The organism is Fundidesulfovibrio sp. YSD1, from assembly GCF_055397115.1.
This window is the reverse complement of the sequence record NZ_AP043666.1, coordinates 892268-947640: the sequence shown is the minus strand read 5'-3', so window position 1 is coordinate 947640 and position 55373 is coordinate 892268. Positions and strand designations below refer to the sequence as shown.

49 protein-coding genes (2 of these 49 running past the window's edge) are annotated in these 55373 nt (G+C 67.2%); 14 read left to right on the top strand and 35 right to left on the bottom strand.

Going from position 1 to position 55373, the window contains the following annotated elements; all coding sequences use genetic code 11:
* Together ACZ5V4_RS04520 and ACZ5V4_RS04515 are read right to left on the bottom strand one after the other, a co-directional pair.
* Window positions 1–319 carry the 5' portion of a DEAD/DEAH box helicase gene (locus tag ACZ5V4_RS04520; RefSeq protein ID WP_464316979.1) on the bottom strand. The gene continues 1760 nt to the left of window position 1, outside the view, so only the first 319 of its 2079 coding nucleotides appear in the window; the start codon lies at window positions 317–319; the stop codon falls past the left edge of the window.
* 142 nt (window positions 320–461) lie between these two features.
* Entirely contained in the window at window positions 462–1031 is a 570-nt protein-coding gene (locus ACZ5V4_RS04515; RefSeq protein ID WP_464316978.1) for an outer membrane beta-barrel protein, read from the bottom strand.
* Window positions 1032–1370: 339 nt separating this feature from the next.
* Between ACZ5V4_RS04515 and ACZ5V4_RS04510 the strand changes: the two genes are divergently transcribed.
* Entirely contained in the window at window positions 1371–2159 is a 789-nt protein-coding gene (locus ACZ5V4_RS04510) for a glutaminyl-peptide cyclotransferase (protein WP_464316977.1), read from the top strand.
* A complete protein-coding gene (locus tag ACZ5V4_RS04505) occupies window positions 2156–2401 on the top strand; it encodes a hypothetical protein (RefSeq protein ID WP_464316976.1) in 246 nt (81 codons plus the stop codon). Before ACZ5V4_RS04510 ends, ACZ5V4_RS04505 begins: the two co-directional genes overlap by 4 nt.
* Window positions 2402–2413: 12 nt before the next feature.
* Here ACZ5V4_RS04505 and lgt read toward each other — a convergent pair whose 3' ends face one another.
* Window positions 2414–3208, bottom strand: a complete 795-nt coding sequence (gene lgt / locus ACZ5V4_RS04500) for a prolipoprotein diacylglyceryl transferase (RefSeq protein ID WP_464316975.1) — start codon at window positions 3206–3208, stop codon at window positions 2414–2416.
* A 171-nt stretch (window positions 3209–3379) separates the two neighbouring features.
* Window positions 3380–4708 (bottom strand): tetratricopeptide repeat protein, encoded by a 1329-nt coding sequence (locus ACZ5V4_RS04495; RefSeq protein WP_464316974.1) that lies wholly within the window; start codon window positions 4706–4708, stop codon window positions 3380–3382.
* Window positions 4709–4985: 277 nt separating this feature from the next.
* Between ACZ5V4_RS04495 and ACZ5V4_RS04490 the strand changes: the two genes are divergently transcribed.
* Window positions 4986–5372, top strand: a complete 387-nt coding sequence (locus ACZ5V4_RS04490) for a TraR/DksA family transcriptional regulator (RefSeq protein WP_464316973.1) — start codon at window positions 4986–4988, stop codon at window positions 5370–5372.
* Window positions 5373–5392: 20 nt separating this feature from the next.
* On the opposite strand, the gene panB is transcribed toward ACZ5V4_RS04490, so the two are convergent.
* The 9 genes from panB to ACZ5V4_RS04445 all read right to left on the bottom strand — a co-directional run bounded on the left by panB (window position 5393) and on the right by ACZ5V4_RS04445 (window position 17549).
* Complete coding sequence (gene panB, locus ACZ5V4_RS04485; protein ID WP_464316972.1) at window positions 5393–6241, bottom strand: 3-methyl-2-oxobutanoate hydroxymethyltransferase; 849 nt, start codon at window positions 6239–6241, stop codon at window positions 5393–5395.
* 70 nt (window positions 6242–6311) lie between these two features.
* Window positions 6312–6935 (bottom strand): LexA family transcriptional regulator, encoded by a 624-nt coding sequence (locus ACZ5V4_RS04480; RefSeq protein ID WP_464316971.1) that lies wholly within the window; start codon window positions 6933–6935, stop codon window positions 6312–6314.
* Window positions 6936–7171: 236 nt separating this feature from the next.
* Window positions 7172–7849, bottom strand: a complete 678-nt coding sequence (locus tag ACZ5V4_RS04475) for a LexA family transcriptional regulator (protein ID WP_464316970.1) — start codon at window positions 7847–7849, stop codon at window positions 7172–7174.
* 482 nt (window positions 7850–8331) lie between these two features.
* Window positions 8332–10632, bottom strand: a complete 2301-nt coding sequence (gene hypF, locus ACZ5V4_RS04470) for a carbamoyltransferase HypF (RefSeq protein WP_464316969.1) — start codon at window positions 10630–10632, stop codon at window positions 8332–8334.
* Window positions 10633–10735: 103 nt separating this feature from the next.
* Window positions 10736–11659 carry a DUF362 domain-containing protein gene (locus ACZ5V4_RS04465; RefSeq protein WP_464316968.1) on the bottom strand — a complete coding sequence of 308 codons (924 nt, stop codon included), beginning with the start codon at window positions 11657–11659 and terminating at the stop codon, window positions 10736–10738.
* A 115-nt stretch (window positions 11660–11774) separates the two neighbouring features.
* A complete protein-coding gene (ilvB, locus tag ACZ5V4_RS04460) occupies window positions 11775–13481 on the bottom strand; it encodes a biosynthetic-type acetolactate synthase large subunit (protein ID WP_464316967.1) in 1707 nt (568 codons plus the stop codon).
* A gap of 290 nt (window positions 13482–13771) precedes the next feature.
* Window positions 13772–15034, bottom strand: coding sequence for a Y-family DNA polymerase (locus ACZ5V4_RS04455; RefSeq protein WP_464316966.1), 1263 nt, complete (start codon window positions 15032–15034; stop codon window positions 13772–13774).
* Entirely contained in the window at window positions 15019–15432 is a 414-nt protein-coding gene (locus tag ACZ5V4_RS04450) for a LexA family protein (RefSeq protein ID WP_464316965.1), read from the bottom strand. The genes ACZ5V4_RS04455 and ACZ5V4_RS04450 overlap by 16 nt, the downstream gene beginning before the upstream one ends.
* Window positions 15433–15503: 71 nt before the next feature.
* Window positions 15504–17549 (bottom strand): thioredoxin domain-containing protein, encoded by a 2046-nt coding sequence (locus ACZ5V4_RS04445; RefSeq protein WP_464316964.1) that lies wholly within the window; start codon window positions 17547–17549, stop codon window positions 15504–15506.
* A gap of 127 nt (window positions 17550–17676) precedes the next feature.
* Here ACZ5V4_RS04445 and ACZ5V4_RS04440 point away from each other — a divergent pair, with 127 nt between their 5' ends.
* Window positions 17677–19701 carry a diguanylate cyclase domain-containing protein gene (locus ACZ5V4_RS04440; RefSeq protein WP_464316963.1) on the top strand — a complete coding sequence of 675 codons (2025 nt, stop codon included), beginning with the start codon at window positions 17677–17679 and terminating at the stop codon, window positions 19699–19701.
* 65 nt (window positions 19702–19766) lie between these two features.
* Here the strand turns inward: ACZ5V4_RS04440 and ACZ5V4_RS04435 are convergent, their stop codons facing one another.
* The 9 genes from ACZ5V4_RS04435 to ACZ5V4_RS04395 form a co-directional block, all read right to left on the bottom strand.
* Window positions 19767–20468 (bottom strand): SDR family NAD(P)-dependent oxidoreductase, encoded by a 702-nt coding sequence (locus ACZ5V4_RS04435; protein ID WP_464316962.1) that lies wholly within the window; start codon window positions 20466–20468, stop codon window positions 19767–19769.
* A gap of 16 nt (window positions 20469–20484) precedes the next feature.
* Entirely contained in the window at window positions 20485–21132 is a 648-nt protein-coding gene (locus ACZ5V4_RS04430; protein ID WP_464316961.1) for a YdcF family protein, read from the bottom strand.
* Window positions 21129–22265 carry a tRNA guanosine(34) transglycosylase Tgt gene (tgt, locus tag ACZ5V4_RS04425; protein WP_464316960.1) on the bottom strand — a complete coding sequence of 379 codons (1137 nt, stop codon included), beginning with the start codon at window positions 22263–22265 and terminating at the stop codon, window positions 21129–21131. Before tgt ends, ACZ5V4_RS04430 begins: the two co-directional genes overlap by 4 nt.
* The gene (gene nth, locus ACZ5V4_RS04420; RefSeq protein ID WP_464316959.1) at window positions 22262–22900 is read right to left on the bottom strand and encodes an endonuclease III; all 639 of its coding nucleotides are present in this window, start codon (window positions 22898–22900) and stop codon (window positions 22262–22264) included. The genes tgt and nth overlap by 4 nt, the downstream gene beginning before the upstream one ends.
* A gap of 52 nt (window positions 22901–22952) precedes the next feature.
* Window positions 22953–24056, bottom strand: coding sequence for an MBL fold metallo-hydrolase (locus ACZ5V4_RS04415; protein WP_464316958.1), 1104 nt, complete (start codon window positions 24054–24056; stop codon window positions 22953–22955).
* A 127-nt stretch (window positions 24057–24183) separates the two neighbouring features.
* On the bottom strand, window positions 24184–24738 hold the full coding sequence (locus ACZ5V4_RS04410) for a pyruvoyl-dependent arginine decarboxylase (protein ID WP_464316957.1): 555 nt from the start codon (window positions 24736–24738) through the stop codon (window positions 24184–24186).
* Window positions 24739–24785: 47 nt separating this feature from the next.
* Window positions 24786–25622, bottom strand: coding sequence for an SPOR domain-containing protein (locus ACZ5V4_RS04405; protein ID WP_464316956.1), 837 nt, complete (start codon window positions 25620–25622; stop codon window positions 24786–24788).
* Window positions 25623–25698: 76 nt separating this feature from the next.
* Complete coding sequence (argS, locus tag ACZ5V4_RS04400) at window positions 25699–27354, bottom strand: arginine--tRNA ligase (RefSeq protein ID WP_464316955.1); 1656 nt, start codon at window positions 27352–27354, stop codon at window positions 25699–25701.
* An 83-nt stretch (window positions 27355–27437) separates the two neighbouring features.
* Entirely contained in the window at window positions 27438–28382 is a 945-nt protein-coding gene (locus tag ACZ5V4_RS04395; protein WP_464316954.1) for an ACP S-malonyltransferase, read from the bottom strand.
* A 99-nt stretch (window positions 28383–28481) separates the two neighbouring features.
* Between ACZ5V4_RS04395 and ACZ5V4_RS04390 the strand changes: the two genes are divergently transcribed.
* Window positions 28482–29135: a 16S rRNA (guanine(527)-N(7))-methyltransferase RsmG gene (locus ACZ5V4_RS04390; RefSeq protein ID WP_464316953.1), complete on the top strand. Its 654-nt coding sequence runs from the start codon at window positions 28482–28484 to the stop codon at window positions 29133–29135.
* On the opposite strand, the gene ACZ5V4_RS04385 is transcribed toward ACZ5V4_RS04390, so the two are convergent.
* From ACZ5V4_RS04385 to ACZ5V4_RS04375, 3 genes are all read right to left on the bottom strand, one after another.
* Window positions 29096–29317 carry a hypothetical protein gene (locus tag ACZ5V4_RS04385; protein WP_464316952.1) on the bottom strand — a complete coding sequence of 74 codons (222 nt, stop codon included), beginning with the start codon at window positions 29315–29317 and terminating at the stop codon, window positions 29096–29098. The genes ACZ5V4_RS04390 and ACZ5V4_RS04385 overlap by 40 nt on opposite strands.
* A 15-nt stretch (window positions 29318–29332) precedes the next feature.
* Window positions 29333–30415 (bottom strand): NAD(P)H-dependent flavin oxidoreductase, encoded by a 1083-nt coding sequence (locus ACZ5V4_RS04380; RefSeq protein WP_464316951.1) that lies wholly within the window; start codon window positions 30413–30415, stop codon window positions 29333–29335.
* Between the two features lie 121 nt (window positions 30416–30536).
* Entirely contained in the window at window positions 30537–31007 is a 471-nt protein-coding gene (locus ACZ5V4_RS04375) for a 23S rRNA (pseudouridine(1915)-N(3))-methyltransferase RlmH (protein ID WP_464316950.1), read from the bottom strand.
* A 91-nt stretch (window positions 31008–31098) separates the two neighbouring features.
* Between ACZ5V4_RS04375 and ACZ5V4_RS04370 the strand changes: the two genes are divergently transcribed.
* The 5 genes from ACZ5V4_RS04370 to ACZ5V4_RS04350 are packed head-to-tail and all read left to right on the top strand — an operon-like array spanning window position 31099 to window position 37938.
* Window positions 31099–31659, top strand: coding sequence for a DUF4390 domain-containing protein (locus ACZ5V4_RS04370; RefSeq protein ID WP_464316949.1), 561 nt, complete (start codon window positions 31099–31101; stop codon window positions 31657–31659).
* Between the two features lie 49 nt (window positions 31660–31708).
* Window positions 31709–32650 (top strand): TIGR01777 family oxidoreductase, encoded by a 942-nt coding sequence (locus ACZ5V4_RS04365; RefSeq protein ID WP_464316948.1) that lies wholly within the window; start codon window positions 31709–31711, stop codon window positions 32648–32650.
* A 24-nt stretch (window positions 32651–32674) separates the two neighbouring features.
* The gene (locus tag ACZ5V4_RS04360; protein ID WP_464316947.1) at window positions 32675–34018 is read left to right on the top strand and encodes an HD domain-containing phosphohydrolase; all 1344 of its coding nucleotides are present in this window, start codon (window positions 32675–32677) and stop codon (window positions 34016–34018) included.
* A complete protein-coding gene (locus ACZ5V4_RS04355) occupies window positions 34015–35286 on the top strand; it encodes a type III PLP-dependent enzyme domain-containing protein (protein ID WP_464316946.1) in 1272 nt (423 codons plus the stop codon). Before ACZ5V4_RS04360 ends, ACZ5V4_RS04355 begins: the two co-directional genes overlap by 4 nt.
* 30 nt (window positions 35287–35316) lie before the next feature.
* Window positions 35317–37938: an AMP-binding protein gene (locus tag ACZ5V4_RS04350; protein ID WP_464316945.1), complete on the top strand. Its 2622-nt coding sequence runs from the start codon at window positions 35317–35319 to the stop codon at window positions 37936–37938.
* A gap of 412 nt (window positions 37939–38350) precedes the next feature.
* Here the strand turns inward: ACZ5V4_RS04350 and ACZ5V4_RS04345 are convergent, their stop codons facing one another.
* Genes ACZ5V4_RS04345 through ACZ5V4_RS04330 form a run of 4 tightly spaced genes read right to left on the bottom strand, consistent with a single transcriptional unit; the run spans window position 38351 to window position 41866 of the window.
* Window positions 38351–38998, bottom strand: a complete 648-nt coding sequence (locus ACZ5V4_RS04345; RefSeq protein WP_464316944.1) for an ABC-type transport auxiliary lipoprotein family protein — start codon at window positions 38996–38998, stop codon at window positions 38351–38353.
* Complete coding sequence (locus ACZ5V4_RS04340) at window positions 38995–39984, bottom strand: MlaD family protein (RefSeq protein ID WP_464316943.1); 990 nt, start codon at window positions 39982–39984, stop codon at window positions 38995–38997. Before ACZ5V4_RS04340 ends, ACZ5V4_RS04345 begins: the two co-directional genes overlap by 4 nt.
* Window positions 39981–40739 (bottom strand): ABC transporter ATP-binding protein, encoded by a 759-nt coding sequence (locus ACZ5V4_RS04335; protein WP_464316942.1) that lies wholly within the window; start codon window positions 40737–40739, stop codon window positions 39981–39983. Before ACZ5V4_RS04335 ends, ACZ5V4_RS04340 begins: the two co-directional genes overlap by 4 nt.
* A complete protein-coding gene (locus ACZ5V4_RS04330) occupies window positions 40739–41866 on the bottom strand; it encodes an MlaE family lipid ABC transporter permease subunit (protein WP_464316941.1) in 1128 nt (375 codons plus the stop codon). The genes ACZ5V4_RS04335 and ACZ5V4_RS04330 overlap by 1 nt, the downstream gene beginning before the upstream one ends.
* A 232-nt stretch (window positions 41867–42098) precedes the next feature.
* Between ACZ5V4_RS04330 and ACZ5V4_RS04325 the strand changes: the two genes are divergently transcribed.
* The 3 genes from ACZ5V4_RS04325 to ACZ5V4_RS04315 all read left to right on the top strand — a co-directional run bounded on the left by ACZ5V4_RS04325 (window position 42099) and on the right by ACZ5V4_RS04315 (window position 45154).
* On the top strand, window positions 42099–42665 hold the full coding sequence (locus tag ACZ5V4_RS04325) for a tetratricopeptide repeat protein (protein WP_464316940.1): 567 nt from the start codon (window positions 42099–42101) through the stop codon (window positions 42663–42665).
* 408 nt (window positions 42666–43073) lie between these two features.
* Window positions 43074–43490, top strand: a complete 417-nt coding sequence (locus ACZ5V4_RS04320; RefSeq protein ID WP_464316939.1) for a secondary thiamine-phosphate synthase enzyme YjbQ — start codon at window positions 43074–43076, stop codon at window positions 43488–43490.
* Window positions 43491–43915: 425 nt separating this feature from the next.
* Window positions 43916–45154, top strand: coding sequence for a hypothetical protein (locus ACZ5V4_RS04315; protein ID WP_464316938.1), 1239 nt, complete (start codon window positions 43916–43918; stop codon window positions 45152–45154).
* Window positions 45155–45245: 91 nt separating this feature from the next.
* On the opposite strand, the gene ACZ5V4_RS04310 is transcribed toward ACZ5V4_RS04315, so the two are convergent.
* The 6 genes from ACZ5V4_RS04310 to ACZ5V4_RS04285 all read right to left on the bottom strand — a co-directional run bounded on the left by ACZ5V4_RS04310 (window position 45246) and on the right by ACZ5V4_RS04285 (window position 53779).
* Window positions 45246–47426, bottom strand: coding sequence for a glutamine synthetase III family protein (locus tag ACZ5V4_RS04310; protein ID WP_464316937.1), 2181 nt, complete (start codon window positions 47424–47426; stop codon window positions 45246–45248).
* A 685-nt stretch (window positions 47427–48111) separates the two neighbouring features.
* Window positions 48112–49239 (bottom strand): acyltransferase family protein, encoded by a 1128-nt coding sequence (locus ACZ5V4_RS04305; RefSeq protein ID WP_464316936.1) that lies wholly within the window; start codon window positions 49237–49239, stop codon window positions 48112–48114.
* Between the two features lie 13 nt (window positions 49240–49252).
* On the bottom strand, window positions 49253–50794 hold the full coding sequence (locus tag ACZ5V4_RS04300) for a sialidase family protein (protein WP_464316935.1): 1542 nt from the start codon (window positions 50792–50794) through the stop codon (window positions 49253–49255).
* A 71-nt stretch (window positions 50795–50865) separates the two neighbouring features.
* On the bottom strand, window positions 50866–52014 hold the full coding sequence (locus ACZ5V4_RS04295; RefSeq protein WP_464316934.1) for a sensor histidine kinase: 1149 nt from the start codon (window positions 52012–52014) through the stop codon (window positions 50866–50868).
* Between the two features lie 20 nt (window positions 52015–52034).
* Window positions 52035–53030, bottom strand: a complete 996-nt coding sequence (locus tag ACZ5V4_RS04290; RefSeq protein WP_464316933.1) for a hypothetical protein — start codon at window positions 53028–53030, stop codon at window positions 52035–52037.
* Window positions 53031–53137: 107 nt separating this feature from the next.
* On the bottom strand, window positions 53138–53779 hold the full coding sequence (locus ACZ5V4_RS04285) for a C40 family peptidase (RefSeq protein WP_464316932.1): 642 nt from the start codon (window positions 53777–53779) through the stop codon (window positions 53138–53140).
* Window positions 53780–54212: 433 nt separating this feature from the next.
* Here ACZ5V4_RS04285 and ACZ5V4_RS04280 point away from each other — a divergent pair, with 433 nt between their 5' ends.
* A protein-coding gene (locus ACZ5V4_RS04280; protein WP_464316931.1) for an ASKHA domain-containing protein crosses the window boundary here: on the top strand, window positions 54213–55373 show its 5' portion. The gene runs 378 nt beyond the window's last position; only the first 1161 of its 1539 coding nucleotides appear in the window; it begins with the start codon at window positions 54213–54215; the stop codon falls past the right edge of the window.

Genomic DNA, 55373 nt, shown 5'->3' with positions numbered 1-55373 from the left:
TGGCGAGCTCGCGCGTGGGGCAGAGGATGAGCGCCTGGGTCTGGGCCGAGGAGGCGTCCATCAGGTGCATGATGGGCATGACGAAGGCCCCGGTCTTGCCGCTGCCCGTGCGGGACTGGACCATGAGGTCCTGGCCCGTGAGCAGGTACGGCAGCGACTTGGCCTGCACCGGCATCAGCGCGCTCCATCCGGCGCGAGCCATGGCCTGGCGCAGCGCTTCGGGGAGGTCCTCGGCGGTGATTTCCGGCAGAGACGCCTCCGGCTCGATGAGGGTCTGGAACTCTTCGGGGGATTGTGGAGTGCCTGTTGTGTTGTCCATGGTTGCCTTGGTTGGGTATGATCTTTGAGGCCGTGCGCCGTGGCGCCGGGCAGAGGTGTACAGGCTTTCCCGCAAAAGAAAAAGGCCCTCCTGAAGGAGGGCCTGTGGTTTTCGCGGGCGAAAGCAGGCCTCGCGGATGACGTTAGAAGGCGTACTTGAAAGCCAGGTTGCCGCCCCAGTTGTCCGAGCCCTTGTTGGAGAACTCGCCGATGTGCTGCCAGCGCCCGGCCAGCTGGATGCTCGCGTGGTCGGTGAGGAAGACGTTCATGCCCGCCTCCACGACCTCGGTCAGGTTGTTGTAGTAGCCGTTGCGGGGCACCTTCACCTGGGAGAAGAAGCCGCCCAGGCCGACGCCAGCGAACACGGAGAACTTGTCCTCGTTGATGAAGTGGTAGCGCACGATGCCGATGGGGCTGAACGCGCTGACGGTTTCGTAGTTGCCGTTGCCGGACCACTGGGGGTTGCGCTTCTGGGTGATGACGTAGCCGAGGCCCTCGAAGCCCACGGAAAGGCCGTCGATGAAGAAGTACCCGGCCTCCGCTCCATAGCTGAACATGGACGAGATGCGGCTGTTGGAGTTGCCGTAGATGCCGACCTTCGGCTCCAGGTAGAAGGTTCCGGCTTCCAGGGTTTTGGCTTGGGCCAGGCCCGCGGAAAGCCCGCAAGCCAGAACGAGGCCCAGAACGAGGGTCCTTTTCAAAAACGTGGTCATGGTTTCCTCCTTCGACTGGAAATTCCAGTTGCGGGCATTTATAGCACAGCCGGGACCGATGTCAAAAGCGCCCCCTAAACTTATCGTTAAAAAATGTTCATCGCCGGGATGCAGTCAAGGCCGCCGCATGGAGAAATAACGCATTTCATTGAATTAATGGTAGGCATGCGATGCAAGTGGTTGTCCCTGTTCTTCTTTTGGACGGACTACGGCCATCAGTCCCGCTGGCGCGTTTATTCCCCGGTGCGGCTTTCGCGCACTTGTGCTGCCGGTGCATGGTGCGCTAGAGCCGACGCTTCGGGCGCGCGGAACAGTGCCCGCAAGAGGAAATCCGAAACGATGTCACGGAGTTTGAAGCACCCGGCGCTTGCATGCGCAGCCGCCCTGGCGGCCGCGCTTTTTTGCCTGGCCTCCTGGGCCCATGCGGGGCGGGTAGGCTTCACGGTCACTGCCGTGCTGCCGCACGACCCCGGCGCGTTCACCCAGGGGCTCGTGTACTCGGACGGCTGGCTCTACGAGAGCACCGGGCTAAACGGCCGCTCCACCCTGCGCAAGGTGGAGCCGCGCACGGGCCGGGTGGCCGCCGTCAGGAATCTGCCCTCCGAGTACTTCGGCGAGGGGCTGGCCCTGTGGGGCGGCCGTTTTCACCAGCTCACCTGGAAGTCGCGCGTGGTGTTCGTCTTCGACGCCGCCACCCTGGAGCCCATGGGGACCCTACCCCTGGACCGCGACGGCTGGGGCCTGGCGTCCACACCCCTGGGGCCGGTCAGCAGCGACGGCTCGAACGTGCTCGTCTGGCGCGACCCCGCCACGTTCAAGGCGCTGCGCACCCTGGCAGTGACAGACGGCGGCAGGCCGGTGTACAGGCTGAACGAGCTGGAGTGGGCGGAAGGCTTCATTCTGGCCAACGTCTGGCACGAGGACCGCATCGCCGTGATCCGCCCGGCCACGGGCGAGGTGGCGGCCTGGATCGACTGCTCCGGGCTGCGGGCCGGGCTGGGCACGCTGCCCGAGGAGTCGGACCTCAACGGCATGGCCTGGGACCCGGCGTCGAAGAGGCTCTACGTCACGGGAAAACTCTGGCCGAACATCTTCGAACTGGCCCTGGAGGGGCTGCCCGCACAATGAAGAAAGCACGCTGCCGCAATTGCCGCTACTGGAAGGGGCCCATCCCCAGCGAGAACCGCTACTGCCCGCCCGAGGAGATGGCCAAGGGGGAGTGGGGGTACTGCAAGCGCCACGCTCCGCGCCCGCTGGTGGACAACATCGAGTCCCTGCGCGGCAAGACCTTCGTGGCGGTCTGGCCCGAGACGCAGGCCCAGGACGTGTGCGGAGAGTTCTCGCTGATCCCCCTGCAGAAGGAAGGCTAGGGCCCCGTCCCGCTATGCCGCGCGGGCCTTGCGGTACGCGCGCGCCATCAGCCACGCCCCCACGGCGATCATGGGCAGCGAGAGAAGCTGCCCCATGGTCAGCCAGCCGAATGCCAGGTACCCCAGCTGCGGGTCCGGCTCCCTGACGAATTCCACCAGAAAGCGGAAGAACCCGTAGAGCGCGAGGAAGAGCCCGGTCACGGCCCCGGAAGGGCGCGGGCGCGAGGAGTACGCCCAGAGCGCGGCGAAGAGCACGATCCCCTCGAGCCCGGCCTCGTAGAGCTGGGAGGGGTGGCGCGCCACGCCTCCGGCCCTGGCCTCGGGGAAGAGCACGCCCCACGGCGCCGTGGTGGGCGCTCCCCAGAGCTCGCCGTTGATGAAGTTGCCCAAGCGTCCGAAGAAGAGCCCCGGAGGGGCCAGGGGCGAGAGGAAGTCGCCGATCTGGAGGAAGGTCTTCTTGTGCTTGCGCGCGAAGAAGAAGACCACCACGCAAAGCCCGATCAGCCCGCCATGGAAGCTCATGCCCCCGTGCCAGACCTGGAACACGGCCAGCGGATCGCGCGCGTAGGAGGCCAGGTCGTAGAAGAGCACGTAGCCCAGGCGCGCGCCCAGCACCAACCCCAGCACGCACCAGGTGATGAAGTCGTCCACCATGGCCGGGGTCCAGCCCGAGCCCGGCCGCGCGGCCCTGCGCCGGGCCAAAAGCCAGCCAGCGGAGAAGCCGAAGAGGTACATCAGGCCGTACCAGCGCACCTGGAGCGGGCCGAGGTTCAGGGCCACCGGGTCGATATTCGGATGGACGATCATGCGTCGTTGCGCCTTTTTGGGGGATGTGGCGGGGCAAGCCGCGCTTTTCGCGCCGCCAATACACCCGCCGGGGAGGCGGCGCAAGCGCCGGGAGAGGGCGGCTTCAGGGCTTTTTCCGGGCAAGGGGCGGGCATGGGGCTTCGCGCTCCGTGCCCGCGCGATCCTTCACGCCTACATTTCGCGCAGCATTGCCTTGGCGCGCTCGAAGCCGGGGTTGATGGTCAGGGCCTTCTGCAGGAAGTCCACGGCCAACTCCTTGCGCGCCGCGCGCTGGTAGACCATGGCGATGTTGAAGCAGACGGTCTCGTTGGCGGCCCAGAGCTCGGGGTTCAGGCGCAGGGCCTTGTCCAGGTAGTTGAAGGCGTCCTGGAACTGGCGGCCTTCGCTGTAGGCCATGGCGATGTTGTAGAACAGGCCCGCGTCGTTGGGCGCGATCTTGGCGGCCTTGCGGTATTCCTCGATGGCCTGGTCCCACTTGCCCTGCTTGCGCAGGGTGATGCCCAGGCGGTTGAACGTGTCGATGTCGGACTTGTCCAGCATGCCGCGCTTGGCCTCGAGGGACTGGCGCAGGTACTTCTCCGAGATCTCCGGGGCGCTGGTCAGGCAGCGCTCCGCGATGGCCCGGCTGACGCGCCCCACCTGGGCCATGGCCTCCTTGGTGGCCAGCTTGACCGCGTCGTCGAAGATGCCCACGGCCTTTTCCTGCTCGCCCAGGGCCATGTAGTTGTCGCCGATGCTGATCTTGCGCTCCACGTTGAGGGGGCTCAGCTTGTCGAGCTTCTCGAGGTACTTGGTCTCTTCGCGGATGTTGCCCGTGACCTTGTGCAGGTCGGCCAGCTTCTTGATCGGGTCCAGGAAGAGCTTGCCGTTGCGCGAGGCCTCCAGGTAGGCGTTCAGCGCGTCCTCCATCTTGCCCATGCACTTGTAGCTGTCGCCCAGGAGCAGAAGCGCGGCCGGGCTTCCGGGCTTGAGTTCCAGTATCTTGCTGGCGATGGCTATCGCCTCTTCGTAGCTGCCGTTGTCGTTGAGCTTCTTGCCCGTCTCGATCAGCTCGCCCAACTGGCCGCGCGGCTTCACCGTGAAGGCGATCTTCTCGATGAGCATGTCGGCCGAGATGGGCTTGGTGATCACGTTGCTGGCCCCGATCTCGTGCAGGTAGATGAGGATCTCCCGGGCCACCTCGCCCGTGAGCACCACGGCCATGACCTCGGGGTATTGGTTGTTCAGGAACTGCACCAGCTCGTGACAGTATTTCCCGTTGATCTCGCGCTCGACGAAGAAGAGGATCCGGCGTCCCTGGCTGACGAGCTGACGCAACTCCTTCTGGAGCTGATCCTGATTGACGACGTTGAAGACGCAGTCGTCCTTGATATGCAGATGGCGCAACAGTGTGCTGCGCAGATTTTTGTTGAAGTGGGGGTCGTGGGAGAGGACGAGGAACACTCCCTTCTGCTTGATGACGAACTCGCGCACGTCCTCGTCGTACACCTTGGGTTTCATGCCTGAACCTCCGTCCGTCGGCTCTCGATTACCGGTTACTTCCTGATGGAGCGGACGGCCGCACACAGGGTGGGCTTATGCACCAGCAACTTTATAAAGGGTGAAGGGAAAAAAGCAAGGGTCCCGCATGAAATCCCGCCCGGCTGCCCGAAACGCGATTGTCACCGGCGCGCAACGGTGCGGCAACCGGGACGGGGCAGAGCATAGCGGGCAGAAAAGGACCGGCCGGGCCGGACGCCTAGCCCGCCCGGCAGGAAAAAACAAGCAGGAGCGAACCATGGACGCCAAGAAGCTTCAGTCGCTTTCCGCCACCCTCGCCGAACAGATGGAGCGCACCCAGGCCAAGATGCGCACGCACATGGACGACATGGCCGGCGAGGAGACCTTGCCCCCGGACATCGCCGACCGGGCCGCCATGGAATCCGAACGCAACTTCGCCCTGCTCATGCGCGAGCGCGACCGCCAGGCCCTGGCCGGAATCCGCGAAGCCCTGGCCCGCATCGAGGCGGGCGAGTACGGCGTCTGCGAGGAGTGCGGGGAGGACATCTCCGAGGCCAGGCTCGTGGCCCAGCCCATGGCCACCCTGTGCGTGCACTGCCAGTCCCTGCGCGAGGAGGACCTCCGGGTGCGCGCGGGCGCGGCGTCCGGTTTCGTGCAGGCCTGACGTCCGGGGCGCGTCCCGGTTCAGTCCCCGGCCGGCTTCAGGAAGGCCCGGAGCTCGTCCGGCTCCATGGCGATGGAGTGCTCCTGACCTGGGAAAGCGCCGGAGCGCACCTCGTCGGCGAACTCCGACAGGGCCTGGACGGCCTGCTCGCCGAGCTCGGCGTAGCGTTTGACGAAGCGCGGCTTGAAGGAGCCGTAGAGCCCCAGAAGATCGTGAAAGACCAGCACCTGGCCGTCGCAATGCGGGCCGGCCCCTATGCCGATGGTGGGCACGGAGACGGCTTGGGTCACCACGCGGGCCACCTGCTCGGGCACGCACTCCAGGACCATGGCGAAGCATCCGGCCTCGGCCAGGGCCACGGCGTCCTCCAGGAGGGCCTTGGCCGCCCCGGCCGTCTTGGCCTGGGCCCTGAAGCCGCCGAACGCGGCCACGTGCTGGGGGGTGAGCCCCAGGTGCCCCATGACGGGTATCCCGGCCTGGACGATGGCCCGGACCTGGGGCAGCACGGCGCGGCCGCCTTCCAGCTTGACCGCCTGCGCGCCGCCCTCCTTGACCAGGCGGCCCGCGTTGCGTACCGCCTCGGCCACGTCGGCCTGGTAGGACATGAACGGCAGGTCCGCCAGGACCAGGGCCCTGCGCGCCCCGCGCGACACGGCGCGCGTGTGGTGGACCATGTCCTCCATGGTCACGCCGAGCGTGTCCGGCAGCCCCAGAACCACCATGCCCAGCGAATCGCCGACCAGAAGGATGTCCGCACCGGCCTTTTCCGCGATGACGGCCTGGCCCGCGTCGTAGGCGGTGATCACCGCCAGTTTCCTGTTTCCCTTTGCCGCTGCCGCGTCCGGCGCGGTGAAACGCTTGGTTTCCATCGCTCCTCCCTCGGTACGAATGGGGAAGGAAGCATACCCTAAACGTGTGCGCTTGTCTTTCACCCGCTCCTCAGATCCTCCACATGACCCAGACCACCCGGCCCTTCACGCGCCCGAGGCATTCCGCGAGCGGCATGCGCTGCGGCGGCACCGTGGGGTTGTCGGCCACGAGAAGCGCCGTTCCGGCCTGCTCGTCCGTCTCGATGCGCCGGATGGTCATGCCCTCCAGGGGCAGCTCCAGGCCGTAGGCGACGCCGGGCAGCGGGGACGTGTCGGCAGTGTCCAGGCCCACGAAGGAGTCCTTGCCGATGGCGGGCTCCATGGAGGAGTCCTCCACGCGGACAGCGACCAGTGCATCCTCGCGGTATTTGAGCAAAAAGGAGCCCTCCTGTGCGCGCTCCCTGTGCGCGCCAAGGTCCTGCTGGGGGCGCAGGAATACCGGGGGCAGCCCGTCGTAGACCCATCTGGGGTTCAGGCGGTACTTGCTGAAAAGCTTCATGCCCCATTCGCCCGGGATGACCCCCCTTCTTTTCGCGTCCGAGATGCTCGACTGGCGGATGTCGAGGATTCCGGCGAGCTCCTGCTGGGTGTCGATGCCGAGGGCGGCCCTGATGCGTTCGAATCCGGTGGTGAACTCGTTGACGGCCCCCTGTTGCGGGGCGGCGTTGCCGTTTCTGGATTGACCGGAAGGCATCACCCTCACTCTCCTTTGCGTAAACCTATATAGCTTGACGCCAAGAAAGAGCCTATCATCGGCTAAGACGAAGCGCAAGATATCTTGTTAGCCGGTAAAGAAGCGGTGATAATCCTGGTTCTCGTAGAAAATGACTGAGGCTTGAAATGTCGTTATTTAATATTGAATAGTCTCAGAACAAGAAAAGCCGCCCCCTGGCGGGGGCGGCTCTCGGTGAATCCTTGGATGAATCAGGCCTAGAGTTCCTGGAGCACCCACCAGACGCGGCCGACGATGTTGCCGGTGATCACGGCGGCGGGGAGCGATTCGTCCTTGTAGTCGGGGTTCTCGCTGCGCAGGATCACGCGCTCGTTCTCGAAGTCGTTGAAGAGCCTGCGGATGACCAGGCCTTCGTTGGGTACGGACACAGCGAAGATCTCGCCGGAGCGCAGCTGGCGCTGGTCCTTGTTCACGCCGATGTAGGCCCCCCGGCGCAGGATGGGGTCCATGTTCTTGTGCTCCATCTTGAGCACGGTCAGGCCTGGGCAGACGAAGGGCTCGGGGATGGCCAGCATCTCGACGGGCTTCTCCTGGAAGGAGCCGTCTTCGGCGATGACCTGGGTCATGGAGCTCACGGTCACGGTGCGGGACTTGGGCTTGTCGGAGGAATACCCCGCGCCGGGCTCCATGAGTCCGACAGGCAAGGCCATGCCTTCGCGAAGAACCTGGGGGGCTTCCCCGGTGGTGATCCAGTCAGGATTGAGGCCGTGGCTGCGGTACAGCTTGAGCAGCCAGTCGGCGGGAATGGATTGACGGCGTTTGGCGTCGGAGATGCTGGATTGGCGGATGCCCAAAATCGCCGCGAGATCTACCTGGGTCCGCGCGCCGGTGGCACGCTTGATGCGATCCAATGCTTCATCGAAAGCGCTGTACATGATTCACCTCTTGGCTCCGGGCTAAGTCCTGGAGCGCCCCGTTTGACCAGATGCCGCGAACGCGCATTACTTATGAAAAGAATACGACTGAACGACGAATTGAACAGCCACATCGCATCATCTTTCTCGGCGCGGGTCTCTGGCCCCGTTCCGGCGCGAACGCGTGAAGTTCCGGCAGGATGCGAGGCCGCTGGCGTTTCCGGCCCGTTTATGGCTTGAGGCTGGCCGGATACAGAGTCACATCCTGACGTAGGGCTACGCTATATCTTGAATTCGAGGGAGCGCAAGCAAAAAAAGTAGGGTTTCCCTCCCTGAGAGGGAGAGTGTCGCGTAAAATGCGCTCTCAATTGAAGAAAAATCATTGAAATAAAAAGAAGAAGGATCGTTCACGTGTCGAACAAGATCTCCTGTCGAAAGTTATGGGTTGTGCCGATGAAATGCGCCTTCGTTGGTGTTGTCGCGAACGACTCCCAATAGGCTCGTTAGATGAAACCACGCAAAAGCCTCAGCTGTCCGTAGAAAGCCTGGCCAAGGGATATACATCCGTCCCCAGGCGGTTCGTGCTCATGCATTAATGCTTCCAACCCAAGTCCGTCGAGGATTTTGGGGAGCATAACCGACATTGTTCTATTTAAAAACACTCCTCCGCTCAACGCAACTTGCTTGGTCCCCAAATGATCGCAGAGTCTCTTGGCGGCTTGCGCGAGTCCGGATGCAAGGCCGTTGTGGAAGCGGGCGCTCACGGCGGATGCACTGGCCCCGCATAATATGTCATTCGCGGCATGGTTGAAGAGGGTCAGCGTATCCAACAGGCCAGGCCCTTGCCCCATGGAGAACGGGCAGGGGTAGGCCCCCTTCTCGGCCGGGTCCAGGGCGTGCTCCAGGCGGATGGCCGCCTGGCCCTCGTAGCTCGTCTCCAGGGTGAGCCCGGTGAGCGCGCCAACCGCGTCGAAGAGCCTGCCGCAACTCGTGGTCACGGGGCTGTTGAGCCCTTTCTCCGCCATGGCGGCCACCAGTCCAGCCTGCTGCTCGCGCCCCCGAAGCCACTCGAGGCCGAGCGAGAGAGGGTCGCGCCCCAGGGCCTGGAGGTACGAGACCGCCATTCGCCACGGCTGGCGCACCGCGGCCTCGCCTCCGGGCAGGCGCACGGGGGAGAAGTGGCCCACGCGCGCAAGCGTCAGGTCCTTCGGGTCCACGTAGAGGAATTCTCCGCCCCAGATGGTGCCGTCGTCGCCAAGCCCGGAGCCGTCCAGGGCGATGCCCAGTACCGGCCCCCTGGCGCGTCCTGAGGCCAGCGCCGCGAACACGTGCGCGAAGTGGTGCTGGAGCCGGATCACGGGCAGGCCGCTCTCCTCCAGGGCGTAGCGCGTGGAGAGGTAGTCCGGGTGCTTGTCCGCCACCACGGCCTCGGGTTTCACCTGGAGGATGCGCTCCAGGTGCGCGGCCACCTCGCGGTGGAAGGCCGCCGTCTCCAGGTTGCCCATGTCGCCCACGTGCTGGCTCAGGAAGGCCTGGTCGCCCTTGGTCAGGCAGAGGGTGTTCTTGAGCTCCGGCCCCACCCCCAGCACGCTCGGCCCCTTGGAGGGCAGAAACACCGGCGAGGGCGTGTAGCCCCTGGCCCTGCGCAGGAACTGCATCCTGGCAGGGGCGCCCTGCGGCTTGAGGAAGCGCGCCACGGAGTCGTCCGTGCGCACCAGGATGTCGCGGTCGTGCAGCAGGAAGAAGTCCGCGATGGAGCCCAGGCGGGCAAGGGCCTCGCGGTTGCCCAGGCTGATGGGCTCGGAGCTCAGGTTGCCGCTGGTCATCACCAGCACGGCCGGGGCGTCCGACGCGTCCTTCAACGCGGAAAAGAGCGCGTGGTGCAGCGGCGTGTAGGGCAGCATGGCCCCCAACTGGTCCGTGTCCGGGGAGACGTCCGGCGAAAGAGGGGAGCCGGGCTTCAGGTCCACCAGGACGATGGGCCGCTCACGCCCTTCGAGCAGCGCGGCTTCCTCAGGGCCCACGCCGGCCAGCAGTGAGAGCGTCCCCAGGTCCGGGACCATCACGGCCAGGGGCTTGGAGGGCCTGCGCTTGCGCGCGCGCAGCGCGGCCACGGCCGCGTGGTCGAGCGCGTCGCAGGCCAGGTGGAACCCGCCCAGGCCCTTCACTGCCAGGATCGAGCCCTTGCGCAGGGCCTTGGCCGCCCTCTCAATGGCCTTTTGGCCCTGGGCCAGTTCCTTGCCCTTGCGGTCCGTGAGCCAGAGCCTCGGGCCGCAGGCCGGGCAGGCGTTGGGCTGGGCATGGAAGCGCCTGTCCAGGGGGTCGTCGTACTCGGCCCGGCACTGGGGGCACAGCGGGAAGCAGGCCATGGACGTGACCGCGCGGTCGTAGGGCAGGGCCTTGGTGATGGTGTAGCGCGGTCCGCAGTTCGTGCAGTTGGTGAAAGGGTAGCGGTAGCGCCGCCCCTCGGGGTCGGCCATGTCCGCCAGGCAGTCCGGGCAGGTGGCCATGTCCGGGCTGACCAGTACGTGGTGCCCTTTGCCGGCCGTGCTCTTGCGGATCTCGAAGGCTTCCTCTCCATCCACCGGCTCGGCCGCGCTCCAGGCGTGCTCCACGATCATGGCCAGCGGCGGCAGGGTGGCCACGAGGTCGCGGGCGAAGCCGTCAAGGTCCTCCCGGCTTCCCTGCACCTCGATGACCACGCCTTCCGGCGAGTTGAGCACGAAGCCCGTGAGGGAGAACTCCAGGGCCAGGCGGTAGACGAAGGGCCTGAAGCCGACGCCCTGGACCCGGCCTACGATCACGTGCCGGTCACGTTGGATGGAGTGCATATCGTTGTATGATAACACAGAATTCCTTGACGGCAAAGAGCCGTCCAACAGTAGGAGGAGGCGCCGCCATCCGAGGTTACCTGCTCGCGTTCCAGGGCAGGCGCGCGCACAGGCTCCTGAGCCTGCCCCGGACGAAGCGCCGGGCCTCGAAGCGCACGGGGTCGAGGTGCGCGGGCAGCACGAACCCGGCCGCGTCGAAATCCCCTGGCGAAAGCCAGGGATGGGCCGCGCCCTGGGCCAGCCCCCGGCGGGCGGCCTCGCGCCCGAGCGGAGAGGCGTCCGGGGCCAGGCCCAGAACCGCGTGCAGCGAGGCGTCCAGGGCCACAGGGTCCGCGCCCGCTCCCAGGAGCCCCAGCCCGAAGGGCTCGCCCCTGGCCGGGCCGTGCACGTGCATGGCCACCACGCCGTCCACCAGGCTCACCGAGGGCGGCAAGGCCAGGCAGACGTCCAGGATCATGCTCTCGAAGCGATTGCCTCGCCCGCCGCGCGTCTGGTGCGCGAGGGCTTTGCGGAAGCCCGCCACGGCCCCGAAAAAGTTCTTCACCGCCAGGGTGAGGAGCATCTGGTCGTGCACCTTGAAGCGCGGGACGTTCACGATGAGCGAGGCGTCCAGGGCCTGGGCGGCCACGCCCACGGACCCGCCCCCTTCGAGCGCCACCTGGCGCGGTGAGGAGAAGTTCACGACGCGCGCGGGGAGCCCGGAAAGCGCCCGGTTAAGCCCGCAGGCGCGGGCCACCACCCGGGCCGTGCCGAAGGCCGGGGAGTCGCCCACCACGGCGCGCGCCCCGCAGTCGGCCAGGTAGTGGCAGACCGCGCGCACCACCGACGGGTGCGTGCAGGAGAGCGCGGTGTTGGCCGGAGCCACCAGGTTGGGCTTGACGAGCACCTCGTCGCCACGGGCGGGACGGCATCCGGCGGCCTCCAGCAGGCGGGCGCAGGTTTCGTCAAGGTTCGGGTCGTCGTAGCCGGGCAGGCGGGAGAGGAAGACGTCCTTCGTCATGGGGCGAGACTACACGCTTGCCCCGTGAATCGCCAGGGCTCCGCCCTGGGACCCGCAGGGGGAGGCACTCCCCCTGCGGAGAGGGGGGTGGGGAGGCGGGCAGCCTCCCCAAGTCTCACCCCATGTTCGCGGCTTCGGCCAGTTCGCGGGCTTCTTCTTCCTCTTGGTGGTGGAGCATCTCGTTGTTGGAGCCGCCCGGGGCCACCATGGGGTAGACCATGCCCGCCCTGTCCACGCGGGTATGGATCAGCGCCGGGCCGTGGAACCCCAGCGCCGCCTTGAAGAGGGCCTTGCGGTCCCGGCAGGCGTCCAGGTCCATTCCCGGCACGCCGAAGGCCTCGGCCAGTGCCGCGAAGTTGGCCCCGCGCGCGAAGCTCGACGCGCTCTGGCGGCCCTCGAAGAAGAGCTTCTGCTGCTGGACCACCAGGCCCAGGCTCTGGTTGTCCAGCACGACGATCTTCACGTTGGCCCCGGTCTCGGCCAGGGTGGCCAGCTCCTGCACGTTCATCTTCAGGCTGCCGTCGCCCGTGAAGAGGACCACCTGCGCGTGTGGCTCGGCCAGGGCCGCGCCGATGGCCGCGGGCAGGCCGAAGCCCATCACCCCGAGCCCGCCCGAGGTCAGCCAGCGCCCCGGGGCCTGGAAGGGGAAGTCCTGGGCCACGAACATCTGGTGCTGGCCCACGTCCGTGACGATGACCGCGTCAGGGTCCAGGTGGGATGCCACCTCGCGGATGATCCCCCTGGCGCAGCCGTGCCCGGACGCCGGGCCGCGCGAGGGGGTGCGGGCCTTGAAGCGCGCGGCCTGCTCCAGCCATTCGGCGCGCAGGCGGCGTTCCACCAAGGGAAGGACGGCCTCGAGCGCCGTGGCCGCGTCCGCAGGGACGGCCATGTCCGCGCGCTTGATGCGCCCAAGTTCCGTGGGGTCCAGGTTGACGTGGATGATCCGGGCCTTGGGGCAGAACGTTTCGGGCCTGCCCGTGGCGCGGTCGTCGAAGCGGCTGCCCACGGCCAGGAGCAGGTCGCACTCGGCCAGGGCGCGGTTGGCCTGGAAGTGGCCGTGCATCCCGTGCATGCCCATGTTGAGCGGATGGCCGGCGGGCAGGGTCCCCAGGCCCATGAGCGTCGTGGTCACGGGCATGGAGGCCTTCTCGGCCAGTTGCCTGGCCAGAAACGGGGCCTGTCCGCGCGTGGCCCCGCCGCCCAGGAGCAGCACGGGCCTCTTGGCCGCGTTGATCATGGCCGCCGCGCGCGAGGCGTCCCAGGCGGGCATGGGCCTTGCTTCGGCCCGGGCCGGGGCGGGGAAGGGGGCGTCCGGCATGGCCTGGGCCTGCACGTCGCGGGGGATGTCCACCAGCACGGGGCCGGGCCTGCCGGACGCGGCCAGGTCGAAGGCGTGGGCCAGGGCCTGGGGCAGCTCGGAGGCGTCCGCGACCATGCGGCTCGACTTGGTCAGGGGCTTGGTCACGGAGACGATGTCCACCTCCTGGAAGGCCTCGCTGCCGAGCATGGCGCGGGGCACCTGCCCTGTGAGGCAGACCAGGGGCACGCTGTCGCGCCGGGCGTCGGCTATGGCCGTGACCAGGTTGGTGGCCCCGGGGCCGGAGGTGGCCAGGCACACGCCGGGGCGGCCCGTGAGCCGCGCCATGCCCTGGGCCATGAAGGCCGCGCCCTGCTCGTGGCGGGCCAGGACGTGGCGGATGGTCCCGCGTGCGGCCAGGGCGTCGTAGAGCGGCAGGATGGACCCGCCGGGGATGCCCGCGACGGTGCGCACGCCCCGGTCTTCCAGGAATTTCACGATGTAGAGCGCGCCTGTCGTGCTCATGTGGCCTCCTCCTTCGTCTGTTTTCCGGACGGTCCGGCGGAGGCTCTGGCGCTTGGAAACGAGAAAACCCCCGCTGGCGGGCCGCGCCGGCGGGGGTTGCATGGACGGATTTTGCGTAAACCTGTCAGACCCCGCTGGAAGCGGCCTCGAGAACTACCATGCGTACTACGGTTAGCATGGAGCTGGAGAGGACTTCGTTGCGGGCGGTAAGGTCGCGCATGGAGTCCGCCTACGCCTGCGGGGGCCGCGTGTCAACAGGAGCTTCGGGGAGGGCGCAGGATTGCCGAAGATCAGGCCACGGCCTCGGGCAGTTCGGCCCAGGCCGTGGTGTAGCGCGGGGAGCGGTGCTCCTGGCGCATGCCCCAGGGCCGCCCGAGGCCGCAGGAGGCCTGGAAGATCGTGTCGCGGCCCCAGCGGCCGTTGACCGCGTCCAGGGCCTGCATGAGCCTGTCGGCGCGCCCGTCCGGCTCATGGAGGAGCGAGAGCCGGTGCGCCCCGGCGGGCTCGATGCCCGAGAGCATCACTCCGGCCTTCTTGTAGCGCGCCCCCGGGGTGAAGAGAAATTCCAGGGCCTCCAGGCAGCGCCGGGCGATGAGGCGCGTGTCGGAAGTGGGGTGGGGCAGGGCCAGGCAGTGCGAGGCGCAGCCTTCGCGCCCGCAAGCGGCCCCGGCGTAGGTCTGCGTCCAGACGTGCGCCAGCGACGCAAGGTTCTTGCCGGCGCGCAGCCTCTGGGCCGCGCCGGCGGCGTAGCAGCTCACGGCCTCGCGCAGCTCGGAGAGGAGTGTCACGGCGCGGCCGAAGGAGCGCGAGGACACCACCGACCGTCTCGGCCCGGGGGCCTTGTCCAGGGGGATGCAGGGCGTGCCGCGCAGCTCGAGCCACGTGTGCAGCCCGCACACGCCCATCCGCTTCCGGACCGTCTCGCGCGGCAGGCGCGTGAAATCCAGGGCCGTGCGCACGCCCAGTTCGCCAAGCCGCCTGGCGTGGCGCCGCCCGATGCCCCAGACGTCCCCGATCTCCAGGCGCGCGAGGTGCTCCTCGGGCGGGCCGGGGGCTTCGGGCAGGATGAGGACGCCCCCGTGGCCTGGGTCCTTCTTGGCCAGCCTGTTGGCGGCCTTGGCCAGGGTCCTGGTGGAGCCCGCCCCGACGGACACCGGGATGCCCGTGGCTTTGAGCACCGCCCGGGCGATCTCCCGCGCGGCGGACGCGGGGCCTCCCGGCAGGCCGGTCAGGTCCAGGAAGGCCTCGTCGATGGAGTAGACCTCCATGCGCGGGACCAGCCCGGCGGCCGTGGACATGACCCGGGAGGACATGTCCCCGTAGAGGGCGTAGTTGGAGGAGAACACGGCCACGCCGTGGCGCTTGAGGAAGGCGCGGCACTTGAACTCGGGCTCGCCCATGGGCACGCCCAGCTCCTTGGCCTCCCGGGAGCGCGAGATGATGCAGCCGTCGTTGTTGGAGAGCACCGCCACGGGCCTGCCCGCCAGGGCCGGGGCAAAGGCCTTCTCGCACGAGGCGTAGAAGTTGTTGCAGTCCATCAGCGCGTAGAGCACGGCGTCAGCCTGTGGATGACAGAGAGGGCCACGCCCCAGATCTCCACGCCGTCCTCCCCGCCGAGGGGCACGTCCGGGCGGGAGGCGTCGCCCGAGGCCAGCACCAGCGCGCCGTCCCGGCGCTCGATGCGCCTGAGCGCGAACTCCCCGTCCACGGCGGCCACCACCACGTGGCCCGCCCGGGGCTCCACGGAGCGGTCCACCACCAGCAGGTCCCCGTGGAAGATGCCCTCCCCGGACATGGAGCCGCCCCGCACGCGCACGAAGTAGGTGGCGGCCGGGTTTCTGACTAGGTGCCCGTTCAGGTCCAGGCGGTTCTCCGAGTGGTCCTGGGCGGGGGAGGGGAACCCCGCGCAGGGGCCGGTGCCGGGAAGCTGGGGCTGCGTATGCGTTCTCATGACGTCGTGTATAGTTTTTCACGACCAAAAAGGCAAGCGGGATGTGTCGGCTGGTTCCGGCCCGGCCCGGGTCAGCCAAGGAGCGCCAGCAGGGCGGCCACATCCGTGACCGGGGGCTCGCAGCGGCCGTCGCGGCAGACGTAGGCCGTGGCCTTGCCGTCCACGGGGCACATGCCCCCGGTGTGCGGGGCGATCAGGGGGAGCCCGCCGTCCGGGGCGCGGCGCATGACGAGCACGCCGGGCAGGTAGCGCTCGCGCAGGGCGGCCAGCATGGGTTCGAGGGCGGCCTCGTCCGGGGCGGAGAGGACCACGTCCGCGCCCGGGCTCAGGGCGAAGTCCAATCCGCACAGGAGCATGGTGAACGCGGAGGGGACCTGCTTCACGGACAGGCCCAGGCTTTTCGCGAGCCTGTCGGCGTGCTCGGCCAGGTCGTGGCGGGCCGTGAGGCGCGAGAGCTTGAGGAGCGTGAGCATGGCCGCCGAGTTGCCTGAGGGCAGGGCCGCGTCGAAGAAGTCCTTGGGCCGCACCAGGAGCGCTTCGGCGTCCGAGGCGGTGAAGAAGAACCCGCCGTTCTCCTGGTCCAGGAAGAGTTCCAGCATGCGCTCCGTCAGGTCCAGCGCGGCCTGGAGCCAGGAGGCGTCGAAGGACGCCTGGTAGAGCTCGATGAGGCCCCAGGCCAGGAAGGCGTAATCGTCCAGGTTGCCGTGCACGGAGGCGTCGCCGTCGCGGTAGCGATGCAGGAGCCTGCCGTCGTGGGTGCGCAGCCTGGCCAACAGGAAGTCCGCCGCGCGCGCGGCGGCCCGGGTCAGGTCCGGCCGGTCGAAGACCCGCCCGGCCTGGGCCAGGGCCGCGATCATCAGCCCGTTCCAGTCGGTGAGGACCTTGTCGTCCTTGCCCGGGCGCACGCGTTTGTCCCTGGCGGCGAGCAGGCGCAGGCGGACGCCCTCCAGGCGCTGGGCCAGCTCCCCGGGCGGGGGCTCCTTCAGGTGGGGGATGTTCGCCCCGGTCTTCTCGCGCGTGGACTCCTCCTCGAAGTTTCCTTCGGGGAGGAACCCGTAAAGCCCGGCGTAGAGTTTTGCGTCCTCGGGCGGCAGGGCGGCGTTCAGCTCCGCCATGGTCCAGACGTAGAACTTGCCCTCCTCGCCCTCGCTGTCCGCGTCCTCGGCGCTGTAGAAGCCCCCTTCGGGGCTCGTCATGTCGCGCAGCACGTAGGCGGCCGTCTCCAGGGCCGCGCGCTTGAACAAGGGGTCCCCGGCGGCCTGGAAGCCCTCGGTGTAGGCCATGACCAGCATGGCCTGGTCGTAGAGCATCTTCTCGAAGTGCGGCAGGAGCCAGGCCTCGTCCGTGGAGTAGCGGTGGAAGCCCAGGCCCACGTGGTCGAAGACGCCGCCCAGGCGCATGGCCGTGAGGGTCTTGGTGGCCATGTCCAGGGCCGCGCGCTCGCCCGTGCGCCTGAAGTGGCGCAGGAGGAAGAGCAGCTGGTGCGGGGAGGGGAACTTGGGGGCCTGGGCGAAGCCGCCGTGCACGGGGTCGAAGCGCTCGGAGAGCTGTCTGCGGGCCTCGGCCAGCGTTTCGGGCCCCAGGGCCTCGCCCGAGGGGGCGGAGCGCTGGTGCTCGGCAAGGGCTCGGTGCACGTTGCCCGCGGCCTGGTCCACCTCCTTGCGCCGGTTGAGCCAGACATCCTGGATGCGCGGCAGAAGGTCCATGAGGCCCATGCGGCCGAAGCGGGAGCGCTTGGGGATGTAGGTGGCCGCGAAAAAGGGCCGCCCGTTCTGGTCGGTGAAGATGGAGAGGGGCCAGCCGCCCGCGCCGGTCATCACCTGGCAAGCGGTCATGTAGATGGCGTCCAGGTCGGGGCGCTCCTCGCGGTCGATCTTCACGGGCACGGCGGTCTCGTTGAGGAGCTTCGCGGCCTCCTCGTCCTCGAAGCACTCGCGCTCCATGACGTGGCACCAGTGGCAGGTGGAGTAGCCTATGGAGAGAAAGAGCGGCTTGTTTTCCGCGCGCGCCTTTTCGAAGGCCTCGGGGCCCCAGGGCAGCCAGTCCACGGGGTTGGCCGCGTGCTGGAGCAGGTAGGGGCTTTTCTCCCGCGCGAGCCTGTTCTGTCGTCCCTGCATGTCGCCTCCCGGCGTGTGGGTTTGCACCCAGGATACGACAATTCACTTCAGGCAACCACATTTTTCGTGTTTCACCCATTGGACGCACCCCCGGACTGGGCTATCCGCAGACGTCAGGATCACGGGCATGAAACTGAGCATCAAAGCGTCCCTCCTGCTCTCGGGCATCGTGCTGGCCGTCATCGCGGCCACGAGCCTGTTCCTGTTCGATTTGCAGCGGAAGTCGCTCAAGGCGTATTTCCGGCAGTCGCTGGAGGCCGAGGCCGCCTCCCTGGCCGTGCATGTGCGGTCCTTCGCCGAGGAGAACCTGCGCGACATGGCCGCCGTGGCCGGCAACCTCCCGGCCGGGATCCTCGGGCAGGACCCGGCCGTGGTGCGGCCCAACCTGGAGCGCCAGCTCTCCTTCTTCCCCAGGTTCGACAGCGGGCTCTTCGTGCTGGACGGCCAGGGGCACTTCCTGGCGGACTACCCCGAACACCCGGAGCTCACCGGCCAGAGCTTCGAGCACCGGGAGTACTTCCAGCAGACCCTGGCCACGGGCCGGGGCGTGGTGGGGGCGGCCTACGTGTCGCAGCGCTCGAACTACCCGGTGATCACCTTCACCGCGCCGGTGCGCTCCGCCACCGGGCGCGTGGAGTACGTGGTCTGCGGCTCGGTGAACCTGCTCTCGGCCTCGGCCCTGGGCGAGCAGCGCATGCGCCGCGTGGGCAGGACGGGCTACGTCTACATCGTGGACAAGGCCGGGCGCTTCATCATCCACCCGGACAACGCCAGGGTGCTCAAAAGCATCGACCTGACCCGCAACCAGTTTCTCGTGAGCGCCCTGGAAGGCTTCGAGGGCGTGGGCGAAACCGTGAACAGCAGCGGAACGCCCATGTTCGTGGCCTCGCGCCGGATACCCGAGCTGGGCTGGACCGTGATCGCCCAGATGCCCGCCACCGAGGTCTCGGACGCCATCTGGGACGGCGTGGTGGCCGTGGCCGCGTTCTTCGTGGGCGCGCTGGTGGTGGTGCTGCCCCTGGGGTTCGTGCTCATGCGCCGCATCGCCAGGCCCCTGGAGGCCCTGGAGAAAGCCGCGCACATCATCGCCAACGACCTCAAGCGCACCGACGGCGCGCTCACCAGGCCGTTCGCCTCCAGCGCCATGGACGCCCTGCGCAAGATGCGCTCCAACGACGAGATCGGCAGGCTCGCCCGGGCCTTCTTCCAGCTCTCCGTGCGCCTGAAGCAGACCCTGGCCAGCCTGCGCGGCGCGGCCCAGGACTGGGAGCGCACGTTCTCCTCGGTGCAGGAGGCCGTGTTCGTGCTGGACGCGGACGGCAGGGTCCTGCGCTGCAACCGCGCCGCCGAGGGGCTTCTGCGTTCGGTCAAGGCGGACATCCTGGGCAGGCACTGGCGCGACGTGCTGGCCGGGGGCCACGCCCCCCCCCGCGACTGGCCGGGCGGCGACACCCTGCGCGACGCCGGGCGCTTCAAGGTTGCCTCCAGGCTGCCCGACCGGGAAGGGCATTTCGAACTGGCCTTCTCCTCCATCCAGGGCCGCCGGGACGCCAAGGGCTACCTGCTGATCGTCACGGACGCCACCGAGAAGCTCAAGGCCGAGGAGCGCATCCGCGACCTGGCCTTCCACGACCCGCTCACGGGCCTTCCCAACCGCCTGCTGCTCTTCGACCGCCTGGAACAGGCCATCGCCACGGCCGAGCGCAACGGCTCGCTGGTGGGCGTGCTCTTTCTGGACCTGGACGACTTCAAGCAGGTCAACGACACCCTGGGCCACGACAGCGGCGACGAGCTCCTGCGCCAGGCCGCCAGGCGCCTGGGCGCGTGCCTGCGCTCCAACGACACCCTCTCGCGCCTGGCCGGCGACGAGTTCGTGTCCGTGCTCATGGACCTGAAGCTGCCGGGGGAGGCCACGGCCATCGCCGCGCGCATGCTGGAGTCGCTCGGCGAGCCCTTCGACATCGCGGGCAGGACCGCGCGCATCGGCGCGAGCATCGGCATCGCCCTCTACCCCAGGGACGGCGTGACCCCGGAACAACTGGTGAACCACGCGGACACGGCCATGTACCGGGCCAAGGGCAGCGGCAAGAACAGCTTCTGGCTGGCCGGAGCCCTGGCCGTGAGCGACACCGGGCGGCTGCCCAGCCAGTGAGGGGAAGAGGGCGGGCGAGGGAGTCCCCGCCCGCCTTGCGTGGAGAGAAAGGCTGCTGAAGGCTCCTAGCGCGGGAAGGCCCCGTTGTTCACGTCCAGGCAGACGCCGCTTATGTATTCGGGGCTGTCCGTGGCCAGCCAGACCATGGCCCGAGCCACCTCGTCCGCCCTGGCGAAGCGGCCCAGGTGCACGGCCTTGAGCATGGCCTCGCGGCGCTCCAGGGGGATGGACTGGAGCATGTCCGTTTCCACGGGGCTCGCGGCCACGGCGTTGACCACCACCCCCTTGCCCCCCAGGATCTTGGCGAAGCTCTTGGTGGCGTTGACGAGCGCCGCCTTGGACGCCCCGTACCACACGTCCGGGTGGCCGGTGTGCGCGGCCACGGAGGCGTTGTTCACGATCCTGCCGCCGCCGTTTCTCACCATGGAGGCCGCCGCCTCGCGCATGAGCGCCACCGGGGCCTCCAGGTTCACGCGCATGACGAACTCCATCTTCTCGCGCGGGTAGGCGTCGTAGGGCAGGGCCAGCATCACGCCCGCGTTGTTCACCAGGACGTCCACGTCGCCGATCCCGGCCACCAGGGCGGGGATGGCCTCCACGTCGGAGAGGTCGAAGGCGACCTGGCGCACGCCGTTTCGCCCGGCCAGGGGGAAGCCGGAGAAGTCCCTGGCCACCACGCACACGTCGAAACCCTTGTCCAAAAGCATCCCGGTCACTTCCAGGCCGATACCCTTGTTGCCTCCGGTGACCACTGCGGTCTTGCCCATGAGAGTGTACTCCGTCCTATTTTTCGGTTTTGGCCGGTTCGGGGTCGTAGCGCCCGCCCAGCACGTAGAAAGCGGTCTTGGGGATCTCCATGAGTACCGCCCTGGCCGAGTCCCGCCCGGACCACCAGTCCGAGGGCAGGCGCTCGGCGGGCGCGCCCACCACGCGGATGTCCCAGCCCGGCAGCACCTTGGAGAAAATCATGCGTGCCCTGAGCGCGTGGTAGGGCGAGGTGACCACCATGAGCGAGCCCTTGCGGCCCTTGAGCCGCCTGGCCAGGGCCTCGGCCTCGAGCAGGGTGCTGTCCAGGCTTTCGCCGAAGAACTCCACGGACTCCTCCGGCACGCCTTTCTTCACCAGGATGGCCTTGTAGAGGTCCTCGCGCTTTGGGAAGGCGATGCCGTTGTCGTCGAGCACCTTCTCCCCCGGCCAGCGCGCGAGCTTCCCCACCAGCACCACCTTGGCCATGCCCATCTGGTAGAGCTCCGCAGCGTAGGCCGCCCGGTGGAAGTTGCCGCCGAGCACGGCCATCACGTCGCACTTCACGGGGTAGTCCGTGTCCTGGAGCCAGAAGGACGCCGTGGCCAGAAGCGCCAGGGCCGTGACCGAAGCCGCCAGCAACAGGTGCTCGGCCACGCGCAGGAGGGCTCTCGCGCCTTTCTTCATGAAGCCTCCACAGCGCCCGGGTAGACCGCCTCGAAGCGCGCCTTGTAGGCCGCGAAGCCGCTCCCGGCGATGGCCTCGCGCGCGCCCCGGGCGAGCTCCAGGAAGAAGTGCACGTTGTGGATGGTGTTCAGCCGGTAGCTGAGAAGCTCCTGGGCCACGAAGAGGTGGCGCAGGTAGGCCTTGGAGAACGTGCGGCAGGTGTAGCAGGAGCAGTGCGGGTCCAGCGGCGATTCGTCCAGCTTGTACTCCGCGCGCTTGATGTTCACCTGTCCGAGGCTCGTGTAGAGCGTGCCGTTGCGGGCGTTCCGCGTGGGCAGCACGCAGTCGAACATGTCGATGCCGTTCTCGATGCCGGTGAGGATGTCCATGGGCTTGCCCACGCCCATGAGGTAGCGCGGCTTGGACGCGGGCAGAAGCGGCGCGGTGTGCGCCATGAGGTCGTACATTTCGGCCGTGGACTCGCCCACGGAGAGCCCGCCGATGGCGTGGCCCTCGAAGCCCATGGAGCAGACGGCCTCGGCGGAGCGCTCGCGCAGGTCCTTGAAGAACCCGCCCTGCACGATGCCGAAGAGCAGCTGCCCGTTGCGCCCGGGCGCGTGGTCCTCGCGCGAGCGCAGGGCCCAGGCGTGGGTCAGGTCCAGGGATTTTTCCGTGTAGGCGTGGTCGGCCCCGAAGGGCACGCACTCGTCCAGGACCATCATGATGTCCGAGCCCAGGTTGCGCTGGATGTCCAGGACCTTCTCCGGGGTGAAGAGGTGCTTGGAGCCGTCGATGTGCGAGCTGAACTGCACGCCCTCGGGCGTGAGCTTGCGCAAGGCCGAGAGCGAGAACACCTGGAAGCCGCCGGAGTCGGTCAGGATCGGCCTGTCCCAGCCCATGAAGCGGTGCAGCCCGCCCATCCTGGCCACCAGCTCGTCGCCGGGGCGAAGGTACAGGTGGTAGGTGTTGCCCAGGATGATCTGGGCCTGGGCTTCCTTGAGGTCGCGCGGGCACATGGCCTTGACCGTGCCCACGGTGCCCACGGGCATGAAGGCCGGGGTGCGCACCAGGCCGTGGGCCGTGTGCAGTTCGCCCAGGCGCGCCGCGCCGTCCGTGGCCAGCACGGCGAAGGTTCCGGGGGAGGGGGCGCTCATTTGGCCACCCCGCGCTTGGGGCAGACGTCTTCAAGCTCGCACACCGGGCACTTGGGCTTGCGCGCCGGGCAGACCTCGCGGCCGAAGTACACCAGCAGATGGTTGATCTCGCCCCACTGCTCGCGGGGAAAAAGCGGCATCAGGTCGCGCTCGATCCTGACAGGGTCCTCCGAGTCCGTGAAGCCCAGGCGGTAGGCCAGCCTGGTCACGTGGGTGTCCACGGCGATGCCCTCGTGGACGCCGAAGGAGTTGGAGAGCACGATGTTGGCGGTCTTGCGGGCCACGCCTGGCAGGGTGACGAGCTCGTCGAGGGTGCGCGGCACTTCCCCGCCGTAGACCTCCATGACGCGCCTGGCGGCCGCGATCAGGTTCTTGGCCTTGTTGCGGAAGAAGCCCGTGGAGCGCACGACCTCCTCGAGTTCCTCCTGGGTGGCCGTGGCCAGTTCGGCCGGGCCCCGCCAGCGGCCGAAGAGCACGGGGGTGACCATGTTCACCCGGGCGTCGGTGCACTGGGCGGCCAGCACCGTGGCCACCAGGAGTTCCCAGGCGTTGTGGTGGTCCAGGGCCGGGACGGTTTCGGGGTAGCGCGCGCGCAGGCGCTCGAAAACGATGGGGGCGCGTTCGGTTGCTGTCATGGGGCCAAGCGATACCGAAAACCAGGCCCGTGGGCAATCTCGCCGGGGCCGCTCAGGCCAGGTCCCAGGCTTCGCCCACCTCCACGGCGCGGAAGCGCTCCCCGGGCACGCCGTGCGTTTCGAGCGCCAGGGCCAGGTCCTCCACGGGCTTCGAGATGCCCTCGTCGGAGAGCTTGAACACGCCGTGGTGCGTGGCCATGGCCCGCTTGGCGTTCAGGTCCTTCATGGCCTTCACCGCCTCCTCGGGGTTCATGTGCGCGCTGGACATGAACCAGCGCGGCTCGTAGGCCCCGATGGGCAAAAGCGCCAGGCGGAATTCCCCGAAGCGCTGCCGCGCCTGCCTGAAGACCTCCCCCTGGCCGTAGGCCGAGTCGCCGCAGAAGTAGACGTTGCCCCCAGGAGCCTCGATGACGAAGGAGGCCCACAGGGCCTTGCGCCTGTCCGAGAGGCCCCTGGCGGACCAGTGCAGGGCCGGGAGTGCGTGCACGGCCACCCCGCGCGGCCCCTTGAAGCGCTCGCCCCAGTCCATCTCGCTCACGGCGAGCCTGGGGCCCGCCTCGCGGATGAGCGCCTCGTTGCCGAGCGGCGTGAGCACCCGCGCGCCCTTGGCCTGGGGAAGCCTCGCGAGGGCGGCCAGGGTGGCCAGGTCCAGGTGGTCGTAGTGGTTGTGGCTCACGAGCACCAGGTCGATCTCCGGGAGGATCTCCATGGGCAGCCCGGGCCCGCGCGAGCGCCTGGGGCCGAACATGCCGAAGGGGCCTGCCCTGTCCGACCAGACCGGGTCCGTGAGGATGTTCACCCCGCCGGTCTGCACGAGCACGGTGGAGTGGCCCACGTTGGTCACGCGGAGCGCCCCGCCTTCCACGCGCGCGGGCGGCGGGTCGAAGCGCGTGTTGGGCACGTGCTCGGGCCAGGGCGTGGAGTCCTTGCCTCCCAGGCGCCATTTGATCAGGTCGCCCAGGCCCTTGTGCCCGAGGTGGCCCGGGTTGAAGAAGCGCGAGCCGTCGAAGTGGTCGGTCATGGGGCCCTTGTGCAGGGGCGCGCATCCCGTGGGCAGGCTTACGGCCGCCAACGCCGGGAGGAGTTTGAGGAAACGTCGCCGCCTGAGTCCGCGCCGGGCGATTTTTTCACCGGGGCGCGTGGAAGGTTCGTTCATGGGGTACTTCCGCCTTTGCCTGAAGAAAGGTTCCCGGGAGGTAATCCTTCCCGTACCCCCAGGCAAGCGGCAACGAAAAAACCCCGCTGGGGCGGGGTTTTTTCGTTCGCTTTCAGCCGGGGCTGCCCTACGGCAGGAAGACCACGGCGGAGATGGTGGTGGTCCACATGCCCGAGACGCCCTGGGTGACGCTCGGGAGGGACTTGGACTCGATGATCTTGCCGGACATCATGTAGATCTCGCGGCGCTCGTCGTAGGCGGTCTCGGGGTCGAAGTCGATGCCCAGGGTGGTGGCCAGCATGGTGGAGGCCAGGTCCTCGGCGAAGTCCCCGATCTCCTTCTCGTCCTTGCCGAACGCGGTGTGCTCGGAGATGTACCCGTAGTTGTCCTTGCTGGCCGGGAAGGCCATGCCCACAGCGGAGCCCACCAGGCGGCCCTTCTCGTCCGTGGCGTTGCGGGCCATGACGCAGAAGGTGATCTGGCCGGGATTGAGAAGAGCCACTCCCTCTTCCACGGTGAGAAGCGTGCAGTTGGGCGGGTAGATGCTGGAGACGTACACCAGGTTCAGCTTCTCGATGCCCGCGTCGCGCAGGGCCAGCTCGAAAGACTGCAGCTTATTCTTGTGACGGCCGAGACCTCTGGTGAAGAAGGCCTTGGTCGGGACGAACGTTTGTCCGAACATTCGATGTCCTCCGTGGGAGAGCCTCCCCGCCTCGCGGGGGAAACGTGTCATAAGGATTTTTTATCGCGAAGTATAGGGTTTTTTGCCCCTGCTTTTTCAAGGGCTTGCTTGATTTCGGCGTCAGTGCCCTTCACCTGGGTCATCACACGGTACACCGTTTTGCCATTGACCTGGACTTCCTTGACGGAAACCGAGGCGCCCTTGCGGCTGTACTTGTCCGCCTCGGACTGGGCCTGGGCCTTGTTGTCGAAGGCCGCGACCTGATAGGTGGCGCTGTATTTCTTCGCCTTGGCGTCCTTGGCCTGCTCTTGCTTCTGATCTTTCTTTTGGTCCTTGGCCGGGGCCTTCTCGGGCGCGGGCTCGACCTTGGCGGCCTTCTTGTCCGGCTGGGCCGGGGAGGTGGCCACCTTGCCCTTGGGCACGGCTGCCGGGGTCTTCTCCAGGGTGCTGGCGGGCGCGCCCTGGGCCGAGGGTGCGCCCTGGGCGACCGTTGTCCCTCCGGCGGGGCCACCGCCGCCGGTCAGGCCGGCCTGGTGCTTGTCGTCGGGGGCCTTGGGCGCGGAATCCACGGTGACGGTCTCCGGGGGCTTGCGGCCTTGGAGGGTGTCCTGGAATTCCAGCTGCTCGGGCTTGAGCACCGTGGGCGGCTCCTTGCTCTGGGGCTGCTCCGCGGCCGGGGGCGAGGGCATGATCTGGGCCACTTGGGGCACGGCCTCCTCGGGCTTGTGGCCCCGGCCCACCAGCACGCCCAGGATGAAGATCCAGACGATGCCCAGGACCGCGACAACCACCACGGAGATGAGGCCCGGGCCGGAAAATTCGAAGGTGAATTTCCTGGGGCCCTCCGGCGGCTTTGATACGTTGAAGCGGTCTATCACCTTCATTTGTTATCTCCGTCTGGCGCTGGCGCGGGCCGGCGTCCTTTTCCCCGGGGAGAAGGGCGGCCCGGCCTCGCCGGGGTTACATTTTCTCGGGCGCGTCCACCCCCAGGAGCTCCAGGCCGTTGCGCACGACCTCGGCCACCGACGCCAGGAGGAGCATGCGCGCGCGCATGAGTTCCTCGTCCTGGGCGGCGAGCACGGGATGGACCGTGTAGTAGCGGTGCAGCAGGCCGGCCAGCTCGCGCAGGTAGAAGCTCACCACGTGGGGGCTCATGGTCTGGGCGGCACTGGCCAGGGTGTCGGGATACTGCTCCATGAGGCGCATCAGGTCAAGTTCCTCCGGGGCTTCCAGGCGCGCGAGCAGGGCGGCGGAGGGCTCCGGCATGGCCACGCCGCGCTCGGCGGCCTTGGCGAACAGCGAGCAGATGCGCGCGTGGGCGTACTGCACGTAGTAGACCGGGTTGTCCATGGACTGGCTCTTGACCAGCTCCAGGTCGAAATCCAGGTGGCTGTCAGACTTGCGCGAGAGGAACATGAAGCGCGCCGCGTCCACGCCCACCTCGGCGCACACGTCGGCCAGGGTCTCGAACTGCCCGGCCCGGGTGGACATGGCGATCTGCTCGCCGCCGCGCATGAGGTTCACCAGCTGCACCAGGATGACCTTCAAATCCTCGGGGTCGCGCCCCAAGGCCTGCACCGCGGCCTTCATGCGCGGCACGTAGCCGTGATGGTCGGCGCCCCAGATGTCCACCACGGTGCCGAACCCGCGCCCGTACTTGTTGGCGTGGTAGGCGATGTCCGAGGCGAAGTAGGTCAGCTCCCCGGTGGACTTGCGCAGCACGCGGTCCTTGTCGTCGCCGAAGCGCGAGGTGGCCATCCACTCGGCCCCGTCCTTGTCGTAGGCCAGCTCCCTGGCCTTGAGGTCCGCGATGGTCTTCTCCACCGCGCCCTCGGCCACCAGGGACTTCTCCGAGAACCACACCTGGTGCTCCACCCGGAAATCCGAGAGGTCCTTGCGGATGCCGTCCAGGATGGACTTCATGCCGTACTCGTAGCAGATGTCCTGGGCGGCCTCGGGGTCCATCTCGGCCAGGGCCTTGCCCTTCAGGGTGATCAGCTCCCGGGCCAGGTCGATGATGTACTCGCCCTTGTACCAGTCCTCCGGGTACTCGACGGGCTTTTCGAGAAGCTCCAGCACGCGCGTGTGGATGGAGAGCCCGAGCAGGCGCATCTGCCGCCCGGCGTCGTTGATGTAGTATTCTGTGGAGACCTCGTAATCCATGGCGCGCAGGATGCGGGCCACGGAGTCGCCCACGGCCGCGCCGCGCCCGTGCCCGATGTGCAGCGGGCCAGTGGGGTTGGCGGAGACGAACTCCACCTGGACCTTGCGGCCGCGCCCCAGGTTGAACTTGCCGTAGCACTGGCGGGTCTCCAGCACCTCCTCCACGGTCTTCTGCCAGAAGGCGGGAGCGAAGGTGACGTTCAAAAAGCCGGGCCCGGCCACTTCCACGGCCGCGAGCCCGGGGTCCGCGGCCAGAAGCTCGCGCCTGAGCTCCTCGGCCAGGTCGCGCGGCTTCATGCCGAGCTTCCCGGCCGCGAGCATGGCCACGTTGCAGGCCATGTCCCCGAATTTCTTGTCCTTGGGGGGCTCGATGGTGGCCTTTTCGGGCCAGGCGGCCCCCTTCTTCTCCAGGATGGAGCCAAGGAGGCTCCTGAGCTGTGTCAGCGCGCGCATGGTGTCTCGTCTTGCCTGCGGTGTCTGAAAAAGCGGCCGCCGGGTCGGAGCCGGCGGCCGGAAACGTCGGTCACGCGCCCTGCCTACGGCAGGACGAACTCCTGGGCGGCCTGGGCCGTGGCCACGCCCATGGCGTTCACGCCGTCCCTGCCCTCGAGGTTGGGCTTGACCATCTTGGTCAGGACGCCCTTGGGGCCGAGCTCCACGAAGGTCCTGGCCCCGGCCTCGTACAGGGAGGCCATGGTGTCGATCCAGCGCACCGAGGAGGTCATCTGGCGCACCAGGAGCTTCTTGAGCTTCTCCGGGTCGGACTCGCCCGCGCCCGTGACGTTGGCGAAAACGGGCATCTTCGGGGCGCGCCAGTCGGCCTTGAGCAGGTACTTCTCGATCTCGGCGGCGGCCTCGGCCATGAGCGGCGAGTGGAAGGCCCCGCTCACGGCCAGGGGGATGGCCCGGCCCTTGGCTTCCTTGCACAGCCCGGCGGCCTGGTCCACGGCGTCCTTGCGCCCGGAGATCACGTACTGGCCCGGGGTGTTGTAGTTGGCCACGAGGAGCGTGCCGCCGGTAGCCTCGGCGGCCTTGGCCACGAGGGCCTCCACGTCGGGCAGGGAGACCTTGAGCACCGCGGCCATGGCCCCGCCTTCCCCGGCGGCCTCGGCCATGAGCTTGCCGCGCAGGGCGACGAGCTCCAGCACCTGGGCTTCGGGCAGGGCACCGGCGGCGGCGAGGGCGGCGTATTCGCCCAGGCTGTGCCCGGCCGCGCCCATGGGCTCGAGCTTCCCGGCCAGCGCGCGCCACAGGTTCAGAGTGGTCACGGTCATGGCGGGCTGGAGGTTTCGCGTGTCGGCCATGGCGGCCTCGTCGCCCTCCCAGTATATTTCGCGCAGGGCCAGGCCGGAGATCTTCTCCGCCTGCTTCCAGAGGTCCATGGCTTCGGGTCGGGCTTCGGCCAGGTCGCGGCCCATGCCTTTCTCCTGAGACCCCTGTCCGGGGAAGAGGATGGCCACGTTGCGTGCGGTGTCGGTCACGTGAAAAGACTCCTTGGGGGGTGGGATGGGTCGTGTGGTGGCTTGGTAGAGCATCCTTTGACGGGCGTCAATTCTTGGGCCATACCCCGGCCCATGGCGATGAACGATCCCGATCCCTCGCGGGTGGCCCGGGCCGCCCTGGAACTGGGGCGCGAGTTGACCCCGGCCCAGGCGGCCGGGCTTTCGGCCTACCTGGGCCTTCTCGAAACCTGGAACCGGCGCACCAACCTGGTGGGCCCGCGCGCCTGGCCCGAGATGCTCTCGGAGCTGGTGGCCGACAGCTGGCGGCTCGCGGACCTCATGGGCGAACTGGACCTCCCGCCCGACCCCGTGACCATCGACTTCGGCGCGGGCGCGGGCATCCCGGGCGTGCCCCTGCGGCTCTTCTGGGATGCCGGGCGCTACGTGCTGGTGGAGCCCAGGGCCAAGCGCGCGGCCTTCCTGCGCCAGTGCGCGGCCATGTTGAGGCTCAAGGGGACGGAGGTGTTCGAGGGCCGGGCCGAGGCAGTGCGCCTGGAGGCCGACGTGTGCCTGTCGCGGGCGTTTCAGCCCTGGCGGGAATTCCTGGAGACTTCGCGGGGATTTCTGGGCAGGGGCGGGCGCGGGCCGGGCAGGGTGGTCGTGTTCGCGGGCGAGGCCTCGCCCGGCGGGCCTCTGCCCGAGGGGTACGCGCTCGCCCTGTCGCGACCCTATCCCAGGCCCTCGGGAACGGGCTACTTCTGGGTGTTCGAACCCAGCATGGCCTCCAGCTGACCCTTGAAGATGATCTTGGTGGCCTGGGCGTCGGCCTGCTCGCCCAGGTCCATCAGTTTTTCCAGGAAATCGAGGATGCGCCCGCGCTTTTCCTCGTCGGCGTATTCGAAGTCCATCTCCAGGTCGCCCGAGGCGAAGTAGGCCTCGAGCTTCTCCAGGTAGGTCATGTCGAACATGGGCATGGCGCGGCCTCCCGTCTATTCCCCGGCCACGGCGGCGTCGTACTCCGCCTCCAGGCTGTCCATGAGCTCCTGCACGGGCATGATCCTGTCCACGCGCCAGGCGTTCTGGCCCGCGAAGGCGAAGCCGTGGTCCAGCTTGCCGCGCTTGGCGTTCATGAGCGCCATCATGATGCAGTAGGGCGCGGTCTGCTGCGCGCAGGAGTGCACGCAGCTGAAGGGGCAGACCTTGGGCTTGCGCTCGCCCCGGGCGGCCTCCTCCAGGAAGAGGTTCTTGATGGCCCTGCCGGGCAGGCCCACCGGGCTCTGGATGATGCCGATGTCCTCCTGCTTGGCGTCCACGTAGGCCTGCTTGAAGGCCATGTCCGCGTCGCACTCGTCGGTGGCCACGAAGCGGGTGCCCATCTGCACCCCGGCCGCGCCCATGCGGATGAACTTGCGGATGTCCGCGCCCGTGTACACGCCCCCGGCCGCGATCACCGGGATGGGCTTGCCGTCCGGGCCGGTGAAGGGGCGCAGGCCCTCGATCACCTCGGGAACCAGCCTTTCGAGCGTGTGCTCCTCCTCGCAGATCTGGCCGGGCTTGAAGCCCAGGTGGCCGCCCGCCATGGGGCCTTCCACCACGAAGGCGTCCGGGGTGCGCCCGAAGCGCGCCAGCCACTTCTTGCACAGGATAACGGCGGCCCTGGCCGAGGAGACGATGGGCACGAGCTTGGTCCTGGCCCCCTCGGTGAGGTGGGCGGGCAGGTCCAGGGGCAGCCCCGCGCCGGAGAAGATGGCGTCCACTTTCTCGCGCACGGCCGTGGAGACCAGTTCCGCGTAGTTGCTGAGCGCCACCATGATGTTGACGCCGATGGCTCCGCTGCTCTGGGCCTTGGCCGCGCGGATCTCGTCGGCGAGGGCCTGGTTGTTCGTCTCGATGAAGCTGGTGGCGTAGCCCGGCCTGCTCATGCCTATGCCGGCGGCGGCGATGACGCCGATGCCGCCCGCCCGGGCCACGGCCGAAGCCAGCCCGGAAAGCGAGATGCCGACGCCCATCCCGCCCTGGATGATGGGGGTGGGGACCGTGAGGTCGCCTATGGTGAGTGAAGGAAAGGACATTGCATCTCCGCGCTATGGGAAAAGACGGCTTTACGGGCCGGACGAGCGTTTGGCCCCGACGGGGTGAAGCGCCCTAAATCATGTTCCGCGACAAAAGTCGAGAGGGGAATAGGTGGCATCGTCATTCGTGATGGTATGGGTGCCCCGCCAATATGGTCATGGCCCTGTACAACTGCTCCAGAAGCACGACCCGGGCCAGCTCGTGGGGCAACGTGTACGGGCCCAGGCTCATGACCTCGTCGAAGCGTTCCCGGGCCTGCGCGCCGAACCCGTAGGGGCCTCCAACCACGAAGCAGGGAGCCCGGCCGGGGTCCTCCAGCCAGGAGCGCATCCTGGCGGCGAGCCCGGTGGAGCCGTGCGCCCGGCCGCGCTCGTCCAGGCCGATCACCCTGTCCCTGGGGCCCAGCGCAGCGAGCAAGGCCTGATCCTCCTTGCGCCGCCGGGCTTCGGGGTCCTTGGCGTCCCTGGCGTCCTTGAGCACGCTCACGTCGCACTTCACGTGCCGCGCGAGGGCCTGGGCGTAGTGCTTGCAGGCCTCCACGGCCCAGGGGGCCTTGAGTTCCCCAACGAAGACGAGCCGAACCCGGTTCATCCGGGCGGACGCTACCCTGGCCCTTGGCTGTTGTCAAAGGCCCGTGCTTGGGTTAGTCGGGAATGACTGTCAAAGTGTTCAAGGATTTCCCATGCGCCGCGCCTGTTTCCTCCTCCTCGCCCTCGCGCTGCTGGCGGCTGCCCTGCCCGGAGCGTCCCTGGCCCAGCGCATGGGGCTCTCCAACCTCGTGGTGGACAACCAGGCCGGACGGGCCAAGGTCCGCTTCGGGGTGGCCGTCGGAGCCGTGGACGCGGTGCGCGAGGCCCTGGAGAACGGACAAGTGCTGGCCCTTAGCTGCAAGGCCAGCCTCTCCCAGAACCGGAACTACCTCTGGAACGCCGAGGTGGCCTCGACCGAGATGCTCTCCACGCTTTTTCTGCACGACAACGGCCCCTACGAGATCTCGCTGCCCGGCGGCAAGCGCGAGCACTTCCGGGGCCGCGACCTGGACCTGGTGATGAAGGAGGCCTGGGGCGGCCTCTCCATGGACCTCGGCCCCTGGGACAAGCTCGAGCGCGGCCACTCCTACTCGCTGGACCTGGAGATCAGACTCCTGCGCCAGGACATGCCGGGCTGGCTCAAGGGCGCGCTCTTCTTCTGGAACTTCGACGCGATCTCTCCGGTAAAGTACCGTCTCGACTTCTCCTATTGACCTTCTCCCCGGAGTTCACCTACGTTTCGCGAACGTGGAGGACCCTCCCATGACGCAACGGATCAGGCGGGCGGTGGTGGCGGGCGGCGGCGGCTTCATCGGCCTGGCGCTGTGCCGGGCGCTTCTGGCCAAGGGCTGGCAGGTCACGGCGCTCACGCGCGGCCCCTCCAGGCCCGCCGGGGTTACGCCGGACGGGGCCGTGCCCGCGTTCGAAACCTGGGACGGCAGGACCGCCTCGGGCTGGGGCCGCCTGGCCGACGGGGCGGACGTGCTGGTGAACCTGGCCGGGGAGAGCATCGCCGAGGGGCGCTGGACCGAGGCGCGCAAGCAGGCCATCCTCGAGAGCAGGGTGCTGGCGGGCCAGGCCATGTCCAGGGCCGTGGCCGAGGCCGCGAAGAAGCCCCGGGTGTTCTTGCAGTCCTCGGCCGTGGGCTACTACGGCGACACCGGCGACGACCCCGTGGACGAGAGCGCCCCGCCGGGCCAGGGCTTCCTGGCCGACGTCTGCCTGCAATGGGAAGCCTCCACCAAGCCCGTGGAGGCCCTGGGCGTGCGCCGCGTGGTGGCGCGCACCGGGCTTGTGCTCGGGCGCGGGGGCGGCGTGCTCGAGAAGATGCTCGCTCCCTTCAGGTTCTTCCTGGGCGGGGCCTTCGGCGACGGCCGGCAGGGGTTTCCCTGGATACACCTGGAGGACGAGGTCCAGGCCATGATCTTCCTCATCGAGCACCCCGAGGCCAGCGGCCCGTTCAACCTCGCGGCCCCCGAGTCGGCTTCCAATTTGGAGTTCTGCCGGGAGCTGGGCAAGGCCATGTCGCGGCCGTGCGGGTTCGCCGTGCCCGGGGCGGCGCTCAGGCTCGCGCTTGGCGAGATGGGCCGGGAGCTCCTGCTCTCCGGGTGCAGGGCGTTTCCGAAACGGCTCATGGAGATGGGCTACGTCTTCAGGCACCCCAGGCTGGCCGGGGCGCTCAAGAACCTCTTGCGGACGGGCTAGGCCGCCCGCCGCGCCGGAGCCCGCATGGACAGACGCAGGATACTGGTGGTGGAGGACGAGGCCATCGTGGCCTTGGACATCCAGAACCGCCTGAAGCACATGGGCTACGAGGTCGCGGGCATCTGCTCCTCGGGCGAGGTCGCGGTGGACAGGGCCGGAAAGGTCCGCCCGGACCTCATCCTCATGGACATCATGCTCGAGGGCGGCATGGACGGCATCGAGGCCGCCGCGATCATCCATTCCGACCTGGGCATCCCCGTGGTCTACCTGACGGCCTACGCCGACGAGCGGACCCTGGAGCGGGCCAAAATCACCAACCCCTTCGGCTACGTCATCAAGCCCTTCGAGGACCGTGAGCTCCAGACCACCATCGAGATGGCGATCTACAAGCACGAGACCGACCGAAGGCTCGTGCTCTCCGAGAGGCTCCTGGCCACCACGCTCAAGAACCTGGGCGAGGCCGTGGTCACCTCGGGGCCGGACGGGCGGGTGGAGTTCCTGAACCCGGCGGCCGAGTCCTTCCTCGGGGTGAGCTTCGAGCAGGCCCGTGGCCGCACCCTCGACGAGCTCTTCAACCAGAACCAGTCCTGCCTGAGCGAGCTGGGCAGCCACACCTGTCTGGTGAACGCGACCGGCGGCAGGTCCATCCCCATCGAGACCAACGTTTCGCCCATCATCGACGACTGGGGCAAGAACATCGGCGTGGTCCTGGTCTTCCGCGACATCTCCGAGCGCGTGCGCCATGAGGAGAACCTGCGCCAGTACGTGGCGAACCTGCGCAAGACCCTGGAGGCCACGGTGGAGGCCCTGGCGGTCACCGCCGAGAAGCGCGACCCCTACACCGCCGGGCACCAGCAGCGCGTCGCCGAACTGGCCTGCGCCATCGCCCAGGAGATCGGCCTCGACCAGGAGCGCCTGGAGGGCCTGCGCGTGGGCGGGCTCCTGCACGACCTGGGCAAGATCTACATCCCGGCCGAGATACTGGCCAAGCCCTCCATGCTCACCTCCATGGAAATGGGGCTCATCAAGACCCACTCCGAGGTGGGCTACGACATCCTCAAGAACATTCCCTTCCCCTGGCCCGTGGCGCGCATGGTCCTGGAGCACCACGAGCGCATCAACGGCACGGGCTATCCCGGCGGGCTCAAGGCCGGGCAGATGCTCGAGGAATCGAGAATCCTGGCCGTTGCCGACGTGGTGGAGGCAATGAGCTCCCACAGGCCCTACCGCGCGGCCCTGGGCCTGGAGCGGGCGCTCGGCGAGATCCGCAGGAACAGGGGCCTGCTCTATGACGCCGACGCCGTGGACGTGTGCGTGGGCCTCATCGAGTCCGGCCGGTTCAGCTTCGACAAGGAGGCCCGGGCATGAGCGCCGCCGGGGACGAGGCCTCGCTCAAGGCGTCCGCCGCGCTCTCGGCGGCCTTGGCCGGAGGGCTCCTGGGCGAGGAGGACACGGCCGCCGTGTTCTACGACCTGGACGCGCTGGACGCGCGCTTCGCGCTGCTCAAGGAATCCTTCGCCCCGGGCACGCTGCACGCCGTTGCCGTGAAGGCCGCGCCCCTGCCCGCGCTGCTTGGCCGCCTCTGCGCGCAGGGCGCGGGCCTGGAGGCGGCCTCGCTGCCGGAGCTTCGCCTGGCGCTCGAGTCCGGCTGCGAGCCGGGCCGCGTGGTCTTCGACTCCCCGGCCAAGACCGTGGCCGAACTGCGCGAGGCCCTGGCGCTGGGCGTGCACCTGAACGCGGACAACTTCCAGGAGCTTGGCCGCCTGGACGCTTTGCTGGCCGGGGCGGAACCGCGCGCGAGCGTGGGGCTGCGCGTCAACCCCCAGGTGGGGCTGGGGGCCATCGCGGCCACCAGCGTGGCCGGGGAGTACTCCAAGTTCGGCGAGCCCGTGGAGAAGCGCGGGGAGATCATCGAGGCCTTCAGGGCGCGCCCCTGGCTCACGGGCCTGCACATGCACGTGGGCTCCCAGGGCTGCGAGGTCGAACTCTTCGTGCGCGCCGCGCGGGTGATCATGAACCTGCGCCGCGACATCAACGCGGCCTGCGGCCGCGAACAGGTGACGCGCGTGGACCTGGGCGGCGGGCTCCCCGTGAGCTACGCCCCAAACGACCCCGCGCCCTCCATGGGCGAATACGCCCGGACACTGCGCGAGGCCTGTCCGGATCTCTTCGCGGGCAACCTCGCCGTGTTCACCGAGTTCGGCCGCTGGGTCTTCGCCAACCAGGGCTTCGCCGCGAGCCGCGTGGAGTACGTCAAGGAGCAGCCCGGGCACCGCACCGCCGTGATCCACCTGGGCGCGGACATGTTCCTGCGCCCTGCCTACGCCCCGGAATACTGGCGCCACGAGCTCAGGGCCGCCGGGCCGGACGGGGCGCTCAAGGCTGGCCCCGAGAGCCCCTGGAACGTGGCCGGTCCGCTCTGCTTCTCCGGGGATTTCCTGGCCAAATCCCGCCCCCTGCCGGAGCTCTCCCCGGGCGATTTCGTGATCGTCCTGGACGCCGGGGCCTACACCCTCTCGATGTGGTCGCGCTACAACAGCCGCCAGGTGCCCAAAATCCTGGGCGTGGAGGCGGGGCGGGTGCGCGTGCTCAGGGAGCGCGAGAGCGTTGCGAGCGTGCTCGGATTCTGGCGCTAAGGCCGCAACATTCATCGCAAAGGCGGGGGGATGCCAGGCATTTCCGAACCCACGGACGCGGGCGCCGTCCACACGCTGACCGAAGCCCTGCTGGCCTCGGCGCGGTTCGGCCCCGGCGATTGGCTCATGCGCCTGGTGCGCTCGGGCGGCTCCTTCGAGGACACCACCCGGGGTGAATTTATCTCCATGTGCCTGCGCGCGGCCGCCTTCTGCCGCGAGAGCGGGCTCGAGCCGGGCGCTCGCGCGCTCATCTGCCTGGAGAACTCCCCGGCCTGGGGCGCGGTCTACTTCGGCGTGCTCCTGGCGGGCGGCGTGGCCGTGCCCGTGGACGCCCAGTCCCCGCCCGACGACATCGCCTACTTCCTCGAAAAGACCCGCGCGCGCCTGGCCTTCGCCCCGCGCGAAGGGGCCTTCCCCGCCGAGGTTCCTCCGGGCTGCCGCGTGGTCACGGGCACGGACGAGGCGCTCGCCCGCGAACCCATGCCCCCAGGTGAAATCCACCACGCCCAGCCCGGCAACCTGGCCGCCATCATCTTCACCTCGGGCACCACGGGCAGGCCCAAGGGCGTCATGCTCACCCACGCCAACATCGCGGCCAACCTGGAGAGCATCCGGCGCACGAACCTCCTCCAGCCGGGCGACAACTTCCTGGCCGTATTGCCCCTGCACCACGCCTACCCGTGCATGGTCAACCTGCTGGTGCCCGTGCTTTTGGGCGCGCGCACGACCTTCGTGGACACCCTCAAGCCAGAGGCCATCCTCACCGCGCTCAAGACCGCCGGTGTGAGCATCCTGGTGCTCACGCCGCAGTTCGTGGCCGTGTTTCACCGGCGCATCCTGGGGCGCTTTTCGGCCCTGCCCCTGGGGCTCGGGCGGCTCGCGGCCAGGCTCTTCGCGGCCACCTCCGCCATGCGCCCGGACCCGCTGGGGCTTTTGCGCCGCGCCGTGCGCAAGGGCATCGGCCCGTCCTTCCGGTTCTTCCTCACGGGTGGGGCGCGCTGCGAGCGCGAGGTGATAGACGGCATGGCCGCCCTGGGCATCCGGGTGCTCGAAGGCTACGGCCTCTCCGAAACCTCGCCCGTGATCAGCTTGAACCACCCCGATGATTTCGTCCCGGGCAGCGTGGGCAGGCCGCTCTCGGGCGTGGAGGCCCGCATAGGCAACCCCGACGCGGAGGGCGTGGGCGAGATCCAGGTGCGCGGCGCGAACGTCATGCCCGGCTATTTCGAGGACCCCGAGGCCACGGCCAAGGCGTTCGCGGGCGGCTGGCTGCGCACCGGCGACCAGGGCCGCATGGACGGCAACGGCCGCCTGTTCGTGCGCGGACGCGAGCGCGACGTGATCGTGCTGCCCAGCGGCAAGAAGTTCTCCGCCGAGGAGGTGGAGGCCCACTACCGCCAGGCCCCCAGCGTGGCCGAGATCTGCGTCATGGCCGCCCCGGACGGGGCCATCCGCGCCGTGGTGGTGCCCGACCACGACTTCGCGCGGGCCGCGGACTCGCCCGACATCCGCGCCAACATCCGCTGGGACCTGGAGGTCCTCTCCAAGACCCTGCCCGCGTACAAGCGCGTCAAGGGCTTCACCGTGGTGGCCGGGGAGCTGCCCAAGACGCGCCTGGGCAAGATCAAGCGCCACCTGGCCGAGAAGCTGCTCGTGGAGCCCGAGGCCGGTGCCGGTGATGCCGGGCAGCCGTGGCCCGACGTGGGCGAGGCCGGGATGGAGGCCGTGCGCGTGATGCGCGAGACACTGGGCGCGGCGGCCGTAAGCCCGGACGCGCACCTGGAGCTCGACCTGGGGCTCGATTCGCTGGCGCGCCTGGAACTCCTCACGCGCCTGGAGGAAGAACTCTCGCTCTGCCTGCCCGAGGAGCGCTTCCAGCGTTTGGCCACGGCCCTGGAGGTCGCGCTGCTGGCCAGGGAGGCCTCGGAGTCCGGGGCGTGCGCGCCGGGCGGGAACGGCGCGCGCAGGCCGGGCGGGGCCCCGAAGGACATCCTCTCGGCCGAACTCCCCCCGGAGCTTGCGGCCAAGGCCCCGCTCGAGTTCGGCGTCCTGGACCGCGTGGCCGCCGACGCCGTCTGGCTGGCCGTTGCCGGGGCCGCGCGCCTGGGCTTCGGGCTTCGCGTGCGCGGGGTGGAGAACATCCCGGACGGCGCGGCCATCATCGCGCCCAACCACGCGAGCTTCCTGGACGGGTTCATGGTCTTCGCGGCTGTGCCCGGAAAGCACCGCCTGCGCCTGTACTTCATGGGCCTGGCCCGGTTCTTCGAGGCCCGGCCTGTCCGACGCCTGGCCGCGCGGTCCAGGCTGATCGCCGTTGACGCGGGCCGGGTGGGCGAAACCATGCGCCTAAGCGCCCGGGTGCTGCGCGCGGGCAAGCTCCTCTGTGCGTTCCCGGAAGGGTCGCGCTCGCCCACTGGCGCGCTCCAGCCGTTCCGCAAAGGGCCCGTGCAACTCTCGGAGCAGCTTGGCGTGCCCGTTGTGCCCACGGCCATCACCGGAACTTACGAGGCCTGGCCCGTGGGCGGCAGGATGAGGCTCGCCAAAATCACCGTGAGCTTCGGCAAGCCCGTCATGCCCGCGAGCGCGGAAGATCTGCGCGAGGCAGTCGGGCGCGAGTTGGAAGACGCGACCGCCTGGGCGGCCAAGGGCTGAGAGGCGGGGCGGCGCCCCGAGCCCCGGCAGGACTCCGTACTGCACCCGTGAGGGCTCTGCCCTCAACCCGCTGGGGGCAGATGCCTGCCCCCAGACCCCGGCGATTCGCTTCGCGGGCTTCACCGGCTGGCCCGGACAGGGGCGCGGGGGAGGGAACCGCCGGGAACGCGCCCAAGGCGGCGCTCATCCCGGCGGACCGCCGTCGCCGCAAGCGGCGATGGGGTCGATTTATTAAAACAATTCGAAGGCCCTTTGCCCCGCGTGAGCGGGGCAAAGGGCCTTCGAATATTGTCGTATGGGCGGTGATGCCGCGAAGCTATTGAGGGTCCAGGGGGATCATCCCCCTGGCGGGAGAGGTCTGGAGAGGGCAGCGCCCTCTTCAGTCTTCAGTCTTCAGTCTTCGGTCTTCCCGTCACTTCACGGCGCGCAGGTCGCGTTCCAGTTCGGCCAGCACTTCGGCCAGGGCCTTGTTGTAGGCCTCGGCCAGTCCGGAGGCGTCCTTGAACCCGGCGGAGAAGGGCACGGCCTTGGAGTAGCTCTTGGAGAAGGCCACCGTGTAGTTGTCGCTCTTGTTCTTGAGCAGGAAGAACTGGGCCTCCAGCACGGCCACGGGCGCCGAGCGGTCCCGGAAGTCTCCGTAGAGGGCGTTGACCATGCCTTCCAGCAGGTGGGTGTCCATGACCTGGCTGGTGGAGTCCACCACGCTTGAGAATATCCCGGCGCGCGACAGCCACTGCTGGGCCTGCTGGGTCAGGTTCTGGGCGGGCTGGACGAAGAAGGAGTTGTAGTAGTCCTGCTCGTAGGCCGTGTCGCCCAGGCGGTAGACCATCTCCTTGCCCTGGTAGGCCGGGCTTATCTGCAAGGGGCGCACCTTGAGCACGGTGTTGTCCCGGGGCGGCGTCGCGGCGTCGGGGCGCTGGGCCGAGATGTTGTAGAGCTTGCGCTCCGGGGCCGGGCGGTTGAGCGGGCTCGCGCCGCAGCCGGACAGGACGGCGGCCAGGGCCACGGCCCAGGCCAAAAGCGCGGGGGCGCGGAGGGGGAAGGCGCGGCTGGTCATCATTTCTTCTCCGGATTGACCTTGGCCGGGGGCGCGCCAAAGAACAGCCGCGAGGGGTTGCGCTTGGCGTCGCCGGTCAGGTCGTTCAGGTTCTCGAACACCTGCTTGCCCTGCTGCAGGAGCCCCTGCACCTCGTCGCGCTGGCTGGCCACCAGCGTGTTGACCTCCTTGAGCAGCTTGCGCAGGTCCGCGATGGCCTGGGGCAGGTTCTCGGTGGAGGTCTTCAGGTTGGCCAGGGTGTCGCCCAGGTTCTTGAGCGCCTCCTTGGCCTCCTTGCTGCCCATGATGGAGTTAAGGTGGTCGTTGGTCTTGCGCAGGTCGCTGATGAGGGAGTTCACGTTGCCGGACAGCCCGGGCACGTTGGCGTCCTTCACGGCGTCGCGGATGACCACCAGCAGGTTGTTGATGTTGCGCACGGCCACGTCCACGCCGGAGTCGTCGATCTTGCGCAGGAGCTTGGAGAACGTCTCGAAGGTCTCCTCCAGGCGGGCGATGGTGCTGGGCGAGGAGGGCACGTAGGGGAACTCCGGGGCCCAGTCGATGGGCAAGGGCTTGCTGGTCCTGGGGTTGACGTAGTCCATCTCCAGGTAGCCGGTGCCGGTCAGGCCCTGGGGAGCGATGCGCACGCGCAGGCCGTTCTCCACTTCGTTGGTGATGGCCTCCTTGAGGTCGTCGCGGTTGCCCATGGCCAGCGGCGAGACGGGGTCCAGGGCCATCTCCACCAGCACGTAGCGGAAGGGAACGTCCTTGATGTTGTGGTACTTGTTGAACACGAAGCGGATGCGCTCCACGGAGCCGATCTTCACGCCCTTGAACTTGAGCGGCGAGCCCACGTCGAGCCCCTGCACGGACTCGTTGAAGTAGGTCTCGAGCATGACCTTGTCCTTGCGCAGCGCGCCCAGGCCGAGCACCAGAAGGCCCATTATGAGCAGCGACACGGCCCCGATGATGAAAAGTCCCAGCTTGAAGTAGTTGGTGTTGGCGCTCATGTGGCGGGCTGGGCCTCCCGATTGAAGAATTGGCGGACCTTGGGGTTCGCGGAGTGGTCGCGCAGCTCGGCGGGCGGGCCCTGGGCGATGACGCCCTTGGTCAGCGGGTCGAGCATGATCACCTGGCTGGCCGTGGCGAAGATGCTCGCCAGTTCGTGGCTGACGATGACGAACGTGATGCCCATCCCGCGCGAGAGGTTGAGGATCAGTTCGTCGAGCCCGGCCGACGTCACGGGGTCGAGCCCGGCCTGGGGCTCGTCCAGGAAGAGTATCTGCGGGTCGAGGGCCATGGCCCTGGCGATGGCCGCGCGCTTCTGCATGCCGCCGGAGAGCTCCGAGGGCAGCTTGTGCTCCGAGCCCGACAGCCCCACCTGGCGGAGCTTCAGCCTGGCCACGGCCTCGCGGGCGTCCTTTGGCAGGCGCGTGAACTCCTCCAGGGGCAGGCAGACGTTTTCAAGCAGGGTCAGCGAGCCGAAGAGCGCCCCGGCCTGGTACATCACGCCGAAGCTGCGCAGGATCTCCTTGCGCTCGCGCCCCCTGGCCGTGACGATGTCCTTGCCCAGGATGCGCACCGAGCCCGCCATGGGCTGGTAGAGCCCGATCATGTTCTTGAGCAGAGTGGACTTGCCGCAGCCCGACCCGCCCAGGATCACGAAGACCTCGCCCCTGTCCACGGTGAAGCTGATGTCCTTGAGCACGACCTTGCCGCCGTAGCCCAGGGTCAGGCCCTCGACTTCTATGACCGGGGCTTCCATCACCAGTTCATCACGTAGAAGACCACGGCGAAGACTCCGTCCGCCACGGCGATGAGGATGATGCCCGAGACCACCGCGCTGGTGGTGGACGCGCCCACGGAGCTCGCCCCGCCGCGCGTGCGCAGGCCGCGCTGGCAGCCGATGGCGCACACCAGCAGGCTGAACACGCAGGCCTTGACCAGGCCGCCAGCCAGGTCGCCCAGCGTCACCCACATCTGCACCTGGTTGACGAAGGCCACCAGCGGGTACCCCAGCGACATCATCACCAATGCCCCGCCCACCAGCCCGGCCGCGTTGAAGAAGATGGTCAGCAGCGGGGTCATGGCCATTGCCGCCAGCACCCGCGAGACCACCAGGAAGCGCACGGGGTCGAGCCCCATGGTCACCAGGGCGTTTATCTCCTCGTTGACGGTCATGGTGCCGATCTCGGCCGCGAAGGCCGAGCCGGACCGGCCCGCCAGGATGATGGCCGTGACCAGGGGGCCGAGCTCCCGCAGGAGGGAGAGCCCCAGCAGGTTGGCCACGAAGATCTCGGCCCCGAACTGCTTGAGCGGCATGGCCGACTGGAAGGCCATGATCAGCCCCATGAGAAAGCCGATGAGCACGATGATGGGGAAGGCGTCCGCCCCGGCGGTCTCGGCCACGCGGATGGCGTCGCGCCAGCGGATGGCGCGGGGGTTGGCGGCCGCGCGCGCCAGGGCCAGGGAGAACTCGCCCACGAAGGAGACGAGCGCCTTGATGTCCTCCACCAGGATCATGGCCTTGCGCCCGACCTCCTCGGGCAGGCTTGGCCTTTCCTGCGGGGGCGGCAGGCCGGCCTCGTCACGGGCCGCGAACTGCTCGTAGAGCTCCCGGTAGGAGTCGTTGAGGCCCGAGACGGAGAAGGCCGCGCCGGCCTTTTGCGCGTTGCGGCGGATTTCGGCCAGGAGAGCCAGGCCCGCGCCGTCGCAGTAGTCCACGCCGGAAGCGTCCAGGGCGAACGAGGCCCCCGGGCTGGAGGCCAGGCGCAGCGCGTCCGCCCAGAGGGAGGCCACGCCCTCGGCGTCGAGGCGCCCGGACAGGACGGCGATGACGCCGTTGCCTGCCTGCTTGCGGGTCAGGGTGGCTGCGTGGGAGGGGGAGGGCATGGCTCGGGCTCGGTCGAATTGTTTACAGGTGAAACCGCATTCCCCCTACGCGGAAGGGCCTTGCCGGTCAACGTTCGCCGCAGGATGCCCGCGGCTCGACGCGCCTCCCGGAGCCCCGTGGCGGCCGTTTTTTCCGCGATGGGGAGACAACACCGCTTTTTCCTTGCCAAAATGGTCTACTTCGGGCACACGATGAAGTAAGGCTCAATCTTAACTTCCCAGGAGGAAAACAATGGGCATCCGGATTCTCATTCTTGCACTCGTGGCCGTGTTCAGTCTGAACGTCGCGCAGGTCCAGGCCGCGAAAAAAGCCGCCGTGTCCGAAGAGAAGGCCATCAGCATGGCCTACGCCAAGGGCGTCGACCAGGTGAACCAGCGCAAGTGGAACGCGGGCATCGAGACGTTGACCCAGGTGATCGACAACCCCAAGACCTCCAAGGACATCCAGGCCAACGCCCTGGCCAACCGCGGCGCCGCCTACTCCAACCTGAAGAAGTACGACGAGGCCATGGCCGACTTCAACAAGGCCATCGAACTCAAGCCCGACCTGACCAACGCCCTCTACGAGCGCGCCCGCCTGTTCGGCATGCTCGGCAAGCACGACGCCGCCGTTCAGGACCTGACCAAGGTCATCGGCATGTCGCAGCCCAGCATCATCACCGCTGGCTATTACTACAACCGCGGCGTCAGCTACATGAACGTGGTCCCGCCGCAGCCCGCCAAGGCCAAGGAAGACTTCGCCCAGGCCAAGAAGCTGAACCCCAAGCTGAAGATTCCGGTCAAGTACAAAGACCTGTAAAAGCCGTATTCCTTGCCGTACCTGCGAGGAGCCTCCCTGCGTACTCGGGGGGCTTTTCTCATGTGGACGCCCTCACGAAGATAACGAGCGAGCCCCCTTTTTTCTCCTTCCCTTGATCGCGCCACGACCCCCGGGAGCCGGTCCGCCTCCGGATGAGGCCGCCGTTCCCGGCCGTCGGCCATTTCTCGAAACAACATGCCCCGTCTGGGCTCGCGCCCTCCCCCCTGGGCGAGGCCCGCGCCCCTCGCGGGCCTTCCGCGCGTGGCCGGGCGCCTGCGGGGCGTGCCCCGCCCTTGCTGGATGCCCGGCAGCCCCTCCGGGTTACCGCGCAAGGCCACGTTCTCGCCGCGCATTGACGCCCCCGCCCGGGGCGGGCATCCTGGCAATGAAACACTCCCGGGAGGACGCATGAAAAGCTACCGCAAGGAACTCTGGTTCAACATCCCCACGCGCCGGGCCTTCGTGAACATCACCCCCGAGGTGGAGGCCTGCCTGCGCGAATCCGGCGTGAAGGAGGGTCTCGTGCTGGTCAACGCCATGCACATCACGGCCAGCGTGTTCATCAACGACGACGAATCCGGCCTGCACCACGACTACGAGGCCTGGCTGGAGAAGCTCGCCCCGCACGAACCCGTCTCCGGGTACCGGCACAACGTGGGCGAGGACAACGCGGACGCGCACATGAAGCGCCAGATCATGGGCCGCGAGGTGGTGGTGGCCGTAACGGACGGCCGGCTCGATTTCGGGACCTGGGAGCGGATATTCTACGGCGAGTTCGACGGACGGCGCAGAAAGCGCGTGCTGGTGAAGATCATCGGCGAGTGAGGCGCGCGGACGGCCGCGCCGCCGCGTCAGGGGATGTAGCCGTAGGACTTCCAGGTCGCGAGGATGATCGTGACCATGATCATGAACGGAATGAACTTGCCCATGGCGGCCTCCTTGCTTTTTCGGGAGGCTCGCAAGCATCGTGCCTTTTTGATTGTTTTGTGAATTCAGTGGGTTGGGGAAGGGGCGTGAGCGGGGAGATGTAAAGGGGAGCCGCCTGGTGTCGGGCGGGTTTACATGAGAGAGGATCATTTTTCCAACGTCCGCATCTTTCTGAACCTTGACAGGATGCGAGGAGCATTTCAATTTTTCGTATTTTTTGCAAAGAGTAGTCATGTGAATTGATTGCGATTAGCTATTGATTTAATGGGTGACATGTATGGCTATGGTTTTTTATGTTGTATATATATTAGAAGGGTGAAACTATGAGAGCAAAAGGTTCTGATTCAGTGAAGGCCAATTGTAGTTTTGCACAATTGATTAATAAGTCTTTCTTGCTTAAAGATTCACTTAGTAGAGCTGTGGTTGTGAAGCATAGGATTGATTATAATAGTGTTGATTTCGAAAAATTTTTTATGTTCGTGACCCAAATTTTTCATATTAATAATAACGGCGGTGAGATTGGTTTGTTGGCGAATAAATCCGATGTTGGATACATGTTGCTGGAGTGTTTGAATTCTGTTCTGGACAAGCTGAACTTGTCCAGGAATGGTAATTATACGCCAGTAATAAATGATGAAGTGATACGTGCTGTTGTTAATGATTTTATTGATGTGATAGTTGCAGGGCCATGTGAATTTTTTATATATTTCCCATTGCCGAATCTTTCAGTATATCCTGCGATGGTGCACCTGTCTGAAAAAATAAGAATTGAAGTTCCTGAAGCTGGATTGCTTTCTTGTTTTAAGGCGGTCACGCAACAAGTTCATCTTGTTGATACAATTCCTTTCCTCGTTATAAGGGAGTCTGGATATGTTGCGACAGGGCACGATAGTCCTTTGATTGTAAGGTCTGCGTCTAGTTTTAAGCAACTCTTGATGCTTGCAGAGATGTTTGGGCTTGTTGTAAGGAAACAATTCTCAGGGCACGATTATTATAGAGAAATTAATAAGAAAACAACATGCTGTTTCGTTGTTGGTGCTACAGGATTTCACGGATGTTTTCAGGTTCCATTCATGTTTTCATACGCATTATCAACGTTTTTTGTGACAAAGTCGTGCGAAGCGATTATTAACGCAGTTGCAAGCGGCAGTATTGCAAGTAGCGGGATATTTATGCCAATTCGAAGGGGTCTTGATGGTGAGGGGAAAGGCTATGAGCGAATTCGGTCGTCATTGGAATGGTTGTTTGAGTCGTATTTTGCTGAGAATATTGCTGCTTCATTTGTGTTTGCTAGCTTGTCTGCCGAGGCTATTGTTTCAGATGACAGGGATGTGAAAACAAGTGGTGAGATCATTGCGAGTAGATTGGCATACGCAACACACAAAACATATAATGCACGCAAGGAATTTGCAGAAAAATTTAAGAAATTTTATCTGAAACGATCTGACATAGTGCATGGAAAAAATAATACGATAAGGTCAGATGATTTGTTGAGGCTTGAAGAAATACGAAATGCTGTAAAGAGATTGATTAAGACAGAATTATTGGATTCGGTTGATTGAGACGTTCTTTTTAAACGACCGGACCCTGTGTATATTAAAAAGGCCGCCCCTTCCGGGGCGGCCTTCGTCGTTCATCGTGCGCCCACCGCGTTTAGCGGATGAACAGCATCTCCTGGTAGGAGGGCAGGGGCCACAGGTCGTCGGCCACCACCGCCTCCAGGGAGTCGGCGTATCCGCGCACGGCCAGCATGGCGGGCAGCACCTTCTCGCACATGAACTTGGCGTGGGCCAGGGTGTCGCCGCCCTCGTGGGCCAGCAGCTTCTCGAGCTTGTCCACTTCGGCCTGCATGGAGCGCAGCTTGGCGGTGACGTCCTCCAGGGCGACCATCTTGTAGTCGTGCCCGATGGCCTTCAGGCTGGCGCAGGTGTCGGCCAGCTGTCCCTGGTAGCGCATGGCGGCCGGGAAGATCACCGTGCGGGACATGCGGATCACCAGGTTGGCTTCGGTGGTGACGGTCTTGACGTACTGCTCCAGGTAGATCTCCTGGCGGGACTTGAGCTCGGCCTCGGTGAGCACGCCGTACTTGGTGAAGAGCTCCACCACTTCCTTGGAGCCCAGCACGGGCAGGGCCTCGGGGGTGGTCTTCAGGTTGGGCAGGCCGCGCTTCTCGGCTTCCTTGTGCCAGGCGTCGGAGTAGCCGTCGCCGTTGAAGATCACGGCGTCGTGATCCTTCATGATCTTCTGCAGGAGCTTCTGCACGCCCTCGTTGAACTGGGCCTTGTTGACCTTGCCCAGCTTCTCGAGCTCGGTGGCGATGTAGTCCAGCGACTCGGCCATCATGGCGTTCAGGGCCACCTGGGCTCCGGCGATGGACTGCGAGGAGCCCACGGCGCGGAACTCGAAGCGGTTGCCGGTGAAGGCGAAGGGGCTGGTGCGGTTGCGGTCGCCCGGATCCATGGGCAGCGGGGGCAGGGTGTCGACGCCGATGTGCATCATGCCCTTCTGCTTGGAGCCCTTCACCACGCCATTCTTGATCTGCTCGAACACGTCGGCCAGCTGCTCGCCCAGGTAGGCGCTCATGATGGCCGGGGGGGCCTCGTTGGCGCCCAGGCGGTGGTCGTTGGAGGCGCTGGCCACGGTGGCGCGCAGCAGCGCGCCGTACTTGTGCAGGGCGCGGATGGCGGCGGCGCAGAACACCAGGAACTGGGCGTTGGCGTGCGGGGTGTCGCCCGGATCGAAGAGGCTGCCCAACTCGGCGTTGCCGATGGAGTAGTTGAGGTGCTTGCCCGAGCCGTTGATGCCCGCGAAGGGCTTCTCGTGCAGCAGGCAGACCATGCCGTAGCGCTTGGCCACGGTGCGCATGGTGGTCATGATCAGCTGGTTGTGGTCGGCGGCCAGGTTGCCCTGCTCGAAGATCGGGGCGATCTCGAACTGGCTGGGGGCCACTTCGTTGTGGCGGGTCTTGACCGGAACGCCCAGCTTGTAGAGCTCGCGCTCGACTTCCATCATGAAGGAGAGCACGCGGCGGGGGACCACGCCGAAGTACTGGTCCTCGAACTCCTGGCCCTTGGCCGAGGGCGCGCCGAAGAGCGAGCGCCCGGCGATGAGCAGGTCAGGGCGGGAGAACACGAAGTTGCGGTCGATGAGGAAGTATTCCTGCTCGGGGCCGGCGAAGCAGGTCACGGGCAGCTTGGTGTTCACGCCGAAGAGCTTGAGCACGCGTTTGGCCTGCTTGTTCAGGGCCTGCAGCGAGCGCAGCAGGGGGGTCTTCTTGTCCAGGGCCTCGCCGGTCCAGGAGACGAACGCGGTGGGGATGCACAGGAAGGTGCCGTTGGGGTTCTCCAGGATGTAGGCGGGGCTGGTCACGTCCCAGGCGGTGTAGCCGCGGGCTTCGAACGTGGCGCGCAGGCCGCCGGAGGGGAAGGACGAGGCGTCGGGCTCGCCCTGGATGAGCATCTTGCCGGAGAATTCGGCCAGGGCGCCGCCCTCGCCGTCGGGCACCAGGAAGGCGTCGTGCTTCTCGGCGGTAAGGCCGGTCAGGGGGTAGAAGACGTGGGTGAAGTGGGTGGCGCCCTTCTCGATGGCCCAGTCCTTCATGGCGTTGGCAACCACGTCGGCCACGGAGGGATCGAGCTTCTCGCCGAAGGCGATGGTCTTTTTGAGGGACTTATAGACGACCTTGGGCAGGCGCTCCTGCATGACCTTGTCGTTGAACACGTTGGAGCCGAACACGTCGGTGGGCTTCGTGTCGTGGAAGTTCAGGGGCGCATGGGCAGGCTTGTAATTGATGATAGCCGAAATGGCGTTCAAACGGGCCTGGATTCCACTCATAGGACGCTCTCCATAGGGGTTTGGGATAAGCACTACTACAAAATTGTATGCCCTCTCGGGCATGACGCCGTCCCGTCGGGGGAGGCCGTGCCTCTTGGCGCCGAAATCGGGTGATCAGGGCTGATTTCCCGTGCGCCCGATGTCGACTTGCCTCCGGGAGGAGGTTCCGGAGAGCGCTTTACGCCACCGGACGGGGCCTTGACCAGGAAAAACCGCTCTTTGCGGCCATTCCGGGGAGGCGTGTGCCGTTTCCCCGCTCCATTTTCAATAATGTAAATTAAGCCAAGGAAAATGTAAAGGAACAAAAAATCATAATCTGCATTATTTGATTTTCAGGGCCGCGCGCAGGGGCAAGGCGAGGCCTGGAGAATGATTATTTCATGCCGCTAGAGGGCGTTGAAGGGCGCAGGAAGCCCTTCGGGGGCCAAAACAGGCAAGTTTGGCCTCAAGCCCTCTGGCGGGAGCCTTTCGAAGAACGTCCTTGACGGCGCGTATATTGCAAAACAAACTCCGGCCCGCATGCGGGGTGCGGGACTCGCTGGAGGGCGCAGCCCAGGCCACGGCTGGCTTGCGAGCCTGCGGCCGCCTTTTGGGCCGCCCTCTGAAATCCCGCTCAAGTTACGAGAGCGCAAAAAAAGGCCGCCCCGGACGGGGCGGCCTTTTCACGTTCGGGGCATACCGGCTTCTAGCCGATCTTCTCGTTGATGCGCGCCACGATCTTGTCCGTGACCATGGCCGCCCACACCGAGAGCAGCCCGCACACGCCGGTGAGGAACAGGAAGGCCGAAAACGGCTCCATGGAGGGCGAGAGCCAAGCGGCCAGGTAGTCGAGGATGGGCTGGTGCATCAGGTAGATGCTGTAGGACATGGCCGCGAACTTGGCGATGGGCCCCCAGGTGCCCAGCCTGTCCATGGTGTCGGAGAAGAAGAATAAGAAGCCCACGCAGGTGACGCAGGCCAGCCAGTACAGGTGCGTGGCCAGCAGCACGAACTTGGGCACGCCGAAGGCCAGGCCCCACAGGGTCAGGGCGATGAGCGCGGCCCACGCGGCCAGGCGCTTGCGCCCGAAGGCCTCGCCGATGCTCAGCCCCTGGCCGAGCACAGGGTTGGCGGCCGGGTCGCGCCAGAGCCGGGCCAGGTACATGCCCAGGGCGAATTCACCCAGGCGGTAGGGCAGGTTGAAGTAGAAGAGGTAGTTGCACATGGCGAAGAAGGAACCCGGCATGGCCTGGGCCAGGACCTCGAGCAGCGCCCAGAGCCCGAAACAACCGCCCACCAGGGCCACGGCCCCGCGCCCGGTGCCGAGCTTCTCGAAGACGCGCCAGAGCAGGGGGTAGGCCAGGTAGAACTGGGCCAGGAGGCCCATCCACCAGTAGGCCGGGACGATGTCGAAGAACACGCCCGGGTTGAGCGTGTGTACGAAGAAGAGGTGCTGCGTGAACGACGAGAACAGGTTGGCCCCGGCCTTGCCCAGCACGATGGCCACCAGCGTCCAGAAGATGAGCCCGACGTAGTAGTTGGGGCAGATGCGCAGGAAGCGGTGGCGCAGGAAGGTGAAGTAGCCGGGCATGGGCCGCCCGGAGGGGCCGGCGAAGGGCAGGGTGAGCACGAAGCCCGTGACGATGTTGAAGAGGATCACGCCCATCCAGCCCTGCGCGAGGATGGCCCCGAAGGCCGGGCCCATGGGGTTTTCGGTGCCGGCCTTGGGCACGTCCGACCAGAGGTGGTAGAGGAAGATGCCGGTCATGGCCACGACGCGCATGACCTCGATCTGTCCCAGGGTTTTCCTTTTCGCGGGGGCTTGGGTGCTCATGAGTCCTCACGTGTTAGGGGGTGAAATCCGAATCGTCGAACCATGCGCCGCGCACGTGGCTGGACCGGCTGGGCCGGTAGCCCGGCTCGCGGGAGCCGCCGTGGTGGTAGGCGCAGAAGTAGCGTCCGTCGGGCAGGGCGTCCCAGCCCGAGTAGCCGTAGTCTCCGGAATTGGCCTCGCGGTCGTTGTCGAGCTCCAGCACGCGCGAGAGCACGTAGGTGTCGGGCAGCCCCTGGGAGTGCTCCCAGCGCCAGGAGTATTCGCGCTCGTAGCGGGGTTCCGAGACAGCGTACGAGGCCGACTTCCAGATGTGCCTTCCGCCGTTCTCCTCGAGCTTCGAGGCGTTGCCGATGACCACCGCCCGGGTGTCGGCCTTGCGCGGGTCGGCCGGGTAGGTCCCGGCGGGGGCTCCGTTGACCGTGAGCGCGAGCTCCCCGGGGCGATAGTCGAAGCGCAGCCTGAGCGGCTCCCCGGGCGTGACCGGGATGGGCTCCGCGTCCGTCGCCGGAGGGAGCACCTTGTCCGGGAAAAAGCGCCACCACCCGGCGAAATGCACACCGCAGGCCTTTTCCTGGACGTCCTCCACCAGGAGCTCCACCTCGAGGCTCGCCCTGGCCCGCTCCGGGTCGGTCATGGGGCGCAGGGCGTAGCGCACGGCGGCCTCCAGGCCGGGCCCGTTCTCGATGAGCAGTCCTTCGGGCGTGAGCGTGGGGTTGTCCGGCGAGGGGTGCAGGCCGTGGACCTCGTAGTCGTGGTCCAGCTCGTCCATGGTGCCCATCCAGGCGGCCGTGCCGCCGTCGAGGCCCACGTTGCGGTAGGTGACCAGGAGTTTTCCCGTGGGCGTGAGCCCGAGCGTGGGCCTGTGCCCGGCGATGGGCGTGGGCCTGGGCAGGGACCAGCTCGCGCCCGCGTCGCGGCTGACGCTTGAGTACATGGGCTCGAACACGAAAGAGTTCTCGCGCATGAGCGCCAGGATGGAGCCGTCCGGCATCCGGGCCATGGAGGCCTCGCAGAGCACCAGGTTGGGGTCGTGGGCCATGACGCTGTAGGCGCGCCAGGAAGCGCCCTGGCTGTGCGAGGCGTAGACCATCTGCTCCGTGGGGGCCTGGCGCAGCTTGGGCTGGACCTCCTCGCCCCTGTGGGTGTGGCCGGTGGTCAGGAAGTGGTCGGGCCTTATGGGCAGCACCCTGTCCGGCAGGGGCATGATTTCGCCCGTGTACGGGGCGGCGGCGAAGCTCGCCGCGTTGTCCAGGCTCCAGAACTGGCATTTGGAGTGGTCGTCGATGACGAGCACCCGGCCGTCCTCCAGGCGGGTGATTCTGGGGCAGTGGCCGATCCCCGCGTGCAGGTAGGCGGGCGGGCTCCAGGTGCGGCCCAGGTCGTCGCTCGTGCTGAAGAGCAGGTCGGCGCGGTCGGCCACGTGCTGGTCGGACTGGCGGTAGACGCAGAGAAGCCGCCCGTTTCCGATCAGCCGGACGTCGGGAAAGCAGAGGTAGTGCCCCTCGCGGCGGTCGATGACCACGTGGCGGGAGGCGTCGCCGGAAATGCTGGGCATGTGCGCCCTCCTGGCAGCCTGAGTGCCCTGTGCGGGCCGCAAAGTCAAATTTTCAGGAGGGTTGGCCGGGCTCAGTGCGCCTGGTCCGCGGCGTGGACCGGGAAGCGCAGCGTGAAGCGGGTCCCCTTGCCCGGAGAGGAAGCCTGGATGCTGCCCTTGAGCTGCCGGGTGAGGTTGGCCACCAGCTGCAGGCCCAGGGAGTCCACTGCGTCCATGTCGAACCCTGGCGGCAGCCCGGCCCCGTCGTCCTCCACGACCAGGGTGGCCATGCCGTCCGAGCTGCTGGCCACGATGCGGATGCGGCCCCCGTCCAGGTGCCTGAAGGCGTGTTTGAGGCTGTTGGTGACCAACTCGTTGAGCACCAGCCCGCAGGGGATGGCCAGGTCCACGCTCAGGAAGAACTCCTCGCAGTCGATGTCCGAGGCGATCTTCTTGCCCTTGGGCGTGTAGGCCTGCATGAGGAAGACCGCCAGCTGGCGCAGGTAGGCGGAGAAGTCGATGCGGCTCAAGTCCTTGGCGCGGTAGAGCTTCTCGTGCACCAGGGCCATGGCCCTGATGCGCGCCTGGCTGTCCAGGAAGGGCGCGGCCAACTCGTCCTCGAAGCGCAGGGCCTGGAGAGAGAGCAGGCTGGAGACGATCTGGAGGTTGTTCTTCACCCGGTGGTGCACTTCCTTGAGCAGGATCTCCTTCTCGTGCAGAGAGGCCCGGAGCGCCTCCTCCATGACCTTGCGCTCGGCGATCTCCTCGCGCAGGGCGTGGGTGCGCTGGGCCACCAGGGCCTCCAGGCGTTCGCGGTGCTGCTGGTTCTCCTTGATGAGCCGGGCGCGCTCCACGGATTTTTCCAGCGCGTGCATGAGAATGGCCATGTCCTCCATGGGCTTGGTGATGAAGTCCCAGGCGCCCAGGCGTAGGGCCATGATCACCTCGCGGATGTTGCCCGTGCCGGAGACCACCAGCAAGGGCAGGCCAGGCCTGGACACCGCCACCTGCTTGAGCACGTCGAGTCCGGAGAGTTCGGGCATTGCCAGGTCGAGCAGCACGGCGTCGTACTCGCGGCTCTCGATCAACTCCAACGCCTCGCGCCCGTTGGAGGCCGTTTCGACGTGGTGGCCCATGTCCTGGAGATACGCCTGGATGGTCATGCGGATGGCCGGTTCATCGTCCACGCACAGGACGCGCATGAAGGGAACGAGCTCGCGGACTTCTTCCGTGCTAGTCATCCCGGGATTTCCTTTGCGGGCTACTTGGCGTTGCTCGCCTGGAGCGGCAGCGACGAGTCGCCCACGATGAGGTACTTCCCCGCGAACGCCGAGGGGACCCTGTCCTTGCGCAAAAGCCAGGAATCCGGCTTCGTTCGGGCCCACTCCTCGTAGTTGCGGTCCAGGATCGAGTATGTATCAAGAAAGCGATTGAGTCCATGGGATATGCGTATGCACCCCTTGGAATCTATGCGCCCCAGGCGGGGCTCGCCCTTGTCCGGGTCGGTGGAGTGCATGAGCAGGCGCATCTGGCTGAGCGTGGTGCCGTTCTTGTACTTCTTGATCCCCCGCTGGTCGCCGAAGTCCCACACGCGGGAATCCTTGGCTCCCAGGCCGCGCCAGCCCTCCTGGTTGGGGGTGCCCTGGGCGCGGTAGGAGAAGTTGTCCACCAGGTTCTCGAACACGCCGAGCGGCGTCTCGAAATAGTCTCCGCCCTTTTCCAGGTTGCCGGAGGAGATCAGGTCCGTCCCGAGGAACTCGATGCGCCCGGCGGCCTCGTCGTAGAGGCCCACGAGCACGAACTGCGCGGCCGGGTTGCGGTCCACGTAGACGAAGAACTGCGAGGCCTCGAAGCCCTTGCCCGCCTTGGCCATGCTCGCGGCCACGTCCTTGCGGGCTTGCTCGTAGTAGGACTGGGGGAGGCTCGTCAGGCGGTCCCTGCGCGCTTCGAGCGCCTTGACCACCTTGGGGGACGCGGCCCACATCTTGATGGAGCGCTCGAGCCGCTTGAGCGTGGGCTTTCGCACCTGCTCCTCGAACACGGGCTTGAGGGAAGCGATCTCCTCGCGCGGGGAGGCTGAGGCCGTGCCCGCGGGCAGGGCCAGCGAGGCGGGGCGGGCGAGCGCGCCCGAGGGATCCTGCTGGCCGTAGGCCGCGTGCCACCCGGCGGCGAGGCAGACGGGCAGCGCCAGCCCGGCGATGAAGGACGCCAATTGACGCGTGCGTTTCTTCTGCTGACTTTTCTTCGTGGAAGCCATGTGGTGAACCGTCGAATGAGATGTAAAACCATCTAGCCGAAGGTCCGGAAAAAGAAAAGGGCGAGAGCTCGCCGCTCCCGCCCTGAATCGATCCATGCCGTTGCGGTCTAGAAGACCCGGCGCGCTCCGGTGTACTTGCGCAGCCAGGTGGGGTCGTCCAGGCTTGAAATTTTCACGGTATCGCCGCTGGACGAGCTGTGGATGAATTTGTTGTCTTCAAGATAGATGCCCACGTGGGTGATGCGCTTCTTGCTGCCGAAGAAGACCAGGTCGCCCTTGCGCAGCTGGCTCTTGTCGATGACCTTGCCCTCCTGGAACTGCTCGCGCGAGCTGCGGGGAAGGTTCACGCCGAGCTTGGAGTAGACCCAGGTGGTGAATCCGGAGCAGTCGAACCCGGTGGCCGGCTCCACTCCGCCCGCGCGGTAGAGCGTGCCGATCTGGCTGAAGGCCAGGGCGGTCAGGCGCTGCTGCGAGGGGGTTCCGGAAAGCCCGGAGAACTCGAAGGGGTTCTTGGTGCCCGCGACCACGTCCGGAACCGGAAGGGTGCAGTAGCTCGGGGTGTTGAAGTGCAGGAAGGGGGAGGTCGGTTCGAAGGCCGCGGTGATTTCGTCGGCTGGTTTCTGGTTTTCAGCCAGGTTCTGTCGGGATGAATACTGTTTCGAACCGCAGGCGGTGGTGCTCAGGAGGATGGCGATCACAAACAGGTTGCGTACGGTCATCCAGGGGGCAAGGGGTGTGGTGCGTAGCATCTCTTCCTCGTCTCCTCGTTTTTTTAGGCCGTTGAAACAAACAATCAGGCCTCGGCAAGCCGTTTGGACGGCGATGGTGATGGTCCTCTTCATTTTAGACTGCGGACAGGCCTTGTGCAGGAGCGCGCCTTCCGGAAACAGGGTCCGCTTGATGAGGCGCGTGGTGCGGGGGCGGCGTGCGTTGGGTTGATACCCGGCCGGGAGCCCCGCGAATGGGCTTGTCCTTGCGAGGAAGGACTAGCCGCTTGGGAAAAAAATGTCCAGGGTTTTTCGGATTTTTGGTGGAGAAACCGCTAATACCCCACAATGAAATGACTTATCCTTGTTGCGCATTTTTACGATCATGATAGAAGATATTCGTTTTGCCCAAAGGGGGCCAGGATCAAAAAAACTTGCGTGCGCCGCCCCGAGCGAGCATCCTCGGCCGAACCGCATGAACGCTTTCACCATCGCCACTCCGGACGGGCGCAGGATCGAAGCCGCCATCGAACCCGGGCTCACCCTGGCGCAGCACCTCTTCATGGAGGGGGCCTTCCGGGGCCGCGCCCTCTGCTCCGGGGCGGGCAGGTGCGGGCTGTGCCAGGCGCGCTTCGAGTCCGGCGCGCCGCCCCCGCTGCCCGAGGAGCTCGCCATCCTGCCCCCTGGGCGCGTCGAGAAGGGCTGGCGGCTGACCTGCCGCAGGCCGCCGGTGCCCGCAAGCGTGGTCGGAGCCCGGTTGCGCGAGCCCGCGCCGGGTCCCGAGCTCCTGCCCCCCGCCTGCCCCGACGGCGTGCTGGGCATCGACCTGGGCACCACGTCCGTGCACTGGCGCCTCGAGAACGTCGACGCGACGCTCTCCGGGGCCTTCCCCAACCCGCAGCTCGGCGCTGGCTCCGAGGTGATGTCCCGCCTGGCCATGGCCGCGAGCCCTCGCGGGGCCGCCTGCCTGCGGGACTGCGCGGTCCGGGCCGTGCGCCGCGTCGTTTCGGGGCTGCCCTGCCTGCCCGGGCGCATCTGCCTGGCGGGCAACACGGCCATGACCTGCCTGGCCCTGGGGCTGGACGTTTCCGGGCTCTCGGCCGCGCCCTACCGCGTGGACTGGCCCGGGGGCGGTTTCGCGCGCCTTGACGGGGAGCTTCCCGAGGTCTACATCCCGCCGCTTCCCGCGCCCTTCGTGGGCGGCGACGTGAGCGCCGGGCTCGCCTGGCTGGAGCTCGGCGGCCCCGCCCCCCCCGAACGGCCCTACCTGCTGGCTGACCTGGGCACCAACGGCGAATTCGCCCTGGCCCTGCCGGACGGCCGGTTCCTCCTGGCCAGCGTGCCCATGGGGCCCGCGCTCGAGGGCGTGGGCATGGCCTCGGGCATGATCGCCGGGCCCGGCGCGGCCGTGGCCTTCGAGGCCTCCCCGCTCGGGCTCACGCCGCGCCTCTACGAGGGAGGGGAAGGACCCGTGCGGGGCGTCTCCGGCACGGGCTACGCGAGCCTCCTGGCCAGGCTCGTGACGCTCGGGGCGCTCGGGCGCGACGGCCGCTTCGCCAAGGCTCCCGCGTCACCCCTGGCCGCGCGCCTGCTGGCAGGGGTTGACCACTCCGGCGGCGAGCCCCGCCTGGACCTC

Excerpts from the sequence above, each read along its gene's own strand:
- ACZ5V4_RS04515 (WP_464316978.1), bottom strand. The coding sequence starts at position 1,031 with ATGACCACGTTTTTGAAAAGGACCCTCGTTCTGGGCCTCGTTCTGGCT.
- ACZ5V4_RS04510 (WP_464316977.1), top strand. The coding sequence starts at position 1,371 with ATGTCACGGAGTTTGAAGCACCCGGCGCTTGCATGCGCAGCCGCCCTG.
- ACZ5V4_RS04505 (WP_464316976.1), top strand. The coding sequence starts at position 2,156 with ATGAAGAAAGCACGCTGCCGCAATTGCCGCTACTGGAAGGGGCCCATC.
- lgt (WP_464316975.1), bottom strand. The coding sequence starts at position 3,208 with ATGATCGTCCATCCGAATATCGACCCGGTGGCCCTGAACCTCGGCCCG.
- ACZ5V4_RS04495 (WP_464316974.1), bottom strand. The coding sequence starts at position 4,708 with ATGAAACCCAAGGTGTACGACGAGGACGTGCGCGAGTTCGTCATCAAG.
- ACZ5V4_RS04490 (WP_464316973.1), top strand. The coding sequence starts at position 4,986 with ATGGACGCCAAGAAGCTTCAGTCGCTTTCCGCCACCCTCGCCGAACAG.
- panB (WP_464316972.1), bottom strand. The coding sequence starts at position 6,241 with ATGGAAACCAAGCGTTTCACCGCGCCGGACGCGGCAGCGGCAAAGGGA.
- ACZ5V4_RS04480 (WP_464316971.1), bottom strand. The coding sequence starts at position 6,935 with ATGCCTTCCGGTCAATCCAGAAACGGCAACGCCGCCCCGCAACAGGGG.
- ACZ5V4_RS04475 (WP_464316970.1), bottom strand. The coding sequence starts at position 7,849 with ATGTACAGCGCTTTCGATGAAGCATTGGATCGCATCAAGCGTGCCACC.
- ACZ5V4_RS04465 (WP_464316968.1), bottom strand. The coding sequence starts at position 11,659 with ATGACGAAGGACGTCTTCCTCTCCCGCCTGCCCGGCTACGACGACCCG.
- ilvB (WP_464316967.1), bottom strand. The coding sequence starts at position 13,481 with ATGAGCACGACAGGCGCGCTCTACATCGTGAAATTCCTGGAAGACCGG.
- ACZ5V4_RS04450 (WP_464316965.1), bottom strand. The coding sequence starts at position 15,432 with ATGAGAACGCATACGCAGCCCCAGCTTCCCGGCACCGGCCCCTGCGCG.
- ACZ5V4_RS04445 (WP_464316964.1), bottom strand. The coding sequence starts at position 17,549 with ATGCAGGGACGACAGAACAGGCTCGCGCGGGAGAAAAGCCCCTACCTG.
- ACZ5V4_RS04440 (WP_464316963.1), top strand. The coding sequence starts at position 17,677 with ATGAAACTGAGCATCAAAGCGTCCCTCCTGCTCTCGGGCATCGTGCTG.
- ACZ5V4_RS04435 (WP_464316962.1), bottom strand. The coding sequence starts at position 20,468 with ATGGGCAAGACCGCAGTGGTCACCGGAGGCAACAAGGGTATCGGCCTG.
- ACZ5V4_RS04430 (WP_464316961.1), bottom strand. The coding sequence starts at position 21,132 with ATGAAGAAAGGCGCGAGAGCCCTCCTGCGCGTGGCCGAGCACCTGTTG.
- tgt (WP_464316960.1), bottom strand. The coding sequence starts at position 22,265 with ATGAGCGCCCCCTCCCCCGGAACCTTCGCCGTGCTGGCCACGGACGGC.
- nth (WP_464316959.1), bottom strand. The coding sequence starts at position 22,900 with ATGACAGCAACCGAACGCGCCCCCATCGTTTTCGAGCGCCTGCGCGCG.
- ACZ5V4_RS04415 (WP_464316958.1), bottom strand. The coding sequence starts at position 24,056 with ATGAACGAACCTTCCACGCGCCCCGGTGAAAAAATCGCCCGGCGCGGA.
- ACZ5V4_RS04410 (WP_464316957.1), bottom strand. The coding sequence starts at position 24,738 with ATGTTCGGACAAACGTTCGTCCCGACCAAGGCCTTCTTCACCAGAGGT.
- ACZ5V4_RS04405 (WP_464316956.1), bottom strand. The coding sequence starts at position 25,622 with ATGAAGGTGATAGACCGCTTCAACGTATCAAAGCCGCCGGAGGGCCCC.
- argS (WP_464316955.1), bottom strand. The coding sequence starts at position 27,354 with ATGCGCGCGCTGACACAGCTCAGGAGCCTCCTTGGCTCCATCCTGGAG.
- ACZ5V4_RS04390 (WP_464316953.1), top strand. The coding sequence starts at position 28,482 with ATGAACGATCCCGATCCCTCGCGGGTGGCCCGGGCCGCCCTGGAACTG.
- ACZ5V4_RS04385 (WP_464316952.1), bottom strand. The coding sequence starts at position 29,317 with ATGCCCATGTTCGACATGACCTACCTGGAGAAGCTCGAGGCCTACTTC.
- ACZ5V4_RS04380 (WP_464316951.1), bottom strand. The coding sequence starts at position 30,415 with ATGTCCTTTCCTTCACTCACCATAGGCGACCTCACGGTCCCCACCCCC.
- ACZ5V4_RS04375 (WP_464316950.1), bottom strand. The coding sequence starts at position 31,007 with ATGAACCGGGTTCGGCTCGTCTTCGTTGGGGAACTCAAGGCCCCCTGG.
- ACZ5V4_RS04370 (WP_464316949.1), top strand. The coding sequence starts at position 31,099 with ATGCGCCGCGCCTGTTTCCTCCTCCTCGCCCTCGCGCTGCTGGCGGCT.
- ACZ5V4_RS04365 (WP_464316948.1), top strand. The coding sequence starts at position 31,709 with ATGACGCAACGGATCAGGCGGGCGGTGGTGGCGGGCGGCGGCGGCTTC.
- ACZ5V4_RS04360 (WP_464316947.1), top strand. The coding sequence starts at position 32,675 with ATGGACAGACGCAGGATACTGGTGGTGGAGGACGAGGCCATCGTGGCC.
- ACZ5V4_RS04355 (WP_464316946.1), top strand. The coding sequence starts at position 34,015 with ATGAGCGCCGCCGGGGACGAGGCCTCGCTCAAGGCGTCCGCCGCGCTC.
- ACZ5V4_RS04350 (WP_464316945.1), top strand. The coding sequence starts at position 35,317 with ATGCCAGGCATTTCCGAACCCACGGACGCGGGCGCCGTCCACACGCTG.
- ACZ5V4_RS04345 (WP_464316944.1), bottom strand. The coding sequence starts at position 38,998 with ATGATGACCAGCCGCGCCTTCCCCCTCCGCGCCCCCGCGCTTTTGGCC.
- ACZ5V4_RS04340 (WP_464316943.1), bottom strand. The coding sequence starts at position 39,984 with ATGAGCGCCAACACCAACTACTTCAAGCTGGGACTTTTCATCATCGGG.
- ACZ5V4_RS04335 (WP_464316942.1), bottom strand. The coding sequence starts at position 40,739 with ATGGAAGCCCCGGTCATAGAAGTCGAGGGCCTGACCCTGGGCTACGGC.
- ACZ5V4_RS04330 (WP_464316941.1), bottom strand. The coding sequence starts at position 41,866 with ATGCCCTCCCCCTCCCACGCAGCCACCCTGACCCGCAAGCAGGCAGGC.
- ACZ5V4_RS04325 (WP_464316940.1), top strand. The coding sequence starts at position 42,099 with ATGGGCATCCGGATTCTCATTCTTGCACTCGTGGCCGTGTTCAGTCTG.
- ACZ5V4_RS04320 (WP_464316939.1), top strand. The coding sequence starts at position 43,074 with ATGAAAAGCTACCGCAAGGAACTCTGGTTCAACATCCCCACGCGCCGG.
- ACZ5V4_RS04315 (WP_464316938.1), top strand. The coding sequence starts at position 43,916 with ATGAGAGCAAAAGGTTCTGATTCAGTGAAGGCCAATTGTAGTTTTGCA.
- ACZ5V4_RS04310 (WP_464316937.1), bottom strand. The coding sequence starts at position 47,426 with ATGAGTGGAATCCAGGCCCGTTTGAACGCCATTTCGGCTATCATCAAT.
- ACZ5V4_RS04305 (WP_464316936.1), bottom strand. The coding sequence starts at position 49,239 with ATGAGCACCCAAGCCCCCGCGAAAAGGAAAACCCTGGGACAGATCGAG.
- ACZ5V4_RS04300 (WP_464316935.1), bottom strand. The coding sequence starts at position 50,794 with ATGCCCAGCATTTCCGGCGACGCCTCCCGCCACGTGGTCATCGACCGC.
- ACZ5V4_RS04295 (WP_464316934.1), bottom strand. The coding sequence starts at position 52,014 with ATGACTAGCACGGAAGAAGTCCGCGAGCTCGTTCCCTTCATGCGCGTC.
- ACZ5V4_RS04290 (WP_464316933.1), bottom strand. The coding sequence starts at position 53,030 with ATGGCTTCCACGAAGAAAAGTCAGCAGAAGAAACGCACGCGTCAATTG.
- ACZ5V4_RS04285 (WP_464316932.1), bottom strand. The coding sequence starts at position 53,779 with ATGCTACGCACCACACCCCTTGCCCCCTGGATGACCGTACGCAACCTG.